The following is a 57,671-nucleotide window of genomic DNA, read 5'->3' as shown; positions in this document are numbered from 1 at the left end:
TTGTTGAGAAAATGCGCGAGTGGTATAATAAAGGTTATGTTTACAAAGATACAGCGACCAACGGCGAAATGGCTGAAACTATGGTTCAGTCAGGCGTAGCTTTCTCTTACCTTGGCAACTGCGAGGAGGGCGTTGAGACACTGAAATCCGCAGCCTGCGGCATGCCGATGACATGTGTTCCCATTATTACATATCCTGTAACAACAAGCTCTCTGACAAAGTTTGTGTGGACGATTCCTAACTCCGCAAAAGAGCCGGAAGCAGCCATGACATTCCTTGATATGATGTTTACAGATTCCCGTATTGCAAACCTTCTCGCATGGGGGATTGAAGGCCGCGACTACGAAGTTGTTGACGGACAGGCAAATTATGTTAATGGAGAAGAAGGAGCCTATCATTCCGATGACTTCCTGTTTGGCAATCAGTTTATCACACTTCCCTGGTACGGCGATGGTGCTGACTTCCGTGAGAGATGCCAGGAAGTTGAGGAGGAGGGAGGCGTCAGCGCTTACCTTGGCTTTGCCTGCGACACATCCTCCATTACAAATGAAATCGGCGCCGTAACTAATGTTATTGCCGAATATAAAGCCCAGATTCAGACAGGCGCCGGCGATGAATCCGCTTATACAGATTTTGTCCAGAAGCTGAAAGATAACGGTGTGGACAAGATCATTGAATGCTATCAGACTCAGCTTAATGAGTGGCTGGAACAGCAGTAATATGAGAAATTTCCTCCTTTTCGTTGGGGGCGCTGTCCCCCATAACCCTTTGATGCTGTTTTGGCTGCGCGAAACAGCATCAAAAACTTAATATTGTAAAAGACAATCCCCCAAAATCCGGGTTTAAAGATACCGGATCCTGGGGGATTGTTTTTTTGTACAAAAATCTCCTGCTTTGATTGTATATATGTGACAAAATTGGTATAATTGACAAAAAGTAGGACTTATGTCCCATGTGCTTGCAAGAAAGAAATACTATGATGGAGGTGTAGTTGATGGAAGAGATGAAAAACCGGAGACTGTTAGACGCGTACATTAAAAAATACCACATTGATGCCTGTTTTTCAGATATTTCCCTGTATTACCCACATATGACCCTGGCCCGTTTCCCAAGACGGACATTTCTGTACACAGATTCGGAATTTGCCAGGTATATTTATTTTATGGTTGAGGGCAGATATAAGGTTTATGGAAATGTGGACAGCGGCAAACGGATCCTGTACCGTTTTTGCCAGGCTTTTTCCATTCTTGGGGAAATGGAGTTTATTCTGGGGCCTGAAGAACGCAGAGATGACAACAGCGTGGAGATGGTGGAGGATTGTGTGGCCCTGCTTTTAGATTACGGGGAAATTAAAAACCAGTTGAGAAGCGACCCTGTATTTTTGTTCTTTATGTGTGAAAATCTGGTCGAAAAGTCAGGGTATTTTGGCAATATGCAGCTTGTCAATAATCTGAGCAGCGCTCAGGAAAAGGTGGCCAGGTATCTGAAAAATTCATCGAACGCCGCGGGCTTTTTTCGGGAGAATCAGGTGATTGCCGCGGAGCAGCTTGATATCAGTTACCGGCATTTTCACAGGATATTAAAAAAATTTGTGGAAAACGGATGGCTGAGAAGAGTTGACGGAGGTTATCAGATCCTTGAGGCAGATATTGTGAGTCTGAGCAGTCGGGAACAAAAAACTGAAAACTAAAACCGGGAGGCACAGGGGGAACACAGGATATACGGGGCGCAGGGCCTCCCTAAGCGAGGAGGAACGGGTTTATGACAAAAAAAATGACAGCCTTAATTATGGCAATGAGTCTGGCGGCGGCAGCCGCAGGATGTGGAAGCTCAGAGAGCGGCACAGCCAGTACAGCAGCGGACAGTGGAAGCAGCGCGGCTGATGAAAGCGCCACTGGCGGCAGCCTGAGCGCGGAGGGAGATACTCAGGGTACAGACAGCACCCAGGGAGAAAATCTGGAAGATGTGGCAGAGATTGTTATGGCCTTTTATTCGCCTAGGGCCATATCTACCGACGACGTCCAGAGAGTGGCCGACGCTATCAATGCCATCACTGTGCCGGAAATCAGTACATCAGTGACGCTCCTTTCTCTGGAGCAGGGCAACTGGGATCAGCAGATCAATCTGATGATCTCCGGCGGAGAGCAGCTTGACCTGCTGCCTACATTTTTCTATGGCTCCACGGCGATTTCTGCGCTGAAGGCACAGAATCAGCTTAATCCTCTGGATGATCTTCTTGCGGAGTACGGACAGGATTTAACGACGGCAATGCCGGAGGGGTATTTTAACGCTACCACTCAGGATGGTTCCATCTACGGAGTGCCGGTGATTTCCGCAAAGGCTGGGGGATCATTCTGTTTCATGCGCAAAGATGTGCTGGAAGAACTTGGGCTTTTGGAGGCCGCCCAGAGCGCCGATTCTATGGCGGATCTGGAAGCTATTTTCCAGACGGTGAAAGATGAGACTGATCTGACGCCCATCGTACCGGCGTCCACCTCCGGCGTATGGAACTTTGCCAATGTATTTACCACCGGCGATTTTGCCGACGCGGTGACTTATGAAGATCTGATCGGCGGTTATATCGGTATTCTTTCCGATAATCCAAACCAGATTGTTAATCTCTATGATACTGAAGCTTATCAGGAGTCCTGCCGGATGCTTCAGCGGTGGTATGAGGCCGGTTATATTTACGCCGACGCCGCCACAGACGACCAGATGCCGGAGGAGTATATTAAGGCCGGGACAGCGTTCTGTTACTTTAACGGAACCGAGTTAAATGCGCTGGATACAGTAAACCAGAATTGCCAGCAGGAAATGGTTCCTGTGGAGATTGCCCGGACGCCTCTGACTACATGGAATGTAGGGACGATCACATGGACCATACCGGTGACTGCCAGAGAGCCGGAAGCGGCTATGAAGTTTTTAAATATGATGTATACTGACGAGCGCATTGTGAACCTGTTAAACTATGGTGTTGAAAATGAAGATTATGTGGTTGGCGAGGACGGAAGATTCTCTTTCCCGGAAGGCAAGGATATGAATTCTGTGGGCTACTATAACGGCTATACATGGCTCTTTGGCAACCAGTTCCTTGCAGGAGTCAGAGATACGGAGGCTTCGGATATCCGCGAGAAGGGACAGCAGTACGACGCTGAGGCCACACTGTCTTCCAATTTTGGCTTTTCCGCAAACTCCACCGGAATGGATACCCAGATCGCGGGGATGACCAGCGCGAAGAATGAATATGTCCGCGGTTTAAATTGCGGTATCGGTGATGCAGACGCCAATTTAAGTGAGTTGCATAACAAGATGGAAGCCGCCGGCGTCCAGGATGTTATCGACAATGTACAGCAGCAGTTAGAGACATGGCAGGCGTCTCAGGAATAATATCAGGAGGAAATTTATCAAAGATGACAGAACGGGAAAACTTCTTTTTAGTTTATAATCATCAGAAACCGGCATGGATGCCTAATTTTTATGACGCCTATGCCCCTATGGGCGCCTCAGTACTTAATAATCAGGGGGACTATATGCGGGGCGGAAAGGATATGTTTGGGGCAAAATGGATCTGCACGGAGGATACCGGATGGCAGGCCATCCCTGACCCTTATTACCATGTGCTTGAGGATATTACAGAGTGGAAAAAATATATTGAATTTCCGGATCTTGACGCTATGGATTGGGAAGGGGCTGCCCAAAGAGATCTTGCCCGGATAGACCGAAATGAAAAAGTTGTGGCCTGCTTTGGCATGGAAGGCAATTTTAACCGGCTCCAATCCCTTATGGGTACATGTGAAGCGCTTATTGCCATGCTTGAGGAGCCTGAAGCGGTTTATGAATTTTTTGAGGCCCATACAAAGTTTAAAATGAAAACCATAGAAAAGATTGCCTATTACTATAAACCGGATATTTATGTCAATGGCGATGATGTATGTTCCGGCGACGGCCTGTTTTTTTCAAAAGCAATGTATGATGATCTGATTAAGCCCTTTGAGATGATGCTGGGAAAGACGGCGGTAAACTGTGGACTGATCCTGGAACATCATGTGTGCGGAAAGGCAGAAGCCATTATTCCGGATATCGTGGAGACAGGGGCGACGATCTGGCAGACCGGACAGATCATGAATGACCTTAACGGGATTGAAGCCAGATATGGAGACCGGCTGTTAATCCACGGCGGATGGGATTCCACAGGCCCTCATAACTTTGAAGGGGCATCTGAGGAAATGGTTCGCGCGGCCACGCGCAAAGTCGTTGACGACTATGGTAAAAACGGGCATTTCGCCCTGTTCCCCATTGTTATGGGGGATCCGGCAAATCCGGAAATCGCCCGAAGGCGGTCCTGGGTTTGTGATGAGTGCCGCAAATACAGTGAAGCGTTATATCGATAACCCTATATAGGCGTCCTCTAGGCCAATTCCCCCACAGCTTGCTGTGGGGGAATTGGCCTTTGTGCTGCTTTGGCACATGAGCCTCTGTTCACAGGGCATTCACAGGGCATTAACCTGGATACAGGCATGTTGACATAGTTCTTTGGTCAATGCTAAAATGAATCATAACAGGAGGAATGACGCCATGATCTATCTGGATAACGCGGCGACGACCATTCATAAGCCGCCTTGTGTCATTGAGGCGGTGGCAGAGGCTATGACCAGTCTTGGCAACAGCGGCAGAGGGGCTAACGCCGGAGCTATGTCCGCGGCCCGGCTCATCTATTCTGCCAGGGAGACGGCGGCCCGGATGTTTCACCTGGACGATCCACAGCGGGTGTGTTTTACAGCCAATTCCACAGAGGCGCTGAATACGGCGATTTTTGGCTTGATCAATTCCGGGGATCATGTCATATCCACAGATTTGGAGCATAATTCAGTGCTTCGGCCTCTGTATCACCTGCAGGCGCTGGGAACCCAGGTCAGTTTTTTGCCGGCGGACGCGCTGGGAAATGTGGATATTTCTCAGATAGAGACTATGATCCGGAAAAATACAAAGGCGATTGTCTGCACTCACGCCTCCAATCTGACGGGAAACCTTATAGATATTGCCAGGGTGGGGCAGATCGCTGAAAAATACGGCCTTCTGTTCATCGCCGACGTGTCCCAGACTGCGGGCAGTTTTCATATTCACATGGCAGATATGGGGATCAGCGTTTTGTGTTTTACCGGACATAAAGGGCTGATGGGTCCCCAGGGCACCGGCGGCCTGTGTGTGGCCGGGGGCGTCAATATCCGCCCCCTGAAAATGGGCGGCACCGGCGTCCAGACTTATCTGCAGGAACAGCCGCCCCAGTATCCCACCCGTCTGGAGGCGGGAACCCTCAATGGTCACGGGATTGCCGGACTGAAAGCGGCTATGGACTATATTCTGGAAATTGGAACAGACGTAATCCACAAAAATGAATCCCGTCTGGCGGCCGCCTTTTATGAAGGTATTAAAGATTTTCAGGGCGTCCGAGTGTATGGTGATTTTTCTGGGGATCGGGCGCCTATTGTGGCTCTGAATATTTCCGGCTATGATTCCGGGGAGGTGGAAGATATTTTATCTCAGGAGTTTGATATCGCTGTCCGTTCCGGCGCCCACTGCGCCCCAAGGATGCATGAGGCTCTGGGAACAAAGGCGCAGGGGGCGGTGCGTTTTTCTTTTGGATGGTTTAATACAGCGGATGACGTGGATCAGGCTATTGAGGCGGTAAGGAGGATCGCAAAACGATGAGGGAGAAAACTTTAAAATTGATCATCACCTTTCACACCACGGCGGCGGCCATGGCTATGGAGAAAATATGTGCCCTCAGGGGCCTTCCCGGACGCCTGGGGCCGGTGCCCCGGTCGGTGACTTCGGACTGCGGCATTGCCTGGTGGGCGGATCCTGAGGAACGCTTTCTGTTTGAGACTGGGGAGGATTTCCCTGAGTTTGAGGGAATCTATGAGGTTCTCTCTTACAATTCATAGATTTCCAGCGATGCGGCGGGGGTGTGGTTTTGTCCTGCCATTGGAAAAGATCACGGATTCACAGGGGTTAAAAGAGCTGGTATAATTATGGCGTCGTTTCCGTTGAATTACGGAGACTCCGAAAAACATCAGATGAGGTGCTTTGTTATGAAAAGATTTATGTCACAGAATGGGATCATTCTACTCACGGGAGTTGTCATCGGCATTGCGGCGCTGACCCTGACATTTCTTGGAAATCCGGCCAACATGGGTTTTTGTATCGCCTGCTTTCTCCGGGATATTTCCGGAGCGTTGAAACTCCATTCCACGGCCACGGTTCAGTATTTCCGGCCGGAGATTGTCGGAATCATTGCCGGAGCGGCCGTTACAGCCTTCGCCGCGAAAGAGTTTAAGGGAAAGGGCGGCTCATCGCCGGTGGTCCGTTTTATCTTGGGCGCCTTTGTCATGATCGGGGCACTGATGTTTTTGGGGTGCCCGCTGAGAATGGTTATCCGCATTGGCGGCGGCGATTTCAACGCGATCTTGGGCCTTATCGGTTTTGTGGCCGGTATTTTGGAGGGTATTATTTTTCTGAAAAAAGGCTTTACTCTGAACCGGGCTTACCGCCAGTCCAAAGGGGAGGCTCTGGGACTTCCGGCAGTTTTTGTTATTTTATTTGTTTTTACACTTGTATTTCCTGCGGCATTTCAGGTTTCCGCAGAAGGTCCGGGAAGTATGCACCCATTATGGATTGTGTCGCTGGTTGCCGGACTGGTCGTGGGCGGCCTGTGCCAGAGGAGCCGCATGTGTATGGTGGGCGGCATCCGCAACAGCGTAATGTTTAAGGATTTCAGTCTGATCATGGGCTTTGCGGCCATTATCGTCACTGTGGTAATCGGAAATCTGATCCTTGGCAGTTTTCATCCCGGTTTCGCGGGACAGCCTGTGGCCCACAGCGACGGTCTCTGGAATTTCCTGGGTATGGCTTTAGTGGGATGGATGTCCATTCTCCTTGGCGGATGCCCGCTGCGGCAGCTCATCCTTGCCGGCGAGGGGAATACCGATTCGGCGGTGACAGTCATAGGTATGATTGCCGGAGCCGCTTTCTGCCACAACTTTGGCCTGGCCTCATCCGCAGACGGCCCGACCTTTAACGGAAAAGTAGCGGTTATTCTTGGTTTTGCTGTGGCGGCAGCAGTTTCCGCCGCATTTACATGGAGGAAAGAAAAATGAAGCAGATTGACGCGAGAGGATATATATGCCCCACACCAGTGCTTATGGTGCAGAAGGAAGTGAAGGACAGCGCGCCCTCAGAGCTGGAAGTTCTTGTGGATGACCGCTGCGCAGTGGAAAATGTGACCCGGTTTGGCACAAATCAGGGCTATGCGGTGACAACCGAGAGTTATAACGGAGATGAATTTAAGCTGACGCTGAAAAAGTAGAAAGTCTGAACAAAGACAGGCCTGGCGGGAAAAGATGGAGGAACGAAAAAAACGGGGGATTCAGGTAATGGAAGATATGCGAATGGATCAAAATGGCGTAAAAGATAATGTAAAGCTGACAAAATTGTCAAAGTGCGCCGGATGCGGTGCCAAAGTAGGAGCCGGAGTGCTGGCGAAGCTTTTGTCGGATATTAAGGTTCACCGTGATCCAAATCTTTTAGTGGGCTTTGATAAAAGCGATGATGCTTCGGTATATAAGATTTCAGACGAGCTGGCCCTTGTCCAGACTGTCGATTTTTTCCCACCGATCGCGGATGATCCTTATATTTACGGGGCCATTGCTGCGGCCAATGCCCTGTCTGACGTTTATGCCATGGGCGGTGAGCCAAGACTTGCCCAGAATATTATGGCGGTGCCTGAGAAGATGCCTTCGGAGGCTGTCCATGAGATCTTAAAAGGAGGTTATGATAAGGTATATGAGGCCGGAGCCCTGATTACAGGAGGGCACAGCATTTTTGACGATGAACCCAAATATGGTCTGGCAGTAACCGGCTTCGTCCATCCAAAGGGGCTGCTGACCAATTCCGGGGCGCGGCCGTCGGATGTTTTGATCTTTACAAAACCCCTGGGTATGGGTATTATAAGCACTGCAATGAAGGCGGATCTTGTGTCTGATGAGACACGGGAGCGGGCCTATGAAATTATGATGACCTTGAATAAAAAAGCCAGGGATATTATGGTAAAATACCGGGTTCATGCCTGCACTGACGTCACCGGTTTTGGTATGCTTGGACATCTTCTGGAAATGGCCCAGGGCAGCAACGTCTGCATCCGGATCCGGACAGATAGCGTGGATTATATCGAGGAGGCTCTGGAGTTTGCCCGCCTTGGGATTTTGCCTGCAGGAATGTACCGCAACCGGTCTTTTGCCCAGGAGTGGGTAGATGAGGGCAGCGTCTCTTTGGAGATTCAGGATATCCTCTATGATCCTCAGACTTCCGGCGGACTTTTGATGGCTGTGGACCCAGACGATGCCAGACTGCTTTATGAGGAGTTGAAAGGGCAGGTGCCATCAGCAAGAATTATCGGTGAGATCGGCGCTTATAAAGGCGGAAAGCGGATATTTTTATATTGAAATAGGGCTACTGTTCACATTGTGAGCAGCAGGGCAGGACGGCGGGCATAAGGTATGTGGAGGCAGTATAGTTGAAAGATATTGAGATTAATTATTATTCAGAAAGGGGCAGCTACTTTTTGCCTCATGCCCACCGTGAACTTGAAATGCATTATATTTTTAAAGGTTTTGGGACGGTGGTTATGGATGGAAAAGAGCATCGTCTGTCTGACGGTGATTTTTTTGTGATCCATCCGGGGGCAGTCCATGAGGCTGTACTTACAGAAGTGTCCCAGGGACTTCAGATTCTTGTCCCAGAGGAGTTCCTGGAATGTTATGTGCCTGGGTTTGAACAGTGGATGATTTTGTGCGGCCCGGATAAGATAAGGACAGGCCAATGGAAGGATTATGAGAAGATCTGTGAAAATATGCAGTCTATTCCCGGTATATACACAGGCGGAAAGCCTGGGGCGCGGCTGGCATGGACGGCAAAAGTTATGGATATTTTAGCAGTGCTTGTCAATGTGTTTGGTATATACAGGGCCAGAGAAGACGGGGACGCGGCTACAGATCCCAGACATCGCATACAGGAGATGGCGGCCTATGTGGAGGAACATCATATGGAAGATCTGACTTTGGAAATGATTGCCGGGAATTTTGGCCTGAGCCGGGAGTATTTCAGCCGTTTCTTCAAAAAATATATGGGCGTAAATTTTATCCGTCATCTCCACCTTGTACGGCTTACCCATATCCATGAAGAGCTTCTCTCTTCTGAGGACAGTATTATGGAGATTGTCTCCCGCCATGGATTTAATAATTATAAGCTGTTTACAAAAATGTTCAGAGAAATTTACGGATGTGCGCCCCGGACTTTGAGAAAGGTCCGGGAAGGAAAAAACGGAAATGATGAAAAACATGAGGGGCAGTAAGGCGATGAAAGTCATTAAGCTGGAGAAAATCTCTGCCAAAGCAGTGAGGGATCAGATGAAAAGCACATGGAAAAAGTTTACCCAGGCCCTTCCGGTGATTGTTTTCTTCCTTTTTTTGTTTTGTACAGTTATCTGGATTTTCGGCTCCCACTGTGTCATGGTCGTTTCCATTGTCACTGTTGTGTTTAAAGGAAATTATAAAAAACGCCAGTCTTGGGGAAGCCTTTTTCGGGTCGCCGGCCTTCAGATATTTTTGTGCGCCCTGGCCTATGTGGCTACATGGAATTTGGCGCTGAGGCTGATTCTCAATTTTATTATACCTTTCTGCCTCATCTTTTTAAAAGCCAGCCAGTTTAACAAACTGGCCTATTTTTCCGGGCTGATGACATTTACATTTCTCCAGCTTTTGCCTATGGATTTTTCCGGCTTTATAGCCCAGACGGCGGCATTTTTTTATGCTATGGCCTGTTTTCTGGCGCTGACGGTCATTTACCGGCTGACCCATCCCCTTACCCCGGATTACAGCCGCCCGAAAAAAGGGCTTTTAGTCTATGCTTCATGGCTGAGAAGCTGCCTTAACAAGGAGGCGGACAGGGAGGCGGAAACCACCCTGTACAGCCTGTCTCAAAGTCTTTACCGGGACGCTTATATGCGCAGGGGGCGGCGGGAGATCGTTGACGTGGAAGGCAAAGTTTCCTATGACTTTGCCCTGATCTTTCAGCGGGCCGCCTATTTTATCGGCAGCGGCCGGGAACTGCCATGGTCATCGGAGGATGATTTGTGTCAAAAAGAAAAAGATTTTGTAAGGCGCTGCGGGGGTTACCTGGCAGACGCTGGCGGCTGTGATTTCTGGAAAGAAGAATACCGATCGCCCCTCCTTGACCGGGGAAAAGCACTTGTGGAGGAGGCTAAAACTTACGATACAGAAATCTTTGTGGTAATGCAAAATTGTGTCCGCCCGTTTGTGATCATACTGGATACGCTCAGACAATTTGAGGAGGGGCAACTTTCTTCCGGCTGGGATCTGCCCCGTCACCAGCGGGCGGCTGGGCGGTTTCGCTATCATCTTCAGATGGACGCCTTTGAGTTCCGATTTGCCATGCGCATGAGCCTTGTCCTTGTCCTGACTTTTGCCTATGTGGTTATCAGCGGTGCGGATCACGGTTACTGGCTTCCACTCAATGCTTTTTTGCTGCTCCGGCCCATGTATGAGGACAGCCAGTACCGCATGAAAACCCGTTTTGCCGGCACTGTAGCCGGATGCGCTGTCATGGCGGTGATCTATCCTCTGCTGCCGGGCTACATCGGCCATTTGATCCTGGCCGGGCTTATGGCGGCATGTATGTATATGGCGACGCCGGGAACGCGGGTTCACGCCGGCTTTGTTACCTGTTTCGGGCTGTCTATGGCGACCCTGGCTATGGGCGAGACCACAGCTATTGAGCTTCGCATCCTCTATGTGGCGGCGGCTGTGGCCATTGTCCTTGTGATCAACAGATTTTTCTTCCCCACAAGTATGGGACAACAGTTTCATTATAATATACAGCAGATTTTTCATATGCATCATGTGTATCTGCGCATTCTTGGAGGCTCTTTAAGTATGCCCCTGGATTATGGGATCATTTGCGACGCACAGTTAGAATACCACATGATTCATGTTCAACTGAGAGACTATGTGGAAAAAAATCATCCCGACAAAAGCCCCGTCTATCTGGAATTTTTGAGGATTTCCCAGCGGATGGTATCGGAAATGGAACAGATGCTTTTTCTTGTCAATAACCGCCGCCGTGGGCTGACCGCCATGAAAACACTGGAAGATTATATCGCCTTTACCGATTACGTTCTCAACCAGGCCCAGCAGCGTCTCAGGCTGAAGCCGGAGCGGCATACCCGAAAGATCCGGGATCTGGATTACCACCGCACTATTCCCGGAGAGCCGGAGCTGTCTTACCTTATGACCCGGTATGGAAAAAATGTGTCCAGAGTCTACCGCCTTATCTGCGAAAAATCGTATCAGTAACCGTAATTGCCCAGCCCTTGTGTGGTATCATGGCCGCTCCGGTGTGGGCGCACTGGGGCGGCTTATAATTTGCTTTTTGCGATTTCACTCTTGACAAATATTTTTTTAGGACGTATTCTTTAAGTAGTCATGGACAGATTTTTTATTTTGTCCATGGTTCACAATCAAAAGCGTTAAAAGCAGTGAAAAGAAGAGTAGATACCTTAAACGTTGTTACAGAGAGCTTCCTGTGGTGAGAAGAAGCGCAGACGCAGGTATTGAACATGGCCTTGGAGCCGCGCACCGAGAGTATTTTTCCGGATTTTAGAGCGGGAGGATATTTTAGGCTGCGACGGGGGCGCCCGTTACAGCGCCGGAGTATAAGAAGGGGAACTTTTGGCGAAAGATCTGTATTTGCCAGTCCCGGATATTGTACTTATTGAGGTTCGCCGCCGCGAGGCGCGGATAAATCCAGGTGGTAACACGAAGTATAGACTCTCGTCCTGAAATTTCAGGGCGGGTTTTTTTATTTTCCCGGAACTGTGTTCCGGGAAAATAAAAAAGCGCTCCGCGCGGGATCGCACTGCGGCAAAGAAGAAGATGCCGCTGACGCGGCTTGCCGCAGGCGTAGAATCCTGGGAAGCAGGATTCTATATGAATTCCCAAAACTGTGTTCCGGGAAAATAAAAAAGATTGTAACAGGAGGAATGAGAGATGGCAAAGAAACCTTACTACATTACAACGGCCATTGCCTACACATCAGGTAAACCCCATATTGGAAATACTTATGAGGCTGTGCTGGCCGACAGTATTGCCCGCTTTAAGCGGATGGAAGGCTATGATGTGCGCTTCCAGACCGGTACTGACGAGCATGGACAGAAAATTGAGATCAAGGCTGAGGAAGCCGGCGTAACGCCGAAAGCGTTTGTGGACAATGTTTCCGGACAGATAAAAAATATTTGGGATCTGATGAATACGTCCTATGACAAATTTATCCGCACAACAGATGCAGACCATGAAAAACAGGTGCAGAAGATCTTTAAAAAGCTTTATGACCAGGGCGATATTTATAAAGGCTATTATGAAGGCAAATACTGCACGCCCTGCGAGTCTTTCTTTACAGAGAGCCAGCTTGTGGATGGCAAGTGTCCGGACTGCGGCCGGGAAGTGGTGGATGCCAAAGAGGAAGCCTACTTCTTTAAGCTGAGTAAATACGCGGATCGTCTCATCGACTATATTAATGAGCATCCGGAGTTTATCCAGCCAGAATCCCGGAAAAATGAAATGATGAACAATTTCCTCCTGCCCGGCCTTCAGGATCTGTGTGTTTCCCGTACAAGTTTTTCCTGGGGGATTCCTGTGGATTTTGACCCGAAACATGTGGTTTACGTGTGGATTGACGCTTTAAGCAACTACATTACCGGACTTGGTTATGATCTGGATGGCAACAGCGATCCTATGTTTGAAAAATACTGGCCGGCGGATCTTCACCTCATCGGTAAGGATATTATCCGTTTCCATACTATTTACTGGCCAATCATGCTTATGGCGCTGGATCTGCCTTTGCCAAAACAGGTATTCGGACATCCGTGGCTTTTGATGAACGGCGGAAAGATGAGTAAATCCAAAGGCAATATTATTTACGCCGATGATCTGGTGGATTTCTTTGGCGTGGACGCGGTGCGCTACTTTGTTCTCCATGAAATGCCTTTTGACAATGACGGCACTATCACATGGGAGCTGATGGTAGAGCGGTTAAATTCTGATCTTGCCAATATTCTCGGAAATCTGGTGAACCGGACCATTTCCATGAACAATAAATATTTCGGCGGCGTTATCTCCAATCCAGGAGTTTGTGAGACTGTGGATGAGGAATTAAAGGCCGTGGCTTTGGCTATGCCGGGAAAAGTGGCAGAAAAGATGGATAAGCTGCGGGTGGCTGACGCTATTTCCGAGATTTTTGTACTCCTGCGCCGTTGCAATAAATATATTGATGAGACAGAGCCATGGGTACTGGCAAAAGATGAATCTAAAAAAGACCGTCTGGCAACAGTGCTTTATAATCTTATGGAGGGTATCCGCATCAGTGCCGTATGCCTTGAGGCATTTTTGCCGGATACAGCAAAAAAAATATTGGATCAGTTAGGCACACAGCGCCGTTCTTACGAGGAGCTTGGCGAGTTTGGACAGCTTGAGACCGGAGGCAAAGTGGTTGAAAAGCCGGAGATCCTTTTTGCCCGCCAGGATCTGAAGGAAGTTATGGAAAAGGTTGAGGCCATGCATGAGGCCCGCGCTGTCAAAGAGGAAGGGCCTGCTCAGGAAGAAAATGCCCAAGATGAGGAAGTCATCGACATTGAGGCCAAGCCTGAGATCACCTACGATGATTTCTCAAAGCTTCAGTTCCAGGTAGGCGAGATCATTGCCTGTGAGGAAGTGAAAAAATCCAAAAAGCTTCTCTGCTCTCAGGTAAAAATCGGCAGCCAGGTGAAACAGATCGTTTCCGGAATTAAGAAATACTATTCTGCGGAAGAAATGGTTGGCAAAAAGGTTATGGTCCTTGTCAACTTAAAGCCTGCGAAGCTGGCGGGAATCCTGTCGGAAGGCATGATCCTGTGCGCTGAGGATGCCCAAGGAAATCTGTCCTTAATGGTTCCTGAGAAGGAAATGCCTGCGGGAGCTGAAATCTGCTGATGTCATGCTGGCTGTATATGTTATAGAAATTATCGGGACAGTGGCCTTTGCCTCTTCGGGGGCGATGATCGGTATTCGGAAAAATATGGATATTTTCGGCATTAATGTCCTTGCCATCACAACGGCTCTTGGCGGAGGCCTGATCCGGGATTTGGTTCTTGGCATTACCCCGCCCAATATGTTCAGGGACAGCTCCTACGCCGTTGTCTCAATACTTACAGCATGTCTGCTGTTTTTGCTGTTCCGGCTGCGCCGTGAGCTTTTGTCCGGCCATTTTGTAGAAACTTACGAAAAGTGGATGAACGTTATGGACGCCATCGGTCTTGGCGCTTTTACAGTTATCGGTATCGACACTGCATTGCAGAAAGGATATAAAAGTATTTTTCTTCTTCTGTTTGTGGGAGTGATCACCGGTATCGGCGGTGGGATGATCCGGGATATTATGGCGGGAAATACACCTTTTGTTTTTATTAAGCATGTGTATGCCTGCGCCTCCATTGCCGGAGCTGTGGCCTGTCTGATTTTCCGGCTCTTTCTTGGAGATACTCTGGCCATGATCATCGCCGCGGCCCTGGTCGTTCTCATTCGGCTGTTGGCGGCCCATTACCGCTGGAACCTGCCCCGGATCCAGTAACAGTCAGATCTTGCGGCGCTGGCCAAATGGATGGGCAAGTGCATCCGTCTGGCTCACTGCTCGCGGAAATAAGGAGTGTGATTTATGGTATCCCACAACAATCAGAAAAAAGTGGCGGTCATCAGCGATCTGACAGGCTTTGGACGATGTGCCCTGACCGTGTCTATCCCGGTGATCTCAGTTATGGGACTGGCCTGCTGTCCGGTGCCGACGTCCATCTTATCCAACCACACCGCTTTTGCCTCTTGTTTTATTGACGACTACACAGATAAAATGGAGCCTTATATCCGGGAATGGGGAAAACTGGGCCTGAAATTTGACGGGATCTACACCGGATTTCTCGGCTCTGAGGCACAGATGGATATTGTCCGCCGCTTTTTTGAGGATTTTTCTTCAAAAGATACACAGATTATTATTGATCCGGTCATGGGAGACAATGGAAGGACATACCGCACGTACACGGCGCCTATGTGCCGGGCCATGAAAGAGCTGGTCACGGCGGGAAATATTATCACGCCAAATGTGACGGAGGCGTGTATACTCACCGATACTCCCTGGCAGCAAAGCTGGAATGAAAGGGAGATCCGGGCCCTGGCCGGGAAGCTGACGGCCATGGGACCTGAAAAGATCGTTATCACAGGCATCGAATCACGAGATGGGACATTTGCCAATTACTGTATGGAAAAGGACGCCGGCCAGTGGCTTCCCTTTACATCGGCAGGGCAATCCCGGTGCGGCACCGGGGACTTATTTGCCTCCATTATCGCGGCGGACGCAGTGAAGGGGACGGCGCTGGCCGCCTCTGTGAAGAAGGCGGCGGACTTTGTGGCAAAGTCCATCCGCCTGTCCGCTTCTATGGAGATCCCTCTGACCGACGGGGTCAGCTTTGAGCCCCTGCTAAGAGATCTTGTTTAAACTGCAGATGGTTGGTTTTATAAAAGCTTCCGCAGACAAACTTGCGCCGCGCTTTTATGAAACCGGCCCCCTGACAGGACAGTGATATTTCTATTCTTTTCCTGTTTTACAGGGGATGAAATATCGGCACCATTCTTTCATAAGTACAAAAATGCGTATAGTCTAATTCTTTTAATAATTCTTTTGTCTCTTTTATATAGGTTCCCAGGTGTTCTGGCCTGTGGCTGTCGCTGCCAATGGTAATAATCTTTCCGCCAAGGGCTTTATATAATTTAAGAATTTCCCTGGATGGCGTCGTATCAGAAAGTCCATAGCGGTAGGAAGACGTATTGACCTCGATTCCTTTGCCATCGGTGATGACCGTCTTTAAGATTTCCTCTATCAGAGGTTTTACGTTTGGGAACGGATATGTCCAAAATTCCTGATCGTTGACCTGATGAATTGACAAAATAATAAAGTCAAAGGGATAGCGATGATAAAGAGAACGAAACATAGGGATGGTATGTGTCTGGATTCCAAATTCAAGCCCCGTCCGTATACGAATTTTACTTCCATAAAGAGCCTGCATCTTTTTGATTTCTTCCATATAGCGGGGATAATCTACATTTGCCAGGGGTTCTCCGTTTCGATATTTAATTTCCTGCCCGCTGTCCCAGTCCCATTTCACTCCGTAATCAACATGATCGGTAAAACATATCTCCTCTAATCCCAGTCGGATTGCGTCTGTGATAACATGTTCCATACAATAGGTGGAATCATCACTATATTCGGTATGTACATGATAGTCCGCTAACATATCTTTCCCTCCATTGGCAGATTTTTTTGCAATCTGAACGGTTACCTGATTTTATGAATTTTTTCTTAAATCTGTTGGATAGCCGCCCGGTTTGGTATATAATAAAACAGTGCTGTGAAATGATATTGTAAAATATTAGTAACAAATGTGAAATATATCAGACGGAGGATGCCCCCGCCTCTATAAGCGGTGGGTAACAAATTCGTTTCAGTGGCGGGTGTCAATCCCCCCATCTGATATACGCTCCGCGAGGATGCGCAAGGATTCGGATAGGAATTATGTCGGCTAAAGCCTACCCGAATCCTGCGCCAAGACTCGTGAGCGAGTCTTGAATAGAGATATGGAGGGAAAATATGATTTTTGATACCCATGCTCATTATGATGATGAGCAGTTTGATAAAGACCGGGAAGAATTGCTTGCCAGCCTTTCCGGTCATAATATCGGTCGGGTGGTGAATATTGGTGCCAACATTGAATCCACGAAAGCGGCTGTGACCCTGGCGCAGAAGTATCCCTTTATTTACGCGGCCGTGGGCGTTCATCCCAGCGACGCGGGGGAGATGAGCGAGGACGTGTGCCGGTGGCTGAAAAGTCTCACCGAGCTTAAAAAAGTGGTGGCTGTGGGGGAGATCGGTTTGGATTACTATTGGGATAAAGATGCCAGTGTGCGGGAAAATCAGAAAAAATGGTTCATCCGTCAGCTTGATTTGGCCAGGGAGTGCGGCCTCCCAGTAAGTATCCACTCTAGGGACGCGGCTTGTGATACCCTGGATATTATGCGGGCCCACGGGCGGGATCTTGGCGGTGTGATCCATTGCTTTTCCTACTCTGTGGAGATGGCGCGGGAGTATGTAAAAATGGGATATTATATCGGCATCGGCGGTGTTGTCACCTTTAAAAACGCCAGGACAGTGAAAGCTGTAGTGGAGGATATTCCTCTGGAGCGCATTGTCCTTGAGACGGACTGCCCTTATCTGGCTCCAGAACCGAACCGGGGAAAGAGAAACTCATCCCTGAACCTTCCCTATGTGGTTGAGGCTATCAGTCAGATCAAGGGGCTGTCCAGGGAGAAGGTGGAAGATGTTACATGGAGAAATGCCATGGCCCTGTACCGTATGGAGGCATAAGTCTTTTTACGGGAGCATTAACATGCAAGGACCGGGCTGGTCATAAAAAGAGGTGGTATGAAGATGGACAAAAAGTTGATTGGAGCGATTATGGCTTTTTCGTTGGCAGGGAGTCTCCTGTTTTCCGGATGTTCCTCTAAAAATCAGAATACCGGAGAACAGACGGCGGAGGAAAGCATGATCCAGGATGTGGAAAGTGAAGTGACACTGGGGGAATATAAGGGACTGCCGGTGACCGTGGAGAAGCTTCCCGATGTGACCGACGATGAGGTGACGGATGCGGTTATGGCCGCGGTGGAAAATGCTTCTGTTACAGGGGAGATCACAGACCGGGCCGTGGCTTCCGGGGACACGGTGAACGTGGATTACACCGGATACATGGATGGGGAGGAGATCCCAGAGTCTTCTGTGGAAGACTATAATATCCTTATCGGCTCCGGCGTGTTTTTTAACGGGGCAGAAAGCAGCCTGATCGGTGTTATGCCGGGGGAGACGGCAAATATTTCTGTCACTTACCCGGAAGGCTATCCCCAGGAAGATCTTGTGGGAAAAAATGCTGTTTACCAGGTGACGGTGAATTATATTGTTTCAGAGGAGCAGGCAGAGCTGACCGATGAATTTGTGTCCCAGATCTCTGACTGCCAGACGGTAGATGAGTACCGGCAGATGGTCCGGGAGGCTCTTGAGACAAGCCGGGAAAATGAGCGGGAGCAGAACAGAAGAAACGCTGTGTGGGACAAAGTTTTGGAGAATGCCCAGGTGGTGGCCTATAATTCCGGGGAAGTCCAGGAAATTGTTGACCAGTACACAAGCTATGATCAGTCCGCAGCTCGGGATTTTGAAATGTCCCTGGAAGATTATGTTCAGACTTATCAGGGCGTGACTATGGATGAATACACAGCCGCTATAGAAGATATCGCAAAACAGGAGATTAAAGAGCGTCTGGTCATTGACGCCATCGCCCAGGCGGAGAATATTAATGGGGATAATGCCACAGATGAAGAGATTCAGAAGTGTTCACAGCAGCAGGGCTATGACGCGGTGGACGCTTATAAACAGGATCGTGGCAGCGATGGTATGGCAGAGGACGTAAAGGGCCTGCGGGTGGTGGACTTTGTTGTAGATTCCGCCCAGATTACAGAAGAGTAAAATTTTGGAAGGAGGAATTTTATGTCCAAGAGAAAAAAAGGAGGAAATCACCTGGGTGTAGTCATCGGTATTACCGTCGTTCTTGTGGCGGTCTTTGTGGCCTTTGCTGTCTACGCCTGGATATATCTGTTCCGGGAAGACAGCCAGGCGGCAACCCAGGCGGTCTATGATGCTTATGTAGATGATGTGACTAATGGCAACTATGGACAGATTTACAGTCTGGTCCATGAAGATATCCAGGCCACTGTGGATGAGGAGACAGTGACGGCCCGCTATACAAATATTTTTAACGGTATCAGCGCTGAAAATATCACCTTTACCCTTCTGGAGAGCCGGGAGGGTGAGGATGACGAGGGCTGGTATTACCGCTATCAGATGACGGTGGACACGCCTGCGGGAACTCTGGATAATACATATACGATGCAGATCTGCCGGGATTCTCAGAGAGAATACAAGATCATGTGGAGTTCCAACCTGATCTTCCCACAGTTGGATGATACAGACACAGTGAGGGTCAATACTCTGGAAGCAAAGCGCGGGACCATTTACGACGTCAATGGTAATATTCTGGCCTGTGACGGGGAGGGCGCCAGCGTGGGATTGGTTCCGGGGAAAATGTCAGAAACCACAAGGGATGAAGATATTGCGGCACTCGCTGAACTGTTGGAAGTGTCTGTGGATTATATTAATGAGCAGCTTAGCGCCCAGTGGGTGACTGATGATGTATTTGTTCCAATCCGTTCCATTGCGGCGGATAACCAGGATTTAATTGACCAGGTGATCCAGATCTCCGGTGTCATGGTAAATTCCACAAGTGCCAGAGAATATCCTTATGGAGCTACATTGGCCCATCTGACCGGCTATGTCCAGGCTATTAGTGCTGAGGAGCTGGAAACCATGGCGGATCAGGGCTATGACAGCAACAGTATTGTAGGAAAAAGCGGCCTGGAACAAATTTATGAATCTTATTTAAGAGGCACAGAGGGCTGTGAGATCCTTATCCTCAACAGTGACGGGTCTGTGAAGGAAACTCTCGGATATCAGGCGGCGGTGGATGGCCAGGATGTTCATCTGACCATTGACACCAACTTGTGCCAGATTTTATATGAACAGCTTGGCGATGATAATGGACTGGCCGTAGCCATGAACATGAAGACCGGAGCCATACTATCCCTTGTCAGCACGCCGTCCTATAATCCCAATGAGTTTGTGGCCGGCATTACCAACAGCAGTTGGGAGGCATTAAGCTCAGATGAAGATTTGCCTCTGTATAACCGCTATACATCCACATGGGTGCCCGGTTCGTCTTTTAAACCGATTACAGCGGCTATCGGATTGGATAACGGAACCATTGATCCCGATGAAGTTTCACCAAGCAACGGGCTGAGCTGGCAGAAGGACAGCAGTTGGGGGGACCTTTTTGTGACGACCCTGGAAACTTACGGAGATGTGACTCTGCAGAAAGCCCTGGCTTATTCAGATAACATTTATTTTGCCCAGCAGACATTAAATATGGGCCGCCAGGCATTTATCGACGGCCTGACAAAAGTGGGATTTGGCGAGAGCCTGCCTTTTGCCATGTCACTGGGGACTTCCTCTTACGGTTCACTGGAGGAATCTTCCGATGAAGTTATGCTTGCCAACAGCGGTTACGGACAGGGGGAGATGCTTGTCAATCCGATCCACCTGGCCTCCATGTATTCCGCTTTTATGAATGATGGAAATATGCTTCTTCCATATCTTGTGACCAACAGCGAGGAATTGGGCCAAGAGGCGGTTACTCCCGGAACTTACTGGAAAACCAATGTATTCAGTGCCCAGTCTGCTCAGATTGTCAACGAGGATCTGAGAACGGTCATCAGCGAAGGAACGGGAACCCAGGCGTTATCCGCCGGAGTTACCCTCGCCGGAAAGACCGGTACCGCAGAGATTAAAGATTCCCAGGATGATACCAACGGCACTGCTCTTGGATGGTTTGTAGCCTATGAAATTGATAATACCGATGACCCTATATTAATTTTGATGATGGTGGAAGACGTTCTTGACAGGGATGGCAGTCACTATGTTGTGCCTAAAGTGGCAGAGGCATTCACACAGTACCGCAGCGGCACAGATTAACGCTTTTTATATAAGATTATTTCAGGGTCAGCTCCGTTACAGCCATACTCACATACGAGGATATAATGCTTATCAGCGACAACGCCAAAGCACCTTTAGCAAGCCCTTTGATTTCAAGCGCGTTAATTTCTGAAATTAAGCGCGCTTTAAATCTCAGAAATCCATTTTTTCCGTCTTGCTCAATACATTCGGCGGCAATGCAGCTTTTGCCCAAAGGATGTCCTTTTATATTTTGGCAGCCGCCGCATTCTGTCCGGTGGCTGCACTGGCTGCAGCAGTTTGTACCACAAAGTGATTGCATATCTATATCTCCTAAATTCATAATTATCCAGAATGACGTATTTTCTTGTCAGGTTCCGGATATGGTTGACGCAGAGTTATTGTCAATGGAGTAATAAATCAGGGCATTGTAAATTGCTGTCACGCTTTCGTCGGAGATCACGTACTTTCCATTGTCACTCAGAAAAACATTTACTATGACGGTCACTGGCTCCCGGTAGGTGGGGGCGGCGGCGTATTCTGTGAGAAGCTGGATCAGGGGCGACAGATATTCTCTCGTAAATTCCTCGTCTGTGTAGTCCTGAAATTCATAATTGTTATTTCTCTGGCGAAATTCCTGGTTAAAGGCGAGAAATTCAGGATACAGCCCATTGTACACGTCCAGAGGTTCTATATTAATAGTTACATTGCCGTCCCGGTCAGATTCATTCACCGTGTAGCGGACCTGGCTGTACAGCTCCTTAATGGCCTGCGCGATCTGATCCAAAAGATCGTTGGGAATGACGTCATCCTGGGAAAGCCCGGCATACCGGAGAAAAACTTCCGTTTCATGCTGGATAAAGTCATTGTAATCGGACTCGATCTCACCCACAGTGGAATCGGTGATCCGGGCATATTCTTCAAACTTCCCTTTGTATGTGGCGTCCAGCATATCCTGTATATATCCGGAACGGTCAAAAAACTGGGAACATCCGGAAGAAAACACCAAAAGTATGGCCGATAGGAGCAATAACATCTTACATTTTATATGTTTCATAGATATCACCTTTTATCAAGATATTTTCCCTGTTATGGGGAACCGTATCAGTACATGAGTAATTATTTCTAGTATAAAACTCGCAAGTTATTCCAGTCAAGCCCTTGTTCCCAGGGCTTATGTCTGGTATGATAAATTCATTGCGGGGCTTCACCCCTGTCCGATACTTATAAAAACCTTTTTGCAGCCATTTTTGCGGCGGCATTACCACTGAGAAAGGGATGTTTATGGAAAACCAGGAAAAACTTTCAAATCCGAAAAAGACCATAGAGATTATTCAGAAATATAAATTTAATTTTCAGAAAAAATTCGGCCAGAATTTTCTTATTGACGGTCACGTATTAAATAAGATCATCGCAGGGGCCAATGTGACCGGGGATGACATGGTTCTTGAGATCGGCCCCGGTATCGGCACAATGACCCAGTATCTGGCGGAAAACGCCCGGCAGGTAGTGGCTGTGGAGATCGACGCCAACCTTCTTCCTATTTTAGACGAAACCCTCAAGGAATATGATAACGTCAAGATTATCCACGGGGATATTTTAAAGCTGGATATTCGGGCGCTGGCCGATGAGTACAATGATGGACGGCCTATAAAGGTTGTGGCCAATCTGCCCTATTATATTACAACGCCCATTATTATGGGATTGTTTGAGAGTCATGTTCCTGTGGAAAATGTGACGGTGATGGTCCAGAAAGAAGTGGCCCGGAGAATGGAGGCCGGACCGGGGACAAAGGATTACGGGGCACTGTCTCTGGCCGTTCAGTATTATGCCAAGCCCTACATTGTGGCCAATGTGCCCTGCAACTGTTTTATGCCCCGGCCCAACGTGGATTCGGCGGTTATCCGCCTGACGTGCCATGAAAAGCCGCCGGTTTGCGTGGAGGACGAGCATCTCATGTTTCGTATGGTTCGTGCGGCCTTTAATCAGCGCCGCAAAACTCTGGTCAACGCCCTGAGCAACTCGCCGGAAATCACCGCCTCAAAAGATCAGATTCAGAAATCTCTGGCCATTGCCGGCCTGCCGGCCACGGTTCGTGGGGAAGCTCTATCTCTGGAGCAATTCGCCCAGTTGGCCAACGTGCTGTCCGGGGAGTTGTGATCTATGGAGAAAGAGAATAGCGGAAAAGAGATAATGCCAAATGGGGAGAGTGACTTATGGAAGTTACTCTCCCCTAAAAAATTTTTTAAAGATGTTAAATCTAAATTATTCTTTTACGTATCTATTTCTTCAGCAATTTCTTGTATAGCGTTGACAATGGATTCAATTTTTGAGATATAATCTTCAACGAAATCTTTTGCAATATCAGTTTGTTCTGCAGAGGCGTGGCTTCTGTCGTTTTGATGTGCTATTTCATTTCTTCGACGAAAGAGCATTGTTATAGTTTCTTTTCCAATTCTTATCGATTCTTGCTGATTTTCACTAGGAAAAGCCCTTTCCATAGTTTTGTTAAACTGTATGCCAATGAGGTTTAACTGATCCCTTATGCTTTCAAACGATAAAAATACATCCCTGCTAAAACGATTATTCAGATATTCAAAAAACCAATCACTCGATTGTAAAGTAGCTATAGCATTTTCTACTTTTTTCATAGGAATCTGAAACTACATATATTTCTCAGTTTTTGGCCACCTTCCGGAAAACATTCTAACTAAACCTCATCCATACTCCCTACAAAATGTTGTTTAATCTCAGACAGCGAGAATTGGATGGGTGTTGGCACAGGGCGCGCATCTCGTGTATTTTCTGCACGTGGAGTAAGTGAAATATTTCTATATGCCATATCATCACCCCACTTACATATCGGATGAGATTACATTGGCAAAATTAAGGTTTAGCATTGGAATGGCGCCATATTTCCCTGCGATATAACCTTTTCCAAAGTTTTCATCTTTTCGAACATTTTTAATTTCTGTAAGCGAAAATAAGTCAGTTGAACGATCTGAGGATTTGTTTTCTGTAAACCAGATCTGATCGCGTCTGAACAAATCCAAATTTAATAAACCTGTCTCGTGAGTTGTAAAAATCAGTTGAGCAGGCTTGCTTCCATGAGTGGTGATGAATTGTTTTACTAATCCAAAAAGAAGCGATTCGTGCAAGTTTGATTCAAGTTCGTCGCAGACCAATACTTTTCCGTTAACCATAATATCTATAAATGGACATAATAATCCAAAAAGTTTCTTTATGCCCGTGGATTCTTCTGAAATCAAATCTGTTTCAAATTCTTCATATAAAATCTTAGCAGAAATTGCATCTACTTTCTGCTGTAAAAGAATTTTTTTGAATTCATCTGATAAAAAAGGAGGAAGATGCGAAACATCAAAATCTTCTTTTTTAATATCAATTTGAATATCTTTAATTCCAGTGCCAAGTGCATCTAAAAATTTTAAAACTGTTGCCTTTATTTCTGCGTTAGTGTTAATTTGATGTAGTGAGTAGTTCATCCAATTGTCTTGGTTGATTGAACTATAAATTACCAACTCTTCATTGAAAAAGCGATATGCAGCAGTTACTTCATCAACAGAACTAAAATTTGCAGCACAGGAAAGCATCAAACGATTGGGTTTAAGGACATCCTTGCAGTTGTTAAAACGATTGCGAAAATTACGTCCCGCTGAATACGATTCGCCTGCGCGTTCGAAAACTTTTGTTTGACGGCCCTTGGGAAAATAATAAAGATATTCTTCTGTCACGAGCATATTCCTCAATGAAAAACCAAATGCGTAGCGAACTCCATCAACTATAAATTGAATTTTATAATTGCTTTTTTGGTCGTAGCTTTCCAATTTATGAGGTACTTGTAAAATTCCCTGCCCTGGTTGATGGGTAATGCTATTTGCAACAAGGTTTTTTACAAAAGCTATTGCATCTATTAAGTTGCTTTTGCCTGAGCCGTTTGCGCCATAGATAACAGATGACTTTAGGACCTCGATATCTGCCACTTTTTCTATATTTTCTGCGTGGGTTTTGTCCGATCCTGCAATTGCGGAAAAAAGAACTTCATCTCTAATTGATCTGTGATTAGAACAGCTAAACTCCAATAACATTGCGCATCCTCCTTTTAAAAAATATTATATCATGTATTTTACCGTTTAACAATTTGATTTGTGGTTTTTTTGCAAATATTTAAGTTAAATGTATTAAAATTACATGTAATATACTTTCATTTTACAATTATCTTTCGTACTTATCAATAGAATTATGCTTTCTATCATTGCTTGTCTTCTCTAGTGTTTATGTTAAATAAGGTAAATTCATTGACACACTCCATATATCGTGCTATGATATATAACGAAGCACGATATATTTTGCCTGTGATAAAGGCAGCAGATAAGGAAGGAGATGCTTATGGAAAAATATGAACCGCTGACGGAAACAAGTTTTTACATTCTCCTCTGTCTGTCTGCCGGCGCCGGATACGGCTACAATATTATGAAGATGACAGACGAGTTGTCCGGCGGCACTCTCCATTTAGGACCCGGCACATTGTACGGCGCTCTGGGAAAGATGCAGAAAAAGGGCTGGATTGTCCAGACCTGGCAGGAGGAAAGCAGGAAAGGCTATGCCCTGACCCAAAAGGGGGGGGAGGTTCTGGACAGAGAAATCCATCGCCTTGAGCAGATGCTTGTGTGTGCCAGGACGGTGGCTTCCTGTAAGAAGGAAGGGACCCAGACCGCCGCCTGGGAAGACGGCGAAGGGACAGAACCTACTTAACACCAGGCACAATCTGCTTCAGAAAGAGAGGTTTTATGATCGAGATAAAAAATCTGACCAAAATTTACAAGCTGAGTAAAAAGCAGCAAAAAGAACACAAGACAAAAGATACCCAGAAAAAAGCGGTGGACGATCTTTCGCTGACCGTAGATAGGGGGGAGATCTTCGGACTTCTCGGCACTAACGGTGCAGGAAAGACCACAACTCTCAGATGTCTGGCAACATTGCTGAAACCTACCTCCGGCTCTATCTCCATTGACGGGCTGGACGTCTGCCGGGACTCAGAAAAAGTGCGGGCAAAGATCAGTTTTCTTACCAATGAGATTAAAATGGATCCGTATTTTACGCCGGACTATCTGTTTTCCTTTTTTGGACGGCTCCGGGGCATGGATAATTCTCTGGTGGAAGCCCGGAAAAAGGAACTTTTTGAATATTTCGGCATTACAGATTTTAAAAATAAAAAAGTGGAAGAACTTTCCACAGGTATGAAACAGAAAGTTTCCATTGCGGTCAGCCTTGTCCATGATCCGGAAATAATTATTTTTGATGAGCCCACCAACGGCCTGGATATTATTACGGCCCGTGCTGTGCTGGATTATCTCCGTATGGAAAAAGAGCAGGGGAAAACCGTTATTGTCTCCACCCATGTGATGTCGGAAGCTCAGAAACTGTGCGACCGAATTGCTATTATTATTGACGGCCGCCTGGCGGCTATGGGAACGCTGGAAGAACTGGAAGCGCAGACGCAGACATCTGATCTTGAAGATGCCTTCTTTGAGTTTTACAGACAGAATGTGAAGGAGGCATAAATTATGAGAGGGTTAAAAGTTGTATTTAATAAAGAAATGCGCCGGGTTTTCAGAGAGCCTAAGATGCTCTTTTCTCTCTTTATCCTTCCGGTGATCTTAATGATCGGCATGTACGCTCTGATGGGCTATCTGGCGCAGAGCATGACTCAGGATATTGAATCTCACAAGTCCATTGTGTATGTGGAAAATATGCCGGAGGAGATCAGTCCCTACCTGGACGACTTCTTTTCCCAGGCTGAGATGACAGTCTTTGATGCTTCGGCAGATCTGGACTCTATGAAAGAGCAGGTAGCCCAGGGAAATATTGACCTGATTATGATTTTCCCTGAAAATTTCATGGAACAGGTGGAAAATTACACCGAGGGAAGCGCTGTCCCGGATATCCAGGTCTTTTACAATCCGTCGGAAGACTATTCCAACGAAGCATGGACGAGGCTGAACGCGGCGCTGGACGGCGTACTGCGACCATCCCTTCTTGAAGAACGGATCGGCGATCTTGGAATGCTTACTATATTTACGGTAAATGCCCAGGGCGGCGGAGAGATTATTGACGAACAGCGGGCGGCGGGACAGATTTTATCCATGCTTCTGCCTTATCTCATTACTATCCTGTTGTTTGCCGGAACGATGAGCCTTGGAACAGACACCATCACCGGCGAGAAAGAGCGGGGAACTATGGCGAGTATGCTCGTAACCCCGGTGCGCCGCAGCGACATTGTCCTTGGAAAGCTTTTGGCGCTCACATGTATGTCCATGCTTAGCGCTGTGATCTACATTGTAGCGCTGGTCATTGCAATGCCCCAGGCTCTTGGTACAGGAAATATGGCCATTGGGTTTACCCCGTCCCAGGTGATCATGATTATTATTTTAATGATTCTTCTGGCCTTTTTCTACGTCTCCCTTGTGGGACTGGTGGCCGTTCTGGCGAAGACTATGAAGGAAGCAACCACGTACATCAGTCCATTATATATTATCGTTATTGTTGCCGGCATGATTACCATGCTGTCAACATCCGGAGGGCATGACACATGGGAATATGTGGTGCCGGTTTACAATGTGTCTCTCGCCCTGGGTGAAATTTTTACCCGTGAGCTGACCGTGATACATTTTGTACTGACGGCTGGAAGCACGCTGGTATTTAGCGCCATCCTTTCAGGCATCATTATTAAAGCATTTAACAGTGAGCATTTTATGTTCAACGCCTGACCGCGTAATACTTACGGCATGGCAGATGCGGAAAATAAATTCCGGTCTGCCATGCTTTTTTTGCGATATGTCCGGAGAGGCGCTGCGTGTCAGCGGCACGCGTTTAGCGCCGACCAAAGCGGAGAACGTCGAGCGGAAAATCCGCAATACCTCAATGAATAAATTGGTGTTCCCAGGCATAAAGTAGTGTATATCCAAACAGGGTGTGGCCACAGAATAGAGGAGGAGTGCGTATGGCTGGGTATCATCGGTTTATTTCATATATATATCTTTATGAACAGGGAAATAAGACAATGAACACCGGGTTCGCAAAGGTGGAGAGCCGCAACGGTCAGTGCCGTATTACCATTTCTATGAAAAATATGTACCATAAAAGCGATGTGAGATTTTTAGCCTACATGTTTGTGCGCCGGGAAGGCCGTCTCATGGGTATTTATCTTGGAAATCTGGTCACCCAGAACAATACCGGGGAACTGGACGCGGTGACAGATTCGGAAAATATTGAAGGGTCCGGCTATACGTTGGAAGATGTTAAAGGAATGATTATCCGGGGAGACAATGGGAAAATTTACGGTACAGGCTGGGACGACGAGGCTTTGAACGTGGAAACATTTGCGCCGTTGGGGGAGGAACCGGCAGAAGCCTATAGGGACGAGCCGGAAAAAGAAGCCGAAGCGGCACAGACGGGGAGGACACTGTTTTCCGCTGAAGATATAGAGATGAGCGCAGCGGCGCCGGTATTGACAGAAAAGGAGGAGATTAGGATAACGCCGGCATTGGCAGAAGAGGAGGAGAGCGCGCCGGCATCGGAGGGAGAGGAGGCGAGTGGGCAGGTATCGGCAGAGGGCGGAGAGTCCCGGGAAAGGCCGCAGCAGAAAACGGCCTTTGACGCTTTCCGCCATTTTGGCGACTCTGATCTCCCTGAAAAGCTGGACAGCACTGTGCCTATAGAAGCCGCGGAATTTTCGAACGGGGAGATGGCTGAAACGGCAACAGTGCCGCCAGAGACGGAAGCGGGAGCAGAAGTACAGCCATCTGCCGAAACAGGCGTGGAAAATGGCGGCAATGAGGAAGTCGGCGGCAGCCAGTCCCCTATGGAAAAGATCATGGATCAGGGAATGCGCATGTTTCCCTTTGACGACGACCAGATTACCGCCTGTGTCCGCATGGAACCCCAGGATATCGGCATGCTGCCAATGAAATACTGGCGGCTGGCCGGCAACAGCTTTCTCCTCCACGGATATTACAGCTACCGCCATCTGATCATGGCCCGGAGAAATGATGGCACATTTATTTTCGGCATTCCCGGTGTGGATTATGAGCGGGAGCGGTTTATGGCCCGGATGTTTGGCTTTAACCAGTTTAAACCGGTGAGGGCCAGCGCCATAGGGCCAGGGCAGTTCGGCTACTGGTACATGGAGCTGGCATAAAAGGGGGGATGCCGCGGGCATCCCCCTGTGCGCCCCCCGTTCGGGGAAAATAATAGGAAATACATATTGGAGCATAAGTCTGGTTGATTTTGCGCTGTGGAATGGATATACTATAGGTAAAATTAAGCTTGATGACGATTTGGAGCGGAGTTTTTATGAGCGGCAAACTGTTAATGAAAACTAGAGCGTTAGAGAACTTCAGCGACAAATAGACTCAGCATTATTTCTGCGTTTGGCAGTAAGCAGGGATAAAGAAGGAATTTTATCATTAGCACAACGAGGAATCGAGGTTCAGAAACCAGAGGATGTTATAAAAAACACATATACATTAGAATTTTTAAATCTGGCGGAATCAAATCAGTATACGGAAAGCGATTTGGAACAAAGATTAATTGATAATCTCCAAAAATTTCTTTTGGAATTGGGGAAAGGTTTTACTTTTATATGTATTTGGGATATTTCGCTATGGAAGAGAATATGCCGGATGATAATGCCCCGATCGGTATTATCATGAGTAGAAATAAAGATGAATTGCTAGTGGAGTACGCAACTTATGGTATGGACAGTAATCTGTTTGTTTCAAAGTATGAGTTATATTTGCCAAATAGAGAAGACTTAGAACGATTGGTATTTAATATATTAAAAGATAATTTTGAAAAGTCATAGTTATTTTGATAAAAGACGTTTTTTTATAAGGGGGGACAGTCCCTAATTTTTAAATAATCAGTGGGAACGCACGGCGAAGATCCTGTGGATCTCTACGCCGCCGTCATTTTAATGGGATATTAAGGGAGTGGACAAGCGGAAGATGAATAAATTAATTGAATTGAAAAACCTTACGAAAAATTTTGAAGATCAGCAGGTGCTTCGGGGCATTAACCTGGATATTTATGAAAATGAATTTCTCACCCTTTTAGGGCCCAGCGGCTGCGGAAAGACGACGACTCTGCGGATTATCGCCGGGTTTGAGGAACCCAGCGACGGCCAGGTATTGTTTAACGGCATTGAAATTTCCAAAGTGCCGCCTTATAAGCGGGAAGTCAACACTGTGTTTCAGAAGTATGCCCTGTTTCCCCATATGAATGTTTTTGAAAATATTGCCTTTGGCTTGAACATTAAGAAAATGGACAAAAATGTGATCCGGCAGAAGGTGGAGCGGATGTTAAAGCTTGTGGGGCTGGAAGGCTTTGGTAGCCGGGATGTGACCCTTCTTTCCGGCGGGCAGCAGCAGAGAGTGGCCATTGCGCGGGCCCTTGTCAATGAACCTAAAGTGCTGCTTTTAGACGAGCCTTTGGGAGCCCTGGACGCGAAAATGCGCAAAGATATGCAGCGGGAGCTGAAAAAGATCCAGCAGGAGGTGGGGATCACCTTTATTTACGTGACTCATGACCAGGAGGAGGCCCTGTCTATGTCCGACACAGTGGTGGTTATGAATGACGGGGAGATCCAGCAGATCGGATCGCCAACAGATATTTACAACGAGCCGGAAAACCGGTTTGTTGCCAGTTTTATCGGTGAGTCCAATATTATTGATGGAATTATGATCAAAGATTACCTGGTAGAGTTTGACGGCTTCCAGTTTGAATGTGTGGACAAAGGCTTTGAGGACAACGAGGCTATTGAGGTTGTCCTTCGCCCTGAGGATCTGGATATTGTGGAGCCGGACCGGGCCAAGATCACAGGGACAGTCCGCTCAGTCACTTTTAAAGGGGTCCATTATGAGATCCTTGTGGAAACATCTGCGCGTACTTATATGATCCACACAACAGATTTCGCCCCGGTGGGACGGGAAGTGGGCCTTCTTTTTGGCCCTGAGGATATCCATGTCATGTGCCGGATGGGAGGATACTAATGAAGCATTTTAGAAAATTAACTTATCCCTATATTTTGTGGTCGGCCCTGATGATCGCGGTGCCGTTGATCCTTATTGCCCTCTACGCTTTTACCACCAGCGGGAATGAAGTAAAAACATTGAATTTCACTCTGGACAATTTCGCAAAGATCATTGAGCCTACATACCTGAATGTGTTCTGGAAATCCGTGAAGATGGGCGTTGTCACAACGGTGATCTGCCTTGTGGTGGGCTATCCCCTGGCTTATATTATCGCTAGATGCCGGGAGGAAGTTCAGGGACTTCTGATTTTAGGCGTGACTATCCCTACATGGATCAACATGCTTTTGCGCACTTACGCATGGATGAATCTGCTGGCGGACCATGGCATTGTCAATAACATTCTGGGCAAACTTGGCCTTGGGCCGCTGAGTCTTATGTATACGGATTTTTCCGTGATCCTTGGGATGGTCTGTAATTTTCTGCCGTTTATGATCATTCCTATTCACACCTCATTAAGCAAAATGGATCATTCTCTTATTGAAGCGGCTTACGATCTGGGGGCTAATCCCGTCCAGACCTTTCAGAAGATCATTTTAAAAATGTCCATGCCCGGTGTCCTCAACGGATGCCTGATGGTGTTTCTTATGTCCATCTCTACCTTTGTCATTCCAAAGCTCCTTGGCGGCGGACAGTATGTCCTCATCGGCAATCTCATTGAGAGCCAGTTTATATCTGTGGGCGACTGGAATTTCGGCAGTGCCATTTCCCTGCTGTTAGCGGCGGTCATTTTGATCTTTATGAAAGTTATGAAAAAAATCGACACGAAAGAGAACTAGGAGGGGCAGATGAAAAGATTAAGACGTTTTTTATCAAGATTTTATATGGCCCTGTGCTTTATATTTTTCTACCTGCCGATCCTGGTCACAGTGATATATTCCTTTAATTCGTCAAAATCGCTGACCAATTTTACCGGGTTTTCACTGCGCTGGTACGAAGATCTTCTGTCCAACAGTGAGATCATGTCGGCAGTTTATGTATCGGTGACTGTGGCGCTGCTGTCCACGGTGATCTCTACAGTTCTGGGGACGATGACGGCCCTGGGACTGTCAAAGTCAAGAAAGTTTTTAAGAGAATATCTCCTTAACGTAAATAATATCCCTATCCTGAATCCGGATATTGTCTCAGCTATATCCCTGATGCTGCTATTTTCATCCATAGGGATGCCCAAAGGCTACTGGACCATGCTTCTGGCCCACATCAGCTTCTGCACCCCCTTTGTGATCACAAGCGTGTATCCCAAAGTGCGCAGTCTTGACCCAAATCTTGCCAACGCGGCTATGGATCTTGGGGCCACGCCTTTCCAGGCGCTGACTAAAGTCATCCTGCCAATGATCCGTCCCGGCGTGTTTGCCGGCGCTCTCCTGGCATTTACGATGTCTTTTGACGACTTTGTTATTTCCTATTTTGTGTCGGGAAATGGGGTAAAAAATATTTCCATCATTGTGTATAATATGACCAAACGGATCAATCCAACGATTAACGCCCTGTCTACCATTGTGATTGTGGTCATTGTGGTAATTCTTCTTTGTGTCAATGTTATCCCGGTGATCCGGAAAAAGAAGAAAAATACGGAAAATTCCTACTCAAAGCACAGGAAACGTACATATATTGGGGCGGCAGCAGCCTGCCTGATCATTGTCTGTCTTGTGGCGGGGATTTGGGCGGCCGGAAAAGGCGGCAAAAAAACACTGTATGTGTACAATGCCGGGGAGTACATTGATCCGGATCTGCTGACGCAGTTTGAAGATGAATATGACTGTACGGTCATCTACGACACTTTCGAATCCAATGAAATGATGTACACAAAGTTAAGCAGCGGTGAGCGCTACGATGTTCTTGTGCCGTCAGACTATATGATTGAGCGGCTGATACGGGAGGAATATCTCCAGCCCATTCAGTGGGATAGGATCACCAATAAAGACGGACTTATGTCTGAGGTGATGGATAAAAGCTATGATCCGGGCAATGTCTATTCGGTGCCATATTTCTGGGGGACGGTGGGGATTCTTTACGATACCACTCAGGTTAGCTCTGAAGATATTTCCCAGGGCTGGGATGTTTTGATGAATCCAAAATATAAGGGGAATCTCTATATGTATGACAGTGAGCGGGATTCCTTTATGGTGGCATTAAAAGCCCTTGGCTATTCTATGAACACCCACAATGAGGAGGAGATCCAGAAAGCCTACGACTGGCTTATTGCCCAGCGGGATACGATGAACCCGGTTTACGCCGGGGACGATGTGATCGACAATATGATCAGCGGAAATAAGGCCCTGGCCATTGTTTATTCCGGCGATGCTTCCTATATTATGAGTGAGAATGAAAATATGGATTATTATACGCCGGGGCAGGGGACCAATCTCTGGTATGACGCCATGGTGATCACAAAAGACTGTCAGGAGACAGAACTGGCCCATCAGTTTATTGATTTTATGCTCAGAGACGATGTGGCCCTGGCAAATACAGAATATGTAGGTTACACTTCCGTTGTTGCATCCGCCTATGAGGCCATGCAGGAGACAACTTACGCGGGGATCGGGGCTTACGTTCCGGATATCCATGGGGCTAATAATGAGATTTTTGTATATCAGGATACAGAAATAAAACAATTGTTTGCTGAGCTGTGGACAAAGGTGAAAGCACAATAATAGGTTAAAAGACCGGCAATATGATAAAAGATCAGTATTATGGAGGATTTATGAATAACCAATTAGAGATCCGCCGGGCAGAAAAGGAGGATTTGCCCCGGATTATGGAAATCATTGCCATGGCGGCAGCCTATATGAAAGAACATAAAATTCGTCAGTGGAATGACGGTTATCCTGAAAAAGAGGATTTTTTGCAAGACATGACTCGGAAAGAAAGCTATGTTTGTCAATGTGGCGGACGTATTACAGGGACGGCCGCCCTCTGTCTCAGGGAAGAACCTAATTACAGGAAAATTTATGGAGGGCAGTGGAAAACTGCCGGCCCTTACGGGGTTATTCACCGCATTGCCGTGGCCGATGACGCAAAAGGCCAGGGGGTGGCGGCTGCTTTTGTGGATTATATTGAAAAATTGTGCATAAAAAATAAAATTTACAGTCTGCGTGTGGATACTCACGAAGACAACTGGAATATGAATCATTTTCTTATAAAACATGGTTTTGTCCGGTGCGGAAAGATTTTCGTAGAAGATGGGACGCCGCGGGTGGCCTATGAGAAGGAGCTTGAAAGATGAACGGCATTAGAAATAATTATAACCATACGATTTTGGCGTCCTACATTGGATATATTACACAGGCCATCGTCAACAATTTTGTTCCGCTGCTGTTCCTCACTTTTCAGAGTACATATCACATTACACTGGATAAGATCACTTTTCTTGTCACTTTAAACTTTGGCGTGCAGCTTATTGTAGACTTTCTGGCGGCCCGGTTCGCCGACCGGATCGGGTACCGCCCATGTGTAGCAGCCGCCCATATTTTCAGCGCGGCCGGCCTGGCCGGTCTGTCCTTTCTTCCGGATATAATGCCGGATCCCTATGTGGGGATTGTGCTGTCCATTGTCTGTTATGCGGTGGGCGGCGGTCTCATTGAGGTACTCATAAGCCCTATTGTGGAGGCGTGTCCCACAGAACATAAAGACGCGGTCATGAGCCTTCTCCACTCTTTTTATTGCTGGGGCCATGTGTTTGTGGTGGCGGCAAGCTCCCTGTTTTTTGCCGTTGCCGGTATTGACCACTGGCGGGTTCTGGCTCTTTTGTGGGCAATCATTCCCTTATTTAACTTTTTCTACTTTCTGGCAGTCCCTATTAAAGTTCTTGTGGAGGACGGCCGGGGAATGTCGGTTAAAGAATTGTTCTCGAACCGGATGTTCTGGCTTCTTTTTGTGCTGATGCTTTGTTCCGGGGCCAGCGAGCAGGGGATGAGCCAGTGGGCGTCCACCTTTGCGGAAATGGGTCTGGGCGTTTCGAAGACTGTAGGGGATCTGGCAGGCCCCTGCGCCTTTGCCATCGCCATGGGCCTGTCCCGGACTTTTTACGGAAAATTTGGGGAACACATCCGTCTGGAAAAATTTATGCGGTTAAGCTGTGTTCTTTGTATCATCAGCTATTTTCTGGCCGCCTTTTCTCCGGTGCCCTTTCTTTCACTGGCAGGCTGCGCTCTGTGCGGCCTTTCTGTGGGGATCATGTGGCCCGGCTGCTTTTCCATCGGTGCCAAGACCCTTCGCCGGGGCGGCACAGCTATGTTTGCCTTTTTCGCTCTCGCCGGGGATCTGGGATGCGGCGGCGGTCCCAGTCTGGTAGGCATGGTGTCCAATGTTCTCGGCGGCAATTTAAAACTTGGTATTTTCGCCGCGGTAATCTTTCCAGTGATCCTTTTGGGAGGGATGATTTTGTACCGCCGGTGGAAGTATTATTATAAAGAGTAACTTAGTTCACCGGGGGTGGTATGATGATTTACATGGCTTTTGCTCTGTACTGGGAAGCTCAGCCATTTATTGAATATTTAAAATTGAAAAGAGATGCTGACTTTGAAAAAGTTCAGCTATTTAAAGGCAGCATGACGCCGGAAATTCCGGAGATTGTTCTTTTTCTTACAGGGCCGGGGACTATTAACGGGGCTGTGGCCACAGCCTATGTCTGTGGTCAGTTTCCTCCCGGCCCTGAGGATCTTTTTGTGAATTTTGGTATCTGCGCCGGAACCGGGTCCCTCTGCCGGGGAAGCATTTACCGGGTACACAGTATTTATGAGGCGGCCACCAGACGGTGGTTTTATCCGGATATGCTTCTTAGGACCGGAGATTATCCCCAGGAGAGTCTTGTGACATTTCCTGTGGAAGTAAAGACAATGGACGATCAGCCCTGTTCTCTGGCGGATATGGAAGGCTCCGGGATTTATCAGGCGGCCCAGATGTTTTTTGAACAGCACCAGATGCTCTTTTTTAAAGTGGTTTACGACCAGCCGGCAGCCGGGACGGAAGGAAGGCGTCCTGCCAGTTCCGGCGAAGAAGTAAAAGAACTGTGCGGGCGCGGCTCAAAAAAATTGATGCAAGATATTTTTGACGCCGCCTCTGACCTTGAAAAGCTTTGTCCTAAAAAGGCTGTCTTTTCACCAGGTGAAATTCAGGCCCAGGAGCATGTAGCTCAGTGTTTGAGGGCCACAGCGGCCATGAAGAAAAAACTTGGCCAGATTTTATATTATGAGAAACTGTCGGGAAAAGATATTGAGGCTCTTCTCAGAGACTTTTGCCAAACCTATCCCGTTAAAGAGTGCGGATCTAAAAAAGAAGGGATGAAATGGCTTGGCGCCTTGGAGGAACGGTCATGGAAATAAAAAGACAATTTTTTTCTCATATTTACGTTGAGCGCCAGGTTCTTCACCATCCGGAAACCCAGAAGATTCTTGAGCGTTTTCCTTTAAGTGAGAAAGTTTATATCAGCCATTATAAAGATGTGTTTAACCGGAAGCATCAGAGCTTTTACTGCCAGAAGCAGTCTCCGGCGCTGGTCCTGGCCCGGAAAGAGGGGCGTTTGGTGTATTCTGGGGCACCGGTATGCCAGAGTTTCGGCAACCATTATTTTTATTATACTTCCTGTATTATGAACTGTATTTACGACTGTGAATACTGTTATCTTCAGGGTATGTATCCGTCGGGAAATGTGGTGCTGTTTGTAAATCTTGAGGATATTTTTGAGGAGGTGGATGCCCTTCTTTTAAAACATCCGGTGTATCTGTGTGTATCCTATGACACGGATCTGATGGCCCTGGAAGGGGTGGCCGGTTTTGTCCGCCGGTGGTATGAATTTGCTGCTGACCGTCCGAATCTGACCATTGAGATCCGGACAAAAAGCGGAGCCTTCGGCCTGCTTGGCGATCTGGCTCCCCTGCCCAATGTGATCTTTGCCTGGACCCTTTCCCCGCAAATGATCATTGAAAAATATGAAAGTCATACCGCGTCTGCGGCCACCCGTATCGCCCAGATCCGCCAGGCGTCCGACCAGGGTTTTTTGGTGCGGCTATGTTTTGACCCGCTGATCTATGTGGAAAATTTCAGGGAGGTTTACGGGGAGCTGATCCGCCAGGTGTTTGCGCAGCCGGTGTCCATTATGGACGCCAGTATCGGCGTTTTCCGCGTCTCTGTGGACTATCTGAAAAAGATGCGCCGCCAGCGCCCTGCAAGCCCTCTTTTGTGGTATCCCTTTATTCCGGAGGATGGGGTCTATCACTATGGGCACAGTCTTTCCGCCCGGATGACCGGGGCCGTGAAGGAGATGCTGAAAGTATATGTGGATGAGGATAAAATATTTGTGTGGGATGGAGGCGATAAAAATGAAAAATAATCTTAGAGAAAGTATTCCCGGCGCGCCTCTTTCAGAAAATCCCAAAACTGTGGTGCTGACAGGGGCCTCCTCCGGTATAGGCAGAGCCATAGCCCGCCGGCTTTTAGAATGTGGCTATAAAGTGTACGGAGTTGGCCGGGACTTTGGGGAAGAAATTTGGCCCCATGGCTTTCATAAGCTCATCATAGATATGAAAAATACCGGAAGTTTCTATGATCAGATCCGAGGGCTTTTAAAACGGGAAAATATCTGTGGCCTGATCAATAATGCGGGGGCGGCCTATTATGGACTTCACGAGACATTAAACCCGGCGAAAATTCACGAGATGGTGACTGTTAACCTGGAAATTCCCATGGTACTGTCTCAGTTAGCTTTGAGGGATCTGAAGAAAAACCGGGGACATATTATTAATATTTCCTCTGTTACGGCAAAGCAGACAAATCCCCACGGCTGCGCCTACGGCGCTACAAAAGCCGGGCTTTCCAGTTTTTCCGCAAGCCTTTTTGATGAAAACCGGAAATACGGCGTCCATGTCTGCACCATCCATCCGGACATGGTTAAAACAAATCTGTACAGAAACGCGGATTTTTGCCAGGGCGAGGATGAGATGTCCTACCTCACCCCCCAACAGGTGGCCGACGCGGTCATGTATGTGCTGTCAGTGCCGGAGTCCATGAGCGTGACAGATATTACATTAAGGCCCCAGAAACATCAGATCCGGAGAAAATAAAAACAGCCAGTCCACAACGAAGACAAGTCTGTGGGGCTGGCTGCTTTATTGTAATGCAAAGAAAAACGAGCTGCACTGCTGCAACCCGTTTTTAATCATAACTTATTGTTTGATATATCTTTGATTTTTACTGCTTGGCTTGTCGGGGATTGTCATTTTGACAAGGCCCATTTCAAGCGCAGGATTCATGTAATGTTTTCGGAAAGTTTCTTTGGATTTTAAGTGCAGCTTTTCCATGATCTGATTCGCTGAATAAGGAATGTTATATTCCATCAGATCAAGCATTCTGGTTACATAGGGAGAAAGCATTTCACCGCTTGCCTTTATCTGAATGAGGAGCTGTTCCAAAACATTATCAATTTGTTCCAACATAAATTCAATAAACACATTTGAATTTCCATGTTTATGACACTGCGCAATCGCGTCATAATATCCATTTTGGAATTTTTCAATCTGACTTTCAATGGGGATAAATTCAAATACCGGCTTCCATTTAGCCAGCAATGCCGTGTGCCACAGTCTCGCCATTCTGCCGTTGCCGTCCGAATATGGATGGATAAAAACAAATTCATAGTGAAAAACAGCCGACAGTATCAATGGATGCAGATCGTCTTTTGCCCTATTCATCCAATCAAACAGCTGTGCCATCAGTTCCGGAACAAGCCGCGCAGGCGGTGCCATAAAAATACATGTATCTCCGTTAAAAACGCCTTCTTCACCACTGCGAAATACACCTGATTCTGTTACAAGATATTTTGTCATAACAGCGTGTAAAGCGTTTAGATCTTTCATGCTATATGGGTCTATCGTGCTGATTCTCTCATAAGCCTCATACGCATTCTTGACCTCTTGTATTTCTTTTTGTTCGCCTAATACCAAATGGCCGTCAATCACATCTCGCACCTGATTTAAGGAAAGCGAATTGGCCTCAATACGAAGGGAGGAATGAATGGAACGTATTTTATTGTTACGCCGCAGATGGGGCTTGCTCTGCAGATTATTTTGATAATCAATATTGCCAATTTTTTCCGAAATGCTGCTGACAAGGGACAACATTTTATTTGTGATTTCAAATGGAGGCGTGTATTGATCCATAGAGCATTCTCCCATCCTACTTGTTATCTTGCTTACTTTCCTACTTATTATACCATGTCCGCTATCGCGGCCATAGTATGGCTCCGCCCGGATGCGCAGCATATTCTGCGGTTCCGCAGAATATGCCTCATGCGCAGGTATAATAGCCACTCTGCGGCTATTATACCACATTTGCAAGATAAATCAAGAACAGGTCCTTTACTCCACAATCAGATCCGGGTCAATTCCCGATTTCATAGTGTCGGAGAAGGTGTAGTCTCCTGTATCTTCAGATTCAAAGCTATAGACAAGAATCCTGTTTTTATCCGGATCAACGATCCAGTATTCCCGGATACCGGCAGTCCTGTACTTAAAGAGTTTCGTATAGTAATCTATTCGTCTGCTGCCGGGAGAGACAACTTCACATCTGCCGTTTTTCTGTCAATATAGTCCGCGATTCTGCGGCTTATGCCAAAAAATTATCGGCCAAGATGCCGAAAATGGTTCTCACCGGAGTGGGAGACTATGCATACAGAAGAAAGGACGGAGTAGCTCACAGTATAAAAAGACCATTCTGTAAAATTCGCAACAGTTCAGCCCGCCATCCCTGATGGCTGAGCTGTCGCTGAAATCCTGACTTTAAGTCCTGATTTATTACAGAATGGTCTTTTTTAGTTTTTAACCGGCCTGCCTTTAGGCAAAACCCCGCACATCCACATAATTAATATACAGAGAAAGCATTTCCTTCATTTCCAGCATTTCCTTCTTGCTGTAACTGGAAAAAACTGGCATAATAACATCATCACCTTCCACGTAGGGCTGGAGGTAATAAGCTCTGGCGCCGCACAGCCATTGGCCGATAGCTTCAATATCTTCCCACTGGTGAAGCTCTTTGGCCACGGTGGTCCGGAATTCGTAGTCGATATCTGAATCCTTTAAAAGATCCACGGACAGTTTAATGCGGGTCAGATCCAGATCGGAGACTCCGGCAGCTTTGGCGTAATTTTCCTGGGAATTTTTAATATCCATGGCAATATAATCCGCCAGATTATTTTTCAAAATATGGGACAAATGGGTGGGATCGTAGCCGTTAGTGTCAATCTTTACTTTATATCCCATCATTTTTACATTATATAAAAATTCACACAGATCATCCTGCAAAAGAGGCTCCCCGCCGGTGATGCATATGCCCTCCAGAGCCGCTTTCCGGCGCTCAAGGAAATCATAGATCTCTTCCACAGGGATCGAGGGAAGACGGTCCGGATGCATGACAAGGGATTTATTGTGGCAGAAGGGACATTTAAAATCGCACCCGCCGGTAAAAATCGTGGCGGCGACATGTCCCGGATAATCCAGAAGTGTGGTTTTTGCCAAACCTTTAATTTCCATAAAAACCCTCCTTTGTTCATTCTGGCCGGCAGGAGCATGATCAAAGCGGGAGCTGTACTGCCAGCCTAACATAACTGTAATCATTCTATCATAAAAGAAAAGTCGAAACAAGTGGCATTGCGCTTGCGGCCTGGAAGGGATGAGGCCGGGAAGATCAGGGCAATGTCTGTGGAGGTTGTCATGATTAAAAATATAATTTTTGATATTGGAAATGTGCTGGCGGCCTTTCGCTGGCAGAAACTTTTTAAGAAGCTTGGATTTTGCGGGGATGTCTTTGATCGGGTGGCGGACGCCACAGTTCTGGGACCCTGGTGGCCGGAGTATGACCGGAGCCGTATTCCCGACGGGCAGATCTGGGAAAACTGCCGCGCCCTGGCGCCGGGGTATGAAAAGGAAGTTATGGCGGTTTTTGAAAATATTGAGGGCATCTGCCGGGAATATGATTATGCCAGGCCGTGGCTTTATCAATTAAAAGCTGCCGGGTATAACATCTATCTTTTGTCCAATTTTGGCAGAACCAGCTTTGAGATCGCGTCGAAAAAATTTTCCTTTATGGATCTTGTGGACGGACAGGTTATTTCCTATGAGGTGGAAGAAATTAAGCCGGATCGGGGGATTTTTTCGGCCCTGGAAGAAAAGTACGGCATCCATCCTGAAGAGAGCGTATTTTTGGACGATTCTATGAAAAATGTTAAGGCGGCTAAATCCTATGGCTATCACAGCATTTATTTTGAAAATCAGGCGTTGGCCAAAAAGAAGCTGGAAGGTATGGGCGTATTTTCTCTGGATGTGTCTGAGGAAGAGGATCAGAAGTTTATGAAAGAGGCTATAAAACAGGCGAAAAAGGCGGCGGCCATGGGGGAAGTGCCTATTGGCTGCGTGATCGTCAGGGACGGGAGGATCATCAGCCGGGGATATAATCAGAGAAATAAAAAGCACAGTACTCTGGGACACGCGGAGATTTCCGCCATTGGGAAGACGTCAAAGGTTTTGGAGGACTGGCGCCTGGAAGACTGTACTCTCTATGTGACTCTGGAACCCTGTTCCATGTGCGCCGGGGCTATGATCCAGGCAAGGCTTGGACGGGCTGTCATTGGAGCCATGAACCCCAAGGCCGGCTGTGCCGGTTCTGTGATAAATATGCTGTCTATGGACGGCTTTAATCATAAAGTCCATGTCACTTATGATGTTTTAAAAGATTCCTGCGGCTCCCTTCTGACAGAGTTTTTCATGGCCATGCGGGAGCGCAGAAAATAAGTTCCCCTGAGGGAAAATGACGGCCTTACCCTGGCCGGCAGCAGCGTTACCGATGCCGGGCCATCAGACCAGAATGGAGCAGGGCCGGGCGCAGAGCCATGAAAATGGCCACAGAGGCGATGCATGAGGTAACTGCGTTGATGGAGGTGGAAGCAAAGTTCCAGGCCAGAGTTACCTGGGCGGCCGGCTGGCCGAGAATAGCCAGTTTGTATACATAGCCCAATAGGGGATCTGCAATCACATTAAAGCCGAGAGAAACAGCACAAGCCAGGATAGTATATTTTAAAATATGGCCGGTATTTTTGCTTTCGTTGATTTTCCCGATTCTGTGGGCGATCAGACCGGCGATGAGACCGATGCAGAATTTTAAGATAAAGGTTTTGGGTGCGTAGATGACATAAACAGGATCAAAAAGATCGCCGATAGTCATGCCGACGGCACCGCCCAGACCTCCCCAGACGCCGCCGAGGACAAGGGCGCCCAGGACGCAGATGGCATTTCCAAAATGGATGGAAGTAGCGTCACCGCCGGGCAGGGGGATTTTTATTTGCAAAAAGGTAAAGACAACATAGGACAGGGCGGCAAAGAGCCCGGTCATTGTTAATTTCCATAGTTTTTCATGATTCATATCCGTGTCTCCTTTCTATGGCCATGAGTGCCCGAACCCCCGGTTAATGTCTGGGGGCGCTGGCTTCATGAACTTTAGTATTTACGAAATAGATTTTAAATAATAAGAATTTCATCCTGGATAGGGCCGTAAATTTCCAGCCTTTTATCCGGGGTGATGTGAACGTCAAATTCCAGGCGGACGCCGTAGCGTTCCGTGTACACGCCGGGTTCCACAGAAAACATCGTGCCGGGGAGCAGGCAGCGGTCATCGTGGGTTTCATAGTCATCCAGGTTGGCGCCCATGCCGTGGCACTCATGGCCGATGTTGTGGCCGGTGCGGTGCATAATATAGTTGGCAAGACCTTCTTTTTTCAGGATGGACTGGACAAATGCGTCCACGTCGCAGCCGTGGACCGGCATGTTTTGCTCAAGATGGCAGCGGATATAATCCACAGCCTGATGGCGGGCGTCGTTGACGATGTGAAAAAGCCGGTCATATTCCGGATCTATATTGGGCCCTACGTTCATACACCAGGAAATATCATAGTAGACGGCGTCGTCCTCCGGGAGCCGCCCGGCAATGTCGATGATCAGGCGGCTGCCCTCACAGATCGTTTTAGCTGTGGCGGGAGTGGGCTCATAGCCCGGATCGCAGCCGTGTTCATCAATGCCGAAAAATGGCGGCGAGTCCATATAGATAGGTTCTTCTTTGATAAAGTTCTCCATCTGTTTAAGGAGCATCCATTCATCAATCTCATGTCCGGCATTGAGACTTTCCCTGATCCAGGAAAATGTCCGGTCAAGAATGCGGTGGATAATCACACCGGCCTGTCGGTGGCTTTCAATCTGCTCTGGGGTCAGCACAGCGCCGAAATTCTGGATCAGATTGGCACTGGACACCGGACTAATGTGAAAACTTTTCAAGTATTCTAAAAGTTCGGCATCCATGGAGCTGATGGTGGGAACATTGCCGCCGGGTGAATACTGGCAGGCAACTTTCAGACCGGGGAGGAGAATCCGGGACAGGATCTGCTTTTGCTGGGCGATGCCTTTGTAGAGATGCTTCTCTCCGGGAAGATGGTCAAGGAGCAACGGCTCAATGGCGGACAGGATCTTTTGTGGACTGCCGCTGGCAGGAATATAGTAAAAGAGCCGGCGGGTACATGTACGGTCTCCCAGGTTGAGAAATTCTCTGGTGATAAAATCGTGGCCGTGAAAATCTGTAAACAGCCAGCCATCCAGACCCCACTGGCGCAGTATTGTCTGTGCTTTGCTTATTTCCATAACTGATACCCCCTTTCCACCGGAAGATAGAGGATTGCAGTGCCGGCAACGGTAAATATAGCGTTAATGATCGTGGCCGGGATAGCGGTCACCTCCGCTGTCAGGGCGGCCTGGACAGAGCTTCCGGCCAGGATCAGCTCGCTGCTGGACCATACGAAGTCCAGGACAATACTGCACACACCGTAAATGGCGGCGCAGAGTATGGCGAATATATATTCCTTTCTGGAATTATTTTCTCCTTTCTTTTTAAGGGCCAGGAAAACCATGCCGGTCACCAGACATTTCACAAGGGTGGTCACAAAGACATTGGGGATAGAATGGATATATCCGTTTAAAATGTCAAAGATCACCAGTCCTGTCACTCCGGCAATGGCGGAGCGTTTCGGTCCGAGCATGAGAACCGCCAGCACAACAAAAATATGTCCGAAGTGGAGAAATGGAGTGCCGACAGCCGCAGGAAGGGGAATACGGAACGCCTGAATGCCCACAAAAATAATGGCGGCAAAGAAAGCGGTCATAACGATGGAACGCAGTTTGGTCTGTTTCATAAGATTGTCACCTCGCTGATGAATTTTTGGTAACTATTCAGCCGCGCAAGCGGCGGTAAAGCAGCGTTAGCTGCGGGAATCCGAGAGACATGGCTGAATAGTTACAATTTTTGCAGCAATTCAGCCGCCGGGGATGGACAGGGCTGAACTGCTGCGAACTTTGCCATAATGCAGCCGTAGGCTGTATCATAACGTTTTCCGTATTGTATCACGAAACTGGCTGTGTCAGTATATCCAGTTTTTTGAATTTTTATGGTGCCAGATTGGCTGCGGCTCAATTTATCTGATGGTGCGTTACATTAGTAACAGTTCAGCCCGCGCCTACGCTGCGCTGATGCGCTGGCTCACGGATAAGGCTTTTCAAAAAGAAAATGGGGGAGTATAATAAATAAAGAAAAAAAGCAGCTTCCCTCCCGATGGGAGAAGAAGCTGCTGTGAAAGATTACATTTTTTCCGGTTCCGGATACTCTACGCCAAAGGTCTCAACAGTCATGGATTTGATCCGCTGATCACTGACAGGGCGATCGCTGTAGTCTGTTTTGCAGGTGGCGATCTTATCTACAATGTCCATGCCCTCGGTGATCTTTCCGAATGCGGCGTATTCCCCGTCAAGATGTGGGGATGTTTTATGCATGATGAAAAACTGTGAGCCGGCGGAGTTTGGCATCATTGTGCGGGCCATGGATAATACGCCGGGAGTGTGCTTTAACTGATTTGTAAATCCGTTGTTGGAAAATTCTCCGCGGATGGTATAGCCGGGGCCTCCCATGCCGTTGCCCTGAGGGCAGCCGCCCTGGATCATAAAGCCGTTGATGACGCGGTGGAAGATGATACCGTCGTAGAACCCCTTTTTTATCAGGGAGATAAAATTGTTGACGGTGTTAGGAGCAATTTCCGGATATAATTCGGCTTTCATAACATCGCCGTTTTCCATTGTAATTGTAACGATGGGATTTTGGGCCATTTTAAAAACTTCCTTTCGATTTTCTGAAACTGTGATGCGGGGGGCCAAAAAGCCTTTGACCGCCATCTGACTTTTATTGTATCGGAAAGCAGGGAGGAAGTAAAGAAAAAAATGACGTAACGATTCAGCCGTGTGGATGAACAGTTACAAAATGACAAAGGGGGCGCTTTGATGGCTATTATGGTGGTTAAAATTGAGGATAAATCTTCACTGAAGATGAATGAGTTTTTCGATTATAACGGGCAGTGCTGGGCGCTGAGCCGCAGCAGGTCCCAGACGCTGGCCACAGGCGCCATGCTGGAAGATTTTTATGAATGCACTGTGCTGACCGATTGGGTGGAGGATATTCCCGTTATTTTTCTGTGCCAGGACGAGGCCAGAGCTGCTTTTAAAATTTGCGGATGGTACCGGAGGGCTAAAATTTACAGAAAAGTACGCCATCCATCCATCTTTCTTGAGGGAAATATCTGTGCCAGGGCCGTTGACGCGGTCATGCTTAAAGACGGGAGGTGGCGGTCTCTTCTGCCATGTATGCCTTCCGGCGGCAGTATTTTTGACGGAAAACTCTATTATGTGATTGAAGATGATGTTCCGGGATATGAGGAACTTGAAAAGCTTGTGGGAGTTTCGGGGGAAAGTCCGGTGGCTTTGGAGGATATGGCGCCTGTCCGCTATGCCTTCGTCCCATCTTACGAAGATAAGGGCCGGATACGCCGTGAGGCGGCAGCCCTTCTCGGAGGCCCCAAAAGCCGGCCTACAGCCAAAGCTATGGCACAGGCTCAGTATGTCTGCTGTATCCGGGAATGTGAAAAATATGCAGGGCGGCTTATGAATGATCAGTGTCAGGGCATATCTGATCTGAAAACGCTGAAAGAATATGGGAGGATGGCATCGGTATTTTCTCCGGGACAGGCGGACGGATATTATTACGAAGCCATGGCCAACGAGCAGCTTGGCTTTGTTAAAGACGGCCTGAAAGTGATCGCCAAAGCTATTGCTATTGAGCCGGACGGGGCCGATCTCCTGGCGCTGAAAGCAAACCTGCTGGCGGCTTTCGGAAAGTTTGAGGAAGCGGCCCGATTGTACCAGGAGAGTTTTGATATTTCCGGGGATGAGAGCTATCTTCTTATGAAAGGTCACACATTTTCCATGATGGGAAATATGGAGCAGGCATATAAAGCTTATACTCAGATTAAGGATCGGTCTATTTTGAAAGAAGCCGGAATCAATCTGAAAGACATGGAACACCGCTGGCCCTTTGGAGCTATCCGGGGACTGAAAAATTTAATTAAAAGAGGAGTTGAGGAATCATGACCGATGAGGTAAAAAAACTGGCTCAGATGATGAAAGCAAGCCGAAGTATTGTCTTTTTTGGCGGGGCGGGAGTGTCTACGGAGAGCAATATTCCCGATTTCAGGAGCGAGCAGGGAATTTATAATACGAAGAAAAATTATGGCTATCCGCCGGAAGAAATGCTGTCCCACACATTTTTTATGCGCAATACGGAAAAATTCTATGAATTTTACCGTTCGACGATGCTGTATCCCGACGCTTCGCCCAACGATGCTCACAAAGCGCTGGCAAACTTAGAGCAAATGTCAAAGCTGACCGCTGTGGTGACTCAGAATATTGACGGCCTTCACCAGGCGGCGGGAAGTAAGACGGTGTATGAGCTTCACGGATCTGTCTTGAGAAATTACTGTATGAAATGTCATAAAAAGTTTTCACTGGACGTGATCCTCAATAGCAAAGGGGTTCCCCGGTGCGACGCCTGCGGCGGCGTGATCCGCCCCGACGTTGTCCTCTATGAGGAGTCTCTGGATGAAAAAGTGATCCAAAAAAGTATAGCGGCGATAGAAAACGCAGATATGCTCATTGTTGGCGGAACATCTTTAAATGTGTACCCGGCGGCAGGGTTTGTCCGCTGCTACAGCGGGGACCGGCTTGTGCTGATTAACAAAAGCGAGACGCCCTACGATCATTATGCCAATTTGCTGATTCACGACAGTATCGGAAAAGTTTTATCAGAAGGGGTAAAACTTTTGTCTCTATAAGCGGTGAGAATAATAAATCAGTATCAGTGGCAGGAGTCTTGATTTCAGGCTGTGGAGGCTATGGGCAAGGTATAATCTGTCAAAGAAAGAGGCGGCACCGGGAGGAGCATTTAATACTCCCGGCGCCGCCTGTGCTTACTGGGCCTGTGCTGCGTAGAGGGTTTCCAGAGCCTCGGCGTATCTTTTCTGACGTTCCAGATCATGATCCGTCACTGCAGGCAGTCGGGAAAGATCCATGTTATCTTTAAGATCCGCGATTTTTACGGCAACTGCCATAGGGTCTTTGGTAAGAGACTGTATGTAGGTCATGTAATTTTCTCCTTTTCTTCGTTTCAGCAGGATCAGGGACTCAATAAGGTTATCAGGAATCCCCAGGATGGAGTAAAGATCTGTGATCGTGTAATAGGTATCCTCAAGGATGTCATGTAAAACTGCTACAATCTTTTCTTCTGTAGTATCCATCTGCTCCATCACCCTGAGGGGGTGGCCGATATAATCGGCGCCGCCTTTATCTCTCTGGCCCTTGTGGGCCATCTGTGCAAACTCAATACATTTGTTTAAAAGTTTATCCATAATATCATACCTCCTGCCATCTCTGATGGCTGAACTGTTACTCCAAATGAGTGTTTCTTGTCAGCCAGGCCAGAATATCCTCATAAACCTGGGCGCGGTCCGTCTCGTTTAAGATTTCATGACGGTCATCGTCATAAAGTTTGATGGAAACGTCGTCGATGCCTGCAGTTTTGTACATATCGTAAACATGGATAACTCCTTTTCCAAAATCGCCTACAGGGTCTTTGGCCCCGGAGGTTAGGAGCAAAGGGAGCCGGGACGGCGTTTTTGAAATATTGGACCGGCGTCCCACATATATAATGCCGTCGAACAGTTCTTTATAGGCGCTGACTGTGAAAATAAAGGTACACCTAGGGTCCTTCATGTAAGCGTCCACAACATGGGTATCTTTCGTCAGCCAGTCATAGGGTGTTCTTGCCGGACGGAACTTTTTGTTGTAAGCGCCGAAAGCCAGCCGGTTGAGAAATTGGCTCCGATATTTATCCCCCTTGATCAGAGCAATGACATTAGCCAGGAGCTTGCCTGCGAAGGCAAGGGCCGGGGGCTGGTTGCCGGTGCCCATGATGATAGCGCCGGCAAGACTTTTACCGTAAAGGCTGATATAAATACGGGTAAGGAAAGATCCCATGCTGTGTCCGAGAAAAAAGTAGGGAAGATCGGGAAACTCTTTGGCCTGCTGGCGGTGAAGGGCGTGGAGATCTTTGATAATATAGTTAAATCCGTCATATTTTGTAAAATATCCCCACTCACTCTCATTTTTCACAGAGCCTCCATGGCCCAGATGATCCTCACCTACGACAATATAACCGTTATCGCAGAGAAAACGGGCGAAATCATCATATCGGTCAACATATTCCACCATACCATGAACGATCTGGACAATGCCCAGATATGTCCCCTGGTCTGGAAGCCAGCGGTAGCCGTTGATCTTATGTATACCATCGCTGGATTTATAGTGAAAATTTTGTTTAATGGCCATTATCCCACCTCCAAAAAATGACCTGTATGTTTAGTCTGTCCCAATGTTTAAATCCATCCAAAATGCCGGCAGGCATATTCAATGCCGCCGTCATCGGCCCCTTTGGTGACAAAGGTGGCGATTTCTTTTAATGCGTCTACGCTGTTGCCCATGGCAATGGACATGGGCGCTTTGGAAAACATATCCATATCATTCCAGCCGTCGCCAAATACAACAACGTCCGCCATATCCCCGTTAAGAAATTTCATAACCCGTGTGATTCCGGCATATTTGTCCGCAGGCTCGATCATAAGGTTATTGGGATGATACCGCATATGGGGCATGGTTTTTAAGATGGGATACTTTTCCTCCTCTTCCTCTGTAATGCTGACAAAAATTTTGTAAATCTTTTCTTTGGCAAAATCCAGGTTCTCATCCACAATATACCGCATAAATGAAGAAAATTCCGGATTTTGCTGTGCGTAATTGTCATCTTTAAAATAAAGGCGGTTATCGTCGTGAAGCATAACGCCCACGCCTCGGCCGTCTTTTGTAAGCTCGTTACACAGCGCTGCGGCTTTTTCAGGATCCAGAGGCAGAAGCTCTACCAGCTCGCCGCCCAGGACAATGCCGTTGCCGCCGTCAGTCACCAGGTTGTCAATACCGATCAGGTTGACAACATCCATGGCCATCCAGTGAGCCCGTCCGGTGGCTACAGAGACAAAGTGGCCTTTCTCTTTTAGTTGTTTTAAAGTCCGCCGTGTGGATTCGGGGACGTAAGATTCTTTCGTAATAGGATCGCGCAGGGTCAGAGTGCCGTCAATATCAAAAAAGAAATACTTTTTCTTCATAACTTATCTTCCTTCCTCAAGATAGCGCTGGGCAGAATAGACAGCGTTGGCGCCATCGGAGACAGCGGACACGACCTGGCGGAGCTGCTTTGTGCGTACATCGCCAGCGGCAAATATTCCCGGAACACTGGTGCGGCAGGTTTCGTCGGCGGCAATATAGCCGGCCGGGTTCAGATCAATAAGACCGCGGACGAGGTCTGTATCCGGTGCCATGCCTATGGCGATAAATACGCCGTTCACATCAAGAGTCTTCTGAACTTTTGTCTCTTTATCCTCGATGGTAAGTCCGCTGACCGTGTTTTCACCGACGATAGACAAAGGGATGCTGTTCCAGTGGACGGTAACATTTTCCAGAGATAAAAGCCGGTCAGATAGCACTTTGGCAGCTCGGAACCGGTCTCTCCTGTGGATGACGTGGACATGACGGCAGATGCGGGCAAGAAAAATAGCGTCCTCCACAGCCACATCGCCGCCTCCGATAACGGCGGTATCTTTTCCTCTGAAAAAAGCGCCGTCGCATGTGGCACAGTAAGATACGCCCATGCCTGTAAGGCTGTTCTCACCGGGAATTCCCAGTTTTTGATGGCTGGCACCTGTGGCGATGATCAGCGTCCGGCTGCGAAGAATGCCGCCGTCGGTGAGCGTGATTTGGAAAATGTCCTGGATTTTGGCAATTTTTGCTACTTCGCCGGTGACAAACTGGCTGTTAAGGTTTTCTGCGTGCTGGCGCATCTTCATGCCAAGATCAAAACCGCCAATGCCTGGAAGTCCGGGGTAATTGTCTACCTCGGATGTGGTGAGGATCTGTCCGCCGCTGATACCGGTTTTTTCAATGACAACTGTATTTAAACAGGCTCTCTGCGCATAGATGGCGGCGCTTAGGCCCGCTGGTCCGGAGCCTATAATAATAAGATCGTAAATGGTATTTTCCATGAAATTATACTCCTTATATTTGATGATGTTGAGGTCAAATTAAAATTTGACCTCATGATGCCACGGATTTCTCCGCGCTGCAAGCGCATAGTTAAGCATAACTTTAGTATACACTATTTTAAGACTTTTGGATAGGGGGATTGAAACAATGAAGGTTTTAGTGTAAAATATACCATAATAATGCCCACATGGGGAAATCTTGAAAGAAGGAGAAGAAACATGGCCAGAAAGAGAAAACGTGATTTTTGGGATGACGTGGAAGATGATGTAATATCCCAGGAAGAATCGGAACGTGAAAGTTACTCTGCCAGAGAGCAGGGTGGATATACAGAAGATTATGAAGATGAAGGATTTCGGCTGACCCGGTGTATGCCGGCTAAGATCATTGCCCGTATTCTTTTGTGCGCGGCCGCCGTGGTGATCGTTGTGTGCGGACTGATTTTTTACCGCTACGTGGATGACCGCCAGGCCAATGGGACTTACACCACCAGCTATTTTGACAGCAACGGTTTTTCCAGAGAGTACAATGATGCGGTGGAGAGATTGCTGGAAGCTCTTCAAGCTATTGAAGCTGAGGGAAATATTACCACGGAACGGGCGGCGGAACTTGCCTCCGGTATTATGGGAACTAATACAAATTTTTCCTACTATATCATGGATGAAGCAGGAAATGTGATTGTTGAGAGCGGCGATGACGCCAGAGACCGCATTGAGGCGAGCAACCATTTCATGAGGATTGCCAATATCAGCGGCGAGCTGGAAGTGGAGAGTGGCGTTCCGACAACCGGGCTGAACAGAAATGCCTGGCAGACTGCTCTCGACGAGTGTACCAACGCTTATCAGATTTATACCGCAGTAGACAATAATCTGGAGCGGGAAGACACGTTTTATGAATCTTATATTGATTATCAAAACCTGACAGAATACTTCGGCATCGCGAAAATCGTGGGGATCGTGGCTATAGTCGTATTTTTAGTCCTGCTTATTTTCTGCGTGATCGCCACGGGTATGAACCGTGGTTACGCCGGAGTGCGTCTCACATGGTTTGACCGGATATTTACAGAGATTGCTCTGATTATTATTCTTGCCATTATCGGCGCTTTAGTTTACGGACAGTTTTATCTGGGCAGCCACGAAGTCCGGTTTTCCACCTGGCTGCGCGTTGGGGATGGCTTCCTGATTTATGTATTCCTGATCCGCGGCTATTTCAGCCTGGTGCGCCGGATCAAGAGCGGTACCTTTATTACCAACTCCATTATCTATAAGATTTGCCACGCCATTAATATGGCCCTGGATCATCTGCCTAAAGCCCTGAAGATCATTATTATACTTGTGTTCCTTGTGGCTTTAAACGGAGCTATGGTGTATGGGCTGTTGTATATGAGAGATATTACCGCAGGTTCTATCCCTGTGATCTTTATCGTAGCGCCTGTTGTTTTTGTAATTGAGCTGATTGGATTTATCAACTGTATCTTTGGTGTAGGCGATGAAGAAGACTATATTGAAGATTCAGAGGAAAATGAGGAAGATGAGGAAGCAGGCAGCGCTTCCGCCGATGACAGAGACGACACTGGCTGGGAAAATGTAGATTTTGGCAGCGAGATCCGCATGGCGGAAGAAGAGAGTTATGAAGATCACAGTGATACGGGGGCAACTGTAGAAAATGTGCGGGGCAAAGCCGTTGACAAAACTGTGGTGCTGTCTCAGAATGAGCGGCGCAAAGTTTTGGACAGCCTTGGATTTGGTGAGACTCAGATGCTGGATACAAAGGCAGTGAGGGAAGCAGAACAGGCTTCTTTGAGCAAATCTTCCCAGAGCAGAACATCTCAGAGCAAGGCGTCTCAAAGTAAAAATGGGCCGGCCATCCCTGATATTGATCAAATGGATCGTCCCGGTGATAAGACTGTGATCATGGAGCCTTTAAAGATCACATTGGACGAAGAACAGGAAGAAAAACCATCACCGGTTTTCGAAAATGTGTCCCAGAAGACTCAGCCGGTGATCTCCCTACAGCCCCAGGCTCAGCCGGAGGCGACGGGCTTGGAGCTGGTGGATTTTATCCAGCTTAATAAAGATGTGCGCAAGATGTTCCGCATGAAGTTAAAGGCTCGCTCCATCGGAGTGACGCTGCGGGCACCTGAGAAACCTATTTATCTGGACATTGATAAGGCCAACGCCATAAGAGTTCTTTCCATTCTCTTTGATAACATTGAGAAATATGCTGAGGAAGGTTCCAGAGTTTATATTGAGATGTACGCTCAAAATGGCAAGATGATCTACCTTATGAAGAACACCATCCGGGCCGACCTTATTAACCAGACAACCAACGCCATGGGCCACGGGCTCATGGAGGCCAGACGTATCGTACAGTCTGAGAAAGGCAAGTTTATCAACAGCGTTGAGGGCAATACTTACAAAGTGGGTATTTTGCTGGACGTGGCGTCTGAATAAATATAATCAGTACAGTATATGATACAGGGGCAGGTGTGATCTTTATGATCACACCTGCCCCTGATATTTATCTCTAAAAAGATGTCTATTGATAAATTATTTTGCATTCTAAATAAAAATGAGTACATGCCGGATCAACTTCCCAGGAGCGATTTCCGAAACTCCCTTGGGGTCTGTCCGGTAATCTTTTTGAAAACCCGCGTAAAATAGGAAGTATCTTCAAAACCGGTGGTATGGGCGACTGTGCTGACTGGCATATCTGTTGTCAAAAGAAGATTTTTTGCTTTGTCAATGCGAAGGTTTGTCAGATACTCCATGGGAGTAGCCGAGCAGTTTTTCTTGAAACGGCTGATAAACTGTGAGGTACCCAGAAAGCAGAGTCGGGCCAGTAAAGGGGTTGTCAGGTTTTCCTGATAATGTTCCTGCATATATACGACGGCGTTCTGGATCACATTATCATTAACTCTGGACATATGCAGCGCCCCAAGAAGATTGTAGAGGAGGCAACTGATCTGGATGTCCCGGTCATAAGACCACCCATGACTGGCGACGGAAAAAATCTGCCGGCATAAAGAGAGGATACTTTCATTGCCCTGGCTGATATGGCCGTGGTTTTTAAGAATATGTTCGAGAACAGCGTTGGACAGATCGCCGAAAATCTGTATCCAGATAAATCCAAATTCTTTAGAGAGGGCTTTTGCCTCGTAACCATCTTTAATGTTAAAAATAAAGGTTTGTCCTGATTTTATGACAAAAGTCTGTCCGCTGGCTGTTATGGAACACTCTCCTTTGGTACAGTAAATAAACAGGATCAGATCTTTTCCCGGCGGGCAGGAAAAGTAAAAGTCTTTTTCGCCGGGATTCCACACCATCTTTTTTAATATAAAACAAGGCGCTTGGGGTTGAAACATACTTGTCCAGAAAGCGGCCCTGACACAGTGATCGTCTGGAATTTGTCTGGCTTTAATGGCCGTGTCGTTTATTTTTCTACCTTTCATTTTTCAATCTCTTTTCTCTGATTTGTCCATCGCCGTAAGTTATCCATAGGGTAAACTGTTGGTAACAAATCGTAAAATAATCCTAATTTTAAAAAATAATGTTCGACTTTCCTATTTGTAAAAATTATATAATAACCAGGAAGAAAAGAAAAGCCCATGTTAATGGAAAAATTCTTAAATTGTAACTGTTTACGTTACTGTTCGCTGGCAAGGCAGCGAACAGTAACCTGTTTACAGATATCGGAAATATCTTCTGTTTCCGAATTTAAAAAATGGTTAAGGGGAAGATGGCAATGGATAAGAAGTACGTGGATGTGGCAGTTTTTGGTTCCGGGCTGGCCGGTCTGAGCGCCGGGGTAACATTGCTGGAAAAAGGCGTAAAAAAGGTGGCAGTTTTTGAAAAACGGCCGTTCCAGGGAGGCGCGGTGTCCAATACGCCGATGTGTACCATGGCTGTGAAAAATGATCCGGTTTATCAGGATAAGGCATTTCGAGTTCACTGTGAGTATACTAACTACAATGCCAATATGGCGGCTTTCCCAAGGGCATGAATATCGGGGATTATTATTTGTTGAAGGCCAGAGGCAAGGGACATGGCGCTGCGCTGGTATGTCTGCGGGCCGCACAGAAAATCCGCCGCCTTGGCGGTGAGATGATCTTTAATTCACGCCTGGAAGAACTTGTAAAAAAAGATGGAAAGGTTACAGGGGCTATTGTCCGGCAGAAAGACGGCAAGACCTATGAAGTCTGCGCAAAGGCAGTCATTGTGGCAACCGACGGCGTCAGTGATGATCCGAAACTTGTGGAAGAAATGAGCGGTTATAAAGTTACCGATCGGGAGTGCAGCGGCGATGGAAATATGTACTTCAACCATTTTGTTAATGGAGGCATGATGGGGGAAGGGCAGAAGGCCATATGGAAAGCGGGCGGCGCCCGTTGTCCGGGACTTGGCGCCGGACGCCTTATGGCTTATCCGGGTGTTGTGGACTATGTGCCGTGGCAGACTAAAAATCAGATGTTTACTATTTTGGAACAGCCATATTTGGTAGTCAACAAAGATGGAAAGCGCTTTATTAACGAGGAAGAAAATCAGGTTTCCTTTAATATGGGGGCGGCGATGAAAAATCAGCCAGGACGGATCGCCTTTTTGATTTTTGACGATGCGACAATGACCCGCCTGGAAGAACATGGGACAGAATACAGTTATATGATCTTTCCTGCGGAAAAAATTGTGGATGGAAGAAAACAGTTTCAGGAGATGATCCATCAGCGGCATAACAAACATGTTTTTGCCTGCGACAGTATTGAGGAACTTGCCGGGGCTGCAGGAATACATAAAGAGCATTTGCTTAAAACCGTGGAGAGGTACAATCAGTTATGCGATAAAGGACATGATGACGATTTCGGGAAAAACCCTGAATTTCTCCAGCCGGTAAGATATGGAAAAATTTACGCCCTGGAAATGTGCAACTGTACTTACAATATTATCGGCGGAATACGGATCAATGAAGAATGTCAGGTGCTGACTGGGGACGGCACGCCGATAGAAGGACTTTATGCGGCCGGTGACTGTGCGAACAATGCGATCGCATGGGATGAATCTATCGTATATACACTCTGGGGTTCTACATTGGGCTTCTCCTGCAATTGCGGCAGATTTGCCGGAGAAAGCGCCGGAGACTATGTTAAAACTTTTGCCGCAGACGATATGGAGGAATATGATATTCCGGAATCCGTGCTGCGGGTGGAAAAAGGTTATACTGAAGGGAAAACGGTAACTGTCATTGAAACATCAAAAGAAAATCCGGACTATACGATTGTAATGATTGATGAGAGCTATTTTGCGCTCAGAGACTACGACGGAGAGAAGTGGAGTGACTGCAGGACTGTGGTTCGTCGCGGAGAAAACGGTGAATTTGAACTTGGAGATGTTGTCGGAATTTTTGTCTGATGGCAGGAAATGAACTTCCTGAAAACAAAGACCTTAAAAATATATTTTTGTTTTATGAAAAAATCCGGGATTTTTCCCGGAAATACGACCGCAAAATGATAAAACCCCGGAAATTTTTCCGGGTTTTTATCATTTATGGATAAATAAGGGCGGCGGGCTTTCATTGAATTTCCAGGCTTGTCTGCTATAATAAGTTAAGAACAGATATGAGACCATTCCTTTAAAGCTGCAGGCCGGTCGAAATACACAGGATAAAGAAATGACAAAGTGATTAATGGAGGTATTTCGATGAGTGAGACAAGATATATTATATCTGACGCGGCGAAGATGATTAATGTAGAACCTCATGTACTCAGATATTGGGAAGAAGAACTGGGCATGGATATCCCAAGAAATGAGATGGGGCACAGATACTATACGGATAAAGAAGTCCGCCTGTTCACCCAGGTCAGGGATCTGAAAGAAAAAGGATTTCAACTGAAAGCCATTAAGATGATACTGTCCACCTTGTCTGAGGATATGCCAGCCAGCAATATTATTTCACTGGACAAGGTCAGGAAAAATTATGCCGACGAGACATTCCTGGAAGGGGAAGCGGCCCGGCCGGCGGTCACATCTTTTGAAAATCGGAAAGTCGGCAGTAATAATTCCGGCGCAGATCCGTATATAGATGGAGAATCAGGGGGAAATGGGGAGATGTCCGGAAAAACGGAGTATGATCATGATCTGGAGGGTGAGCGGGGGGCTGATATAAAAAGCGTTCCGGCACCAGTTTCCAAAAGCAATGTGGAGTCCATTGAAAAAAACAGCCTGGATCCAGACGCAAAGAGCAGTCTGGCTCCGGCAGCTAGTGTACAGTCTCCGTCCCAGACGGTGAGCGCTCAGGATAAGATGAAGCACTTTAAATACATAATGGACGGGATTGTCACTCAGGCATTGAAAAAAAATAATACGCTGATTGAAACTCAGGTCACTGAGAAAATACTTAAAGAGATGGATTATCTGTTTCGTGTTCAGGACGAAAAGGCGGAGGAGCGCTTCAGAAATCTGGATGAGATGATTCGGAAAAAACAGAGAGGGAGAAAAGAGGCCGCGGCTGCCAGAATGCCCGCCTATAAAAGTCCCCGGACAAAGAAAGGACTGTTTGGGCGAAAAGATGTTTTTTAGTGAAAGTCCAGGCCAAGAAACGATGCGGCCGGACGCCTGTTTTTTCATAAAATCCCAACAACAAAAAAAGCCTTGCAGAGTTTCACCTGCAAGGCTTTTAATGGATTATTCCTGGGAAATAGCTCCTGTAGGACATGCAGCAGCACAGCTTCCGCAGTCTAAGCACTCATCAGCGTTGATCTCAAATTTGCCATCGCCTTCGCTGATAGCGCCAACTGGACATTCGCCAGCACAGCTTCCACAAGAAATGCAATCATCAGAAATTACATATGCCATTGGTATTACCTCCTTATAGATCTCTCTATGTATCTTCTTTAAGTACAAGGCTATTGTAATACAAATTGACTTTGAATACAAGTCCCATTTTCTGTAAAGATACATTTGCAGTAACAGTTCAGCCATCAGGTATGGGCGGGATGAACTGTTACCATTTGCAAAACTTGGAATTGCAAAACAGAAAGGTTTGTATTATAATCCCGTCTTTGACAGTTGAAAGAGAAAAGAATGGCTACAAACCCAGTAAATCCGGGCATTGTAGCCGTTTTTGTTTATGCAGCGATATGTGCTATATTTTTGATTTCTTCAACGCTTTCGTATTTTTTATTAGTGTACGCATTGATGTT

General features: G+C 47.3%; 54 protein-coding genes and 3 pseudogenes (1 of these 57 running past the window's edge). 39 read left to right on the top strand and 18 right to left on the bottom strand.

The genetic code is table 11. From position 1 onward, the window contains the following. The 14 genes from HNP82_RS05160 to HNP82_RS05095 all read left to right on the top strand — a co-directional run. Positions 1-719, top strand: partial view of an extracellular solute-binding protein gene (locus HNP82_RS05160; RefSeq protein ID WP_183772213.1) — the final stretch only. It extends 946 nt beyond the left edge of the window; the window shows 719 of its 1,665 coding nt (coding positions 947-1,665); its start codon lies off the left edge, out of view; the stop codon is at positions 717-719. Positions 720-994: 275 nt separating this feature from the next. Then, positions 995-1,690, top strand: coding sequence for a cyclic nucleotide-binding domain-containing protein (locus HNP82_RS05155; protein WP_183772211.1), 696 nt, complete (start codon positions 995-997; stop codon positions 1,688-1,690). A gap of 71 nt (positions 1,691-1,761) precedes the next feature. Beyond that, complete coding sequence (locus HNP82_RS05150) at positions 1,762-3,387, top strand: ABC transporter substrate-binding protein (protein WP_183772209.1); 1,626 nt, start codon at positions 1,762-1,764, stop codon at positions 3,385-3,387. A gap of 23 nt (positions 3,388-3,410) precedes the next feature. Next, positions 3,411-4,391, top strand: a complete 981-nt coding sequence (locus HNP82_RS05145) for a uroporphyrinogen decarboxylase/cobalamine-independent methonine synthase family protein (protein ID WP_183772207.1) — start codon at positions 3,411-3,413, stop codon at positions 4,389-4,391. A 184-nt stretch (positions 4,392-4,575) separates the two neighbouring features. Then, positions 4,576-5,709 (top strand): aminotransferase class V-fold PLP-dependent enzyme, encoded by a 1,134-nt coding sequence (locus HNP82_RS05140; protein WP_183772205.1) that lies wholly within the window; start codon positions 4,576-4,578, stop codon positions 5,707-5,709. Next, the gene (locus HNP82_RS05135; protein ID WP_183772203.1) at positions 5,706-5,945 is read left to right on the top strand and encodes a DUF3343 domain-containing protein; all 240 of its coding nucleotides are present in this window, start codon (positions 5,706-5,708) and stop codon (positions 5,943-5,945) included. Before HNP82_RS05140 ends, HNP82_RS05135 begins: the two co-directional genes overlap by 4 nt. Positions 5,946-6,092: 147 nt before the next feature. Further along, entirely contained in the window at positions 6,093-7,157 is a 1,065-nt protein-coding gene (yedE, locus tag HNP82_RS05130) for a YedE family putative selenium transporter (RefSeq protein ID WP_207720564.1), read from the top strand. Further along, positions 7,154-7,366, top strand: coding sequence for a sulfurtransferase TusA family protein (locus HNP82_RS05125; protein WP_183772201.1), 213 nt, complete (start codon positions 7,154-7,156; stop codon positions 7,364-7,366). The genes yedE and HNP82_RS05125 overlap by 4 nt, the downstream gene beginning before the upstream one ends. Before the next feature lie 82 nt (positions 7,367-7,448). Beyond that, a complete protein-coding gene (gene selD, locus HNP82_RS05120; RefSeq protein WP_183772615.1) occupies positions 7,449-8,501 on the top strand; it encodes a selenide, water dikinase SelD in 1,053 nt (350 codons plus the stop codon). 71 nt (positions 8,502-8,572) lie between these two features. Beyond that, the gene (locus HNP82_RS05115; protein WP_183772199.1) at positions 8,573-9,409 is read left to right on the top strand and encodes an AraC family transcriptional regulator; all 837 of its coding nucleotides are present in this window, start codon (positions 8,573-8,575) and stop codon (positions 9,407-9,409) included. After that, entirely contained in the window at positions 9,384-11,429 is a 2,046-nt protein-coding gene (locus HNP82_RS05110) for an FUSC family protein (RefSeq protein WP_183772196.1), read from the top strand. Before HNP82_RS05115 ends, HNP82_RS05110 begins: the two co-directional genes overlap by 26 nt. A 693-nt stretch (positions 11,430-12,122) precedes the next feature. Then, the gene (gene metG / locus HNP82_RS05105) at positions 12,123-14,099 is read left to right on the top strand and encodes a methionine--tRNA ligase (protein ID WP_183772194.1); all 1,977 of its coding nucleotides are present in this window, start codon (positions 12,123-12,125) and stop codon (positions 14,097-14,099) included. A 4-nt stretch (positions 14,100-14,103) separates the two neighbouring features. Continuing rightward, on the top strand, positions 14,104-14,733 hold the full coding sequence (locus HNP82_RS05100) for a trimeric intracellular cation channel family protein (protein ID WP_183772192.1): 630 nt from the start codon (positions 14,104-14,106) through the stop codon (positions 14,731-14,733). Positions 14,734-14,817: 84 nt separating this feature from the next. After that, on the top strand, positions 14,818-15,648 hold the full coding sequence (locus HNP82_RS05095; protein WP_183772190.1) for a pyridoxamine kinase: 831 nt from the start codon (positions 14,818-14,820) through the stop codon (positions 15,646-15,648). A gap of 106 nt (positions 15,649-15,754) precedes the next feature. Here HNP82_RS05095 and HNP82_RS05090 read toward each other — a convergent pair whose 3' ends face one another. Then, positions 15,755-16,444, bottom strand: a complete 690-nt coding sequence (locus tag HNP82_RS05090) for a histidinol-phosphatase HisJ family protein (RefSeq protein ID WP_183772188.1) — start codon at positions 16,442-16,444, stop codon at positions 15,755-15,757. 353 nt (positions 16,445-16,797) lie between these two features. Here HNP82_RS05090 and HNP82_RS05085 point away from each other — a divergent pair, with 353 nt between their 5' ends. The 3 genes from HNP82_RS05085 to HNP82_RS05075 all read left to right on the top strand — a co-directional run bounded on the left by HNP82_RS05085 (position 16,798) and on the right by HNP82_RS05075 (position 20,838). Then, positions 16,798-17,571, top strand: coding sequence for a TatD family hydrolase (locus HNP82_RS05085; RefSeq protein ID WP_183772186.1), 774 nt, complete (start codon positions 16,798-16,800; stop codon positions 17,569-17,571). A 63-nt stretch (positions 17,572-17,634) separates the two neighbouring features. Further along, a complete protein-coding gene (locus HNP82_RS05080; protein ID WP_183772184.1) occupies positions 17,635-18,720 on the top strand; it encodes a trigger factor in 1,086 nt (361 codons plus the stop codon). A 21-nt stretch (positions 18,721-18,741) separates the two neighbouring features. Continuing rightward, the gene (locus HNP82_RS05075; RefSeq protein WP_183772182.1) at positions 18,742-20,838 is read left to right on the top strand and encodes a penicillin-binding transpeptidase domain-containing protein; all 2,097 of its coding nucleotides are present in this window, start codon (positions 18,742-18,744) and stop codon (positions 20,836-20,838) included. A 16-nt stretch (positions 20,839-20,854) separates the two neighbouring features. On the opposite strand, the gene HNP82_RS05070 is transcribed toward HNP82_RS05075, so the two are convergent. Continuing rightward, entirely contained in the window at positions 20,855-21,160 is a 306-nt protein-coding gene (locus HNP82_RS05070) for a hypothetical protein (RefSeq protein WP_243164653.1), read from the bottom strand. Between the two features lie 27 nt (positions 21,161-21,187). After that, positions 21,188-21,874 (bottom strand): hypothetical protein, encoded by a 687-nt coding sequence (locus HNP82_RS05065; RefSeq protein WP_183772180.1) that lies wholly within the window; start codon positions 21,872-21,874, stop codon positions 21,188-21,190. A 227-nt stretch (positions 21,875-22,101) separates the two neighbouring features. On the opposite strand from HNP82_RS05065, the gene rsmA reads away from it, so the two are divergent. Further along, positions 22,102-22,977 carry a 16S rRNA (adenine(1518)-N(6)/adenine(1519)-N(6))-dimethyltransferase RsmA gene (rsmA, locus tag HNP82_RS05060; RefSeq protein WP_183772178.1) on the top strand — a complete coding sequence of 292 codons (876 nt, stop codon included), beginning with the start codon at positions 22,102-22,104 and terminating at the stop codon, positions 22,975-22,977. 113 nt (positions 22,978-23,090) lie between these two features. Here the strand turns inward: rsmA and HNP82_RS05055 are convergent, their stop codons facing one another. Next, entirely contained in the window at positions 23,091-23,468 is a 378-nt protein-coding gene (locus HNP82_RS05055) for a HEPN domain-containing protein (RefSeq protein WP_243164652.1), read from the bottom strand. A gap of 204 nt (positions 23,469-23,672) precedes the next feature. Next, on the bottom strand, positions 23,673-24,923 hold the full coding sequence (locus tag HNP82_RS05050) for an AAA family ATPase (RefSeq protein ID WP_183772176.1): 1,251 nt from the start codon (positions 24,921-24,923) through the stop codon (positions 23,673-23,675). Positions 24,924-25,224: 301 nt separating this feature from the next. Between HNP82_RS05050 and HNP82_RS05045 the strand changes: the two genes are divergently transcribed. From HNP82_RS05045 to HNP82_RS04985, 13 genes and pseudogenes are all read left to right on the top strand, one after another. Then, the gene (locus tag HNP82_RS05045; RefSeq protein WP_183772174.1) at positions 25,225-25,590 is read left to right on the top strand and encodes a PadR family transcriptional regulator; all 366 of its coding nucleotides are present in this window, start codon (positions 25,225-25,227) and stop codon (positions 25,588-25,590) included. Between the two features lie 35 nt (positions 25,591-25,625). After that, complete coding sequence (locus HNP82_RS05040) at positions 25,626-26,399, top strand: ABC transporter ATP-binding protein (RefSeq protein ID WP_183772172.1); 774 nt, start codon at positions 25,626-25,628, stop codon at positions 26,397-26,399. A 3-nt stretch (positions 26,400-26,402) separates the two neighbouring features. Next, positions 26,403-27,605 (top strand): ABC transporter permease, encoded by a 1,203-nt coding sequence (locus tag HNP82_RS05035; protein WP_183772171.1) that lies wholly within the window; start codon positions 26,403-26,405, stop codon positions 27,603-27,605. 233 nt (positions 27,606-27,838) lie between these two features. Then, positions 27,839-29,035 carry a hypothetical protein gene (locus HNP82_RS05030; RefSeq protein ID WP_183772169.1) on the top strand — a complete coding sequence of 399 codons (1,197 nt, stop codon included), beginning with the start codon at positions 27,839-27,841 and terminating at the stop codon, positions 29,033-29,035. A 232-nt stretch (positions 29,036-29,267) separates the two neighbouring features. Then, positions 29,268-29,701: pseudogene (locus HNP82_RS05025) on the top strand (PDDEXK nuclease domain-containing protein). A 142-nt stretch (positions 29,702-29,843) separates the two neighbouring features. Continuing rightward, entirely contained in the window at positions 29,844-30,887 is a 1,044-nt protein-coding gene (gene potA, locus HNP82_RS05020; protein WP_183772167.1) for a spermidine/putrescine ABC transporter ATP-binding protein, read from the top strand. Beyond that, positions 30,887-31,705 (top strand): ABC transporter permease, encoded by an 819-nt coding sequence (locus HNP82_RS05015; protein ID WP_183772165.1) that lies wholly within the window; start codon positions 30,887-30,889, stop codon positions 31,703-31,705. The genes potA and HNP82_RS05015 overlap by 1 nt, the downstream gene beginning before the upstream one ends. 9 nt (positions 31,706-31,714) lie before the next feature. Then, entirely contained in the window at positions 31,715-33,580 is a 1,866-nt protein-coding gene (locus HNP82_RS05010; RefSeq protein WP_183772163.1) for an extracellular solute-binding protein, read from the top strand. Between the two features lie 50 nt (positions 33,581-33,630). Beyond that, the gene (locus tag HNP82_RS05005) at positions 33,631-34,152 is read left to right on the top strand and encodes a GNAT family N-acetyltransferase (protein ID WP_183772161.1); all 522 of its coding nucleotides are present in this window, start codon (positions 33,631-33,633) and stop codon (positions 34,150-34,152) included. Then, complete coding sequence (locus tag HNP82_RS05000; RefSeq protein ID WP_183772159.1) at positions 34,149-35,345, top strand: MFS transporter; 1,197 nt, start codon at positions 34,149-34,151, stop codon at positions 35,343-35,345. Before HNP82_RS05005 ends, HNP82_RS05000 begins: the two co-directional genes overlap by 4 nt. A 20-nt stretch (positions 35,346-35,365) precedes the next feature. Then, positions 35,366-36,250, top strand: coding sequence for a nucleoside phosphorylase-I family protein (locus HNP82_RS04995; RefSeq protein ID WP_183772157.1), 885 nt, complete (start codon positions 35,366-35,368; stop codon positions 36,248-36,250). Continuing rightward, the gene (locus tag HNP82_RS04990; protein ID WP_183772155.1) at positions 36,241-37,257 is read left to right on the top strand and encodes an SPL family radical SAM protein; all 1,017 of its coding nucleotides are present in this window, start codon (positions 36,241-36,243) and stop codon (positions 37,255-37,257) included. The genes HNP82_RS04995 and HNP82_RS04990 overlap by 10 nt, the downstream gene beginning before the upstream one ends. Beyond that, positions 37,247-37,987: an SDR family oxidoreductase gene (locus tag HNP82_RS04985; protein ID WP_183772152.1), complete on the top strand. Its 741-nt coding sequence runs from the start codon at positions 37,247-37,249 to the stop codon at positions 37,985-37,987. The genes HNP82_RS04990 and HNP82_RS04985 overlap by 11 nt, the downstream gene beginning before the upstream one ends. Before the next feature lie 102 nt (positions 37,988-38,089). Here HNP82_RS04985 and HNP82_RS04980 read toward each other — a convergent pair whose 3' ends face one another. The 3 genes and pseudogenes from HNP82_RS04980 to HNP82_RS04970 all read right to left on the bottom strand — a co-directional run bounded on the left by HNP82_RS04980 (position 38,090) and on the right by HNP82_RS04970 (position 40,450). After that, positions 38,090-39,082: a Fic family protein gene (locus HNP82_RS04980; RefSeq protein WP_183772150.1), complete on the bottom strand. Its 993-nt coding sequence runs from the start codon at positions 39,080-39,082 to the stop codon at positions 38,090-38,092. Between the two features lie 198 nt (positions 39,083-39,280). Next, positions 39,281-39,484, bottom strand: a pseudogene (locus HNP82_RS18585) (Uma2 family endonuclease); the annotation flags it as partial. 270 nt (positions 39,485-39,754) lie between these two features. Next, on the bottom strand, positions 39,755-40,450 hold the full coding sequence (locus HNP82_RS04970; RefSeq protein ID WP_183772148.1) for an anaerobic ribonucleoside-triphosphate reductase activating protein: 696 nt from the start codon (positions 40,448-40,450) through the stop codon (positions 39,755-39,757). A 162-nt stretch (positions 40,451-40,612) separates the two neighbouring features. Between HNP82_RS04970 and HNP82_RS18580 the strand changes: the two are divergent. Continuing rightward, a pseudogene (locus tag HNP82_RS18580) lies at positions 40,613-41,164 on the top strand (HAD-IA family hydrolase); the annotation flags it as partial. Positions 41,165-41,218: 54 nt separating this feature from the next. Beyond that, positions 41,219-41,707, top strand: a complete 489-nt coding sequence (gene tadA / locus HNP82_RS18575) for a tRNA adenosine(34) deaminase TadA (protein WP_183772611.1) — start codon at positions 41,219-41,221, stop codon at positions 41,705-41,707. A 46-nt stretch (positions 41,708-41,753) separates the two neighbouring features. Here tadA and HNP82_RS04955 read toward each other — a convergent pair whose 3' ends face one another. From HNP82_RS04955 to HNP82_RS04940, 4 genes are all read right to left on the bottom strand, one after another. Further along, on the bottom strand, positions 41,754-42,335 hold the full coding sequence (locus HNP82_RS04955; protein WP_183772146.1) for an ECF transporter S component: 582 nt from the start codon (positions 42,333-42,335) through the stop codon (positions 41,754-41,756). Between the two features lie 95 nt (positions 42,336-42,430). After that, entirely contained in the window at positions 42,431-43,600 is a 1,170-nt protein-coding gene (locus HNP82_RS04950; RefSeq protein ID WP_183772144.1) for a M24 family metallopeptidase, read from the bottom strand. Continuing rightward, positions 43,591-44,148: an ECF transporter S component gene (locus tag HNP82_RS04945; protein WP_183772142.1), complete on the bottom strand. Its 558-nt coding sequence runs from the start codon at positions 44,146-44,148 to the stop codon at positions 43,591-43,593. The genes HNP82_RS04950 and HNP82_RS04945 overlap by 10 nt, the downstream gene beginning before the upstream one ends. Positions 44,149-44,590: 442 nt before the next feature. Beyond that, positions 44,591-45,112 (bottom strand): peptidylprolyl isomerase, encoded by a 522-nt coding sequence (locus HNP82_RS04940; protein ID WP_183772140.1) that lies wholly within the window; start codon positions 45,110-45,112, stop codon positions 44,591-44,593. A 171-nt stretch (positions 45,113-45,283) separates the two neighbouring features. Here HNP82_RS04940 and HNP82_RS04935 point away from each other — a divergent pair, with 171 nt between their 5' ends. Continuing rightward, on the top strand, positions 45,284-46,426 hold the full coding sequence (locus HNP82_RS04935; RefSeq protein ID WP_183772138.1) for a tetratricopeptide repeat protein: 1,143 nt from the start codon (positions 45,284-45,286) through the stop codon (positions 46,424-46,426). After that, entirely contained in the window at positions 46,423-47,166 is a 744-nt protein-coding gene (locus HNP82_RS04930) for an NAD-dependent protein deacylase (protein ID WP_183772137.1), read from the top strand. The genes HNP82_RS04935 and HNP82_RS04930 overlap by 4 nt, the downstream gene beginning before the upstream one ends. 135 nt (positions 47,167-47,301) lie before the next feature. Here HNP82_RS04930 and HNP82_RS04925 read toward each other — a convergent pair whose 3' ends face one another. From HNP82_RS04925 to trxB, 4 genes are read right to left on the bottom strand one after another with little or no spacing between them, the layout of a single operon-like run. Then, a complete protein-coding gene (locus HNP82_RS04925; RefSeq protein ID WP_183772135.1) occupies positions 47,302-47,739 on the bottom strand; it encodes a GTP pyrophosphokinase in 438 nt (145 codons plus the stop codon). A gap of 37 nt (positions 47,740-47,776) precedes the next feature. Further along, a complete protein-coding gene (locus HNP82_RS04920; RefSeq protein WP_207720563.1) occupies positions 47,777-48,718 on the bottom strand; it encodes an alpha/beta fold hydrolase in 942 nt (313 codons plus the stop codon). Positions 48,719-48,765: 47 nt separating this feature from the next. After that, complete coding sequence (locus HNP82_RS04915; protein WP_183772133.1) at positions 48,766-49,548, bottom strand: HAD family hydrolase; 783 nt, start codon at positions 49,546-49,548, stop codon at positions 48,766-48,768. A gap of 3 nt (positions 49,549-49,551) precedes the next feature. Then, positions 49,552-50,481 (bottom strand): thioredoxin-disulfide reductase, encoded by a 930-nt coding sequence (trxB, locus tag HNP82_RS04910; RefSeq protein ID WP_183772131.1) that lies wholly within the window; start codon positions 50,479-50,481, stop codon positions 49,552-49,554. Positions 50,482-50,700: 219 nt separating this feature from the next. Between trxB and HNP82_RS04905 the strand changes: the two genes are divergently transcribed. Continuing rightward, entirely contained in the window at positions 50,701-52,932 is a 2,232-nt protein-coding gene (locus HNP82_RS04905; RefSeq protein WP_183772129.1) for an ATP-binding protein, read from the top strand. A 134-nt stretch (positions 52,933-53,066) separates the two neighbouring features. Here the strand turns inward: HNP82_RS04905 and HNP82_RS04900 are convergent, their stop codons facing one another. Beyond that, positions 53,067-53,930, bottom strand: a complete 864-nt coding sequence (locus HNP82_RS04900; protein ID WP_183772127.1) for a helix-turn-helix domain-containing protein — start codon at positions 53,928-53,930, stop codon at positions 53,067-53,069. Positions 53,931-54,223: 293 nt separating this feature from the next. Between HNP82_RS04900 and HNP82_RS04895 the strand changes: the two genes are divergently transcribed. The 3 genes from HNP82_RS04895 to HNP82_RS04885 all read left to right on the top strand — a co-directional run bounded on the left by HNP82_RS04895 (position 54,224) and on the right by HNP82_RS04885 (position 57,048). Further along, a complete protein-coding gene (locus HNP82_RS04895; RefSeq protein ID WP_207720562.1) occupies positions 54,224-54,481 on the top strand; it encodes an FAD-binding protein in 258 nt (85 codons plus the stop codon). Next, complete coding sequence (locus HNP82_RS04890) at positions 54,478-55,881, top strand: FAD-binding protein (protein WP_183772123.1); 1,404 nt, start codon at positions 54,478-54,480, stop codon at positions 55,879-55,881. Before HNP82_RS04895 ends, HNP82_RS04890 begins: the two co-directional genes overlap by 4 nt. A 288-nt stretch (positions 55,882-56,169) precedes the next feature. After that, positions 56,170-57,048: a MerR family transcriptional regulator gene (locus HNP82_RS04885; protein ID WP_183772121.1), complete on the top strand. Its 879-nt coding sequence runs from the start codon at positions 56,170-56,172 to the stop codon at positions 57,046-57,048. Positions 57,049-57,153: 105 nt separating this feature from the next. Here HNP82_RS04885 and HNP82_RS04880 read toward each other — a convergent pair whose 3' ends face one another. Then, positions 57,154-57,324, bottom strand: coding sequence for a DUF362 domain-containing protein (locus tag HNP82_RS04880; RefSeq protein WP_183772119.1), 171 nt, complete (start codon positions 57,322-57,324; stop codon positions 57,154-57,156). Positions 57,325-57,671: the final 347 nt, after the last annotated feature.

It is taken from the genome of Catenibacillus scindens (genome assembly GCF_014202115.1).
GTDB classification, from domain to species: domain Bacteria; phylum Bacillota; class Clostridia; order Lachnospirales; family Lachnospiraceae; genus Catenibacillus; species Catenibacillus scindens.
This window is presented reverse-complemented; position numbering and strand designations above follow the sequence as displayed.

What these genes read in the sequence shown, in the direction of transcription:
- HNP82_RS04990 (WP_183772155.1), top strand. Translation starts at nt 36,241, where the DNA reads ATGGAAATAAAAAGACAATTTTTTTCTCATATTTACGTTGAGCGCCAG.
- HNP82_RS04935 (WP_183772138.1), top strand. Translation starts at nt 45,284, where the DNA reads ATGGCTATTATGGTGGTTAAAATTGAGGATAAATCTTCACTGAAGATG.
- HNP82_RS05035 (WP_183772171.1), top strand. Translation starts at nt 26,403, where the DNA reads ATGAGAGGGTTAAAAGTTGTATTTAATAAAGAAATGCGCCGGGTTTTC.
- HNP82_RS05040 (WP_183772172.1), top strand. Translation starts at nt 25,626, where the DNA reads ATGATCGAGATAAAAAATCTGACCAAAATTTACAAGCTGAGTAAAAAG.
- HNP82_RS05140 (WP_183772205.1), top strand. Translation starts at nt 4,576, where the DNA reads ATGATCTATCTGGATAACGCGGCGACGACCATTCATAAGCCGCCTTGT.
- HNP82_RS04895 (WP_207720562.1), top strand. Translation starts at nt 54,224, where the DNA reads ATGGATAAGAAGTACGTGGATGTGGCAGTTTTTGGTTCCGGGCTGGCC.
- HNP82_RS05155 (WP_183772211.1), top strand. Translation starts at nt 995, where the DNA reads ATGGAAGAGATGAAAAACCGGAGACTGTTAGACGCGTACATTAAAAAA.
- HNP82_RS04930 (WP_183772137.1), top strand. Translation starts at nt 46,423, where the DNA reads ATGACCGATGAGGTAAAAAAACTGGCTCAGATGATGAAAGCAAGCCGA.
- HNP82_RS05050 (WP_183772176.1), bottom strand. Translation starts at nt 24,923, where the DNA reads ATGTTATTGGAGTTTAGCTGTTCTAATCACAGATCAATTAGAGATGAA.
- HNP82_RS05095 (WP_183772190.1), top strand. Translation starts at nt 14,818, where the DNA reads ATGGTATCCCACAACAATCAGAAAAAAGTGGCGGTCATCAGCGATCTG.
- HNP82_RS04900 (WP_183772127.1), bottom strand. Translation starts at nt 53,930, where the DNA reads ATGAAAGGTAGAAAAATAAACGACACGGCCATTAAAGCCAGACAAATT.
- HNP82_RS04920 (WP_207720563.1), bottom strand. Translation starts at nt 48,718, where the DNA reads ATGGCCATTAAACAAAATTTTCACTATAAATCCAGCGATGGTATACAT.
- HNP82_RS05085 (WP_183772186.1), top strand. Translation starts at nt 16,798, where the DNA reads ATGATTTTTGATACCCATGCTCATTATGATGATGAGCAGTTTGATAAA.
- HNP82_RS04925 (WP_183772135.1), bottom strand. Translation starts at nt 47,739, where the DNA reads ATGGATAAACTTTTAAACAAATGTATTGAGTTTGCACAGATGGCCCAC.
- tadA (WP_183772611.1), top strand. Translation starts at nt 41,219, where the DNA reads ATGGGCGTATTTTCTCTGGATGTGTCTGAGGAAGAGGATCAGAAGTTT.
- HNP82_RS05110 (WP_183772196.1), top strand. Translation starts at nt 9,384, where the DNA reads ATGATGAAAAACATGAGGGGCAGTAAGGCGATGAAAGTCATTAAGCTG.
- HNP82_RS04955 (WP_183772146.1), bottom strand. Translation starts at nt 42,335, where the DNA reads ATGAATCATGAAAAACTATGGAAATTAACAATGACCGGGCTCTTTGCC.
- HNP82_RS05065 (WP_183772180.1), bottom strand. Translation starts at nt 21,874, where the DNA reads ATGAAACATATAAAATGTAAGATGTTATTGCTCCTATCGGCCATACTT.
- HNP82_RS05070 (WP_243164653.1), bottom strand. Translation starts at nt 21,160, where the DNA reads ATGAATTTAGGAGATATAGATATGCAATCACTTTGTGGTACAAACTGC.
- HNP82_RS04945 (WP_183772142.1), bottom strand. Translation starts at nt 44,148, where the DNA reads ATGAAACAGACCAAACTGCGTTCCATCGTTATGACCGCTTTCTTTGCC.
- HNP82_RS05045 (WP_183772174.1), top strand. Translation starts at nt 25,225, where the DNA reads ATGGAAAAATATGAACCGCTGACGGAAACAAGTTTTTACATTCTCCTC.
- HNP82_RS04970 (WP_183772148.1), bottom strand. Translation starts at nt 40,450, where the DNA reads ATGGAAATTAAAGGTTTGGCAAAAACCACACTTCTGGATTATCCGGGA.
- HNP82_RS04940 (WP_183772140.1), bottom strand. Translation starts at nt 45,112, where the DNA reads ATGGCCCAAAATCCCATCGTTACAATTACAATGGAAAACGGCGATGTT.
- HNP82_RS05000 (WP_183772159.1), top strand. Translation starts at nt 34,149, where the DNA reads ATGAACGGCATTAGAAATAATTATAACCATACGATTTTGGCGTCCTAC.
- potA (WP_183772167.1), top strand. Translation starts at nt 29,844, where the DNA reads ATGAATAAATTAATTGAATTGAAAAACCTTACGAAAAATTTTGAAGAT.
- HNP82_RS05150 (WP_183772209.1), top strand. Translation starts at nt 1,762, where the DNA reads ATGACAAAAAAAATGACAGCCTTAATTATGGCAATGAGTCTGGCGGCG.
- HNP82_RS04880 (WP_183772119.1), bottom strand. Translation starts at nt 57,324, where the DNA reads ATGGCATATGTAATTTCTGATGATTGCATTTCTTGTGGAAGCTGTGCT.
- selD (WP_183772615.1), top strand. Translation starts at nt 7,449, where the DNA reads ATGGATCAAAATGGCGTAAAAGATAATGTAAAGCTGACAAAATTGTCA.
- HNP82_RS04950 (WP_183772144.1), bottom strand. Translation starts at nt 43,600, where the DNA reads ATGGAAATAAGCAAAGCACAGACAATACTGCGCCAGTGGGGTCTGGAT.
- HNP82_RS04905 (WP_183772129.1), top strand. Translation starts at nt 50,701, where the DNA reads ATGGCCAGAAAGAGAAAACGTGATTTTTGGGATGACGTGGAAGATGAT.
- metG (WP_183772194.1), top strand. Translation starts at nt 12,123, where the DNA reads ATGGCAAAGAAACCTTACTACATTACAACGGCCATTGCCTACACATCA.
- HNP82_RS05135 (WP_183772203.1), top strand. Translation starts at nt 5,706, where the DNA reads ATGAGGGAGAAAACTTTAAAATTGATCATCACCTTTCACACCACGGCG.
- HNP82_RS05080 (WP_183772184.1), top strand. Translation starts at nt 17,635, where the DNA reads ATGGACAAAAAGTTGATTGGAGCGATTATGGCTTTTTCGTTGGCAGGG.
- HNP82_RS05090 (WP_183772188.1), bottom strand. Translation starts at nt 16,444, where the DNA reads ATGTTAGCGGACTATCATGTACATACCGAATATAGTGATGATTCCACC.
- HNP82_RS05145 (WP_183772207.1), top strand. Translation starts at nt 3,411, where the DNA reads ATGACAGAACGGGAAAACTTCTTTTTAGTTTATAATCATCAGAAACCG.
- HNP82_RS05100 (WP_183772192.1), top strand. Translation starts at nt 14,104, where the DNA reads ATGCTGGCTGTATATGTTATAGAAATTATCGGGACAGTGGCCTTTGCC.
- yedE (WP_207720564.1), top strand. Translation starts at nt 6,093, where the DNA reads ATGAAAAGATTTATGTCACAGAATGGGATCATTCTACTCACGGGAGTT.
- rsmA (WP_183772178.1), top strand. Translation starts at nt 22,102, where the DNA reads ATGGAAAACCAGGAAAAACTTTCAAATCCGAAAAAGACCATAGAGATT.
- HNP82_RS05075 (WP_183772182.1), top strand. Translation starts at nt 18,742, where the DNA reads ATGTCCAAGAGAAAAAAAGGAGGAAATCACCTGGGTGTAGTCATCGGT.
- HNP82_RS04890 (WP_183772123.1), top strand. Translation starts at nt 54,478, where the DNA reads ATGAATATCGGGGATTATTATTTGTTGAAGGCCAGAGGCAAGGGACAT.
- HNP82_RS04985 (WP_183772152.1), top strand. Translation starts at nt 37,247, where the DNA reads ATGAAAAATAATCTTAGAGAAAGTATTCCCGGCGCGCCTCTTTCAGAA.
- HNP82_RS04915 (WP_183772133.1), bottom strand. Translation starts at nt 49,548, where the DNA reads ATGAAGAAAAAGTATTTCTTTTTTGATATTGACGGCACTCTGACCCTG.
- HNP82_RS04980 (WP_183772150.1), bottom strand. Translation starts at nt 39,082, where the DNA reads ATGGATCAATACACGCCTCCATTTGAAATCACAAATAAAATGTTGTCC.
- trxB (WP_183772131.1), bottom strand. Translation starts at nt 50,481, where the DNA reads ATGGAAAATACCATTTACGATCTTATTATTATAGGCTCCGGACCAGCG.
- HNP82_RS05055 (WP_243164652.1), bottom strand. Translation starts at nt 23,468, where the DNA reads ATGAAAAAAGTAGAAAATGCTATAGCTACTTTACAATCGAGTGATTGG.
- HNP82_RS04995 (WP_183772157.1), top strand. Translation starts at nt 35,366, where the DNA reads ATGATGATTTACATGGCTTTTGCTCTGTACTGGGAAGCTCAGCCATTT.
- HNP82_RS05010 (WP_183772163.1), top strand. Translation starts at nt 31,715, where the DNA reads ATGAAAAGATTAAGACGTTTTTTATCAAGATTTTATATGGCCCTGTGC.
- HNP82_RS05015 (WP_183772165.1), top strand. Translation starts at nt 30,887, where the DNA reads ATGAAGCATTTTAGAAAATTAACTTATCCCTATATTTTGTGGTCGGCC.
- HNP82_RS05030 (WP_183772169.1), top strand. Translation starts at nt 27,839, where the DNA reads ATGGCTGGGTATCATCGGTTTATTTCATATATATATCTTTATGAACAG.
- HNP82_RS05125 (WP_183772201.1), top strand. Translation starts at nt 7,154, where the DNA reads ATGAAGCAGATTGACGCGAGAGGATATATATGCCCCACACCAGTGCTT.
- HNP82_RS04885 (WP_183772121.1), top strand. Translation starts at nt 56,170, where the DNA reads ATGAGTGAGACAAGATATATTATATCTGACGCGGCGAAGATGATTAAT.
- HNP82_RS05005 (WP_183772161.1), top strand. Translation starts at nt 33,631, where the DNA reads ATGAATAACCAATTAGAGATCCGCCGGGCAGAAAAGGAGGATTTGCCC.